A 55,617-nucleotide genomic window follows, 5' to 3' on the forward strand; every position below is an offset into this window, starting at 1 on the left:
CGTTTGACGCATACCATTGTCTTTTCCGAATGATTGCATTGATTGATCATCTAAATACTGCAGAAGTTGATAAAGTAAGAATACTTGATTTTTATATGATTTTTCCAGCTATGATAGCCAATATAAGAATGCCACCCACACAAAGTGGAGCGAAATCTTTGGCCAGAAAATATAAAAATGAGTATAGGGATCCTATTAACTCACTTTCTACCTTTAGAGATATGCATCAAATACAAATGTCAGCTTTGAAATGTCTTGCTGCAACAGGTCTGATAGATTTATCTAAGTTAGAATATGGAGTTATAACAAGAACTACTACAGAGATTCCTAATGATTTATTAATCACCATGCAAAGTTTTCTCAATGATAAGGCTGATATAAGCGATTTTATAATTAATGAACTTTCTCAGTTTGATTTGACAGGTAAAGATGGGTTAAAGGACCGGACTCAATTAATGGAGTATAGATATGACTTTTCTTAGTCCAACATTTTGGGTGAGTGAAATTCGTGTTTTTCAACATGGTCACCAAGCATTTGGTTGTAAGTTTCACAAAGGTGTTAACGTAATAAGAGGTCGCAATAGCTCAGGAAAAACAACAATAATGGATTTATTAGCTTACTCTTTGGGGGCTGAAAATCTCCCTTGGAAGCCTGAAGCTAAAATCTGTACTGAAACCCTCACTGAAGTTTATCTTAATGGCTTGCCTGTATGCTTAAAAAGAGAGTTAAGCCCGCCTGAAATTCAGAAACCTATTAGTTTTTATTCTGGAACTATTGAAGCAGCGCTTAAATCAGCTCCAAATGAATGGATGCGTCATCCTTTTAAGCGCTCGGAGAAAGTTTTAAGTTTTTCGCAAGTTATATTTGATGCGTTAGATATGCCATTAGCACAAGGTGATGGAGCATCAATTTTAACTATGCATCAAATCTTAAGAGTACTTTATGCTGATCAGCCATCATTGCATAGCCCGATTTTTCGTGAGGATAGCTTTGATAAAGCATTGACAAGAAAGACCGTTGGAGATTACTTATGCGGAATTTATGATGATAGTCTATATTCTTCACAGGTTAGGCTTCGACAAGTTGAGATAGACCTTAGCAAAAGTATCAGTGAATTAAAAAGTATTTTTAAAATACTTGGTCGCTCAGGTCAATCTGAAAATATTCACTTTATTAATGAACGTATTGAAGCGCTCAATACAAAAAAAAGTGAATTACTGAAAAGCCTTGACGACATAAGATTAGAACGCACCGAAACTAATACGGATTTACCAGACGATAAGGCGAAGACTAGAGCTATTAGACAGTCTCTGAACAAAGCTAAATCTTTAGAACTGAAAAATCGAGATGAAATAGATAAACTTTCTTTCGTAATAGCTGATATTGAAATGTTTATTACTGAGCTTGAAGCTAGATTACAGAATCTTAATGAGTCAGCTAAAACTAGGGAATATTTTAATGACATACAATTTCAGTTTTGTCCTGGTTGCTTGAGTGAAATTAAATCTGTCGAAAATACAAATTGTTGTAATTTATGTAAAGCCGAATTAATTGAAGGTGAAAATGCACCGCAGTTATTAAGAATGCGTAACGAAATCCAAGTGCAATTAAATGAGTCTAAATATATTTTGGATCATAAAAATGATGAGCTCAAAAAGCACAAAAAAGAATCACCACGATTAAGGAAAGATGTAAAAAGACTCGAAGATGAGTATTCATCTATATCACAAAATTGGCAAACAGCATACGAGATTGAAGTTGAAAAAATATCAAGAGAGTTAGGAGCAGTGGAGGCAGCTATAGATCAGGCTTATGAGCATCAGAAACTAAATACAGTTATTTTAGAATTAGAGAAAAGTAGAAGTGATCTCGAATCTGAAAAAGAAAGGTTAATAAGCTATATTGAATCCTTGGAACTAAAAGAAGATAGTTTAAAATTAGATGTGGCAAAATTAATTGAGTCTAATACTATTAGGCTTCTGAGGTTAGATTTGCCTTTACAGGCTGAGTTTATTGATGCTAAACAAGTTAAGTTTAGTTTTGAAGATAATTCAGTCTCTGTTAATGGTTCTAAAAATTTCTCTGAGAGCTCTGCTGTTATCTTACGTCACGTTTTTCACTTAGCTTTACTTAGTGCATCCATGAATAAAGAGTATATGCGCCTCCCTAGATTTATGATGCTTGATGGAATAGATGATGGTGGTATGGAGAAAGGTCGAAGCCATAATTTGCAAAAAATAATTGTTGAGGAAACAGCAAATTATCAGCATGATTTTCAATTAATCTTTGCAACATCAGAGATAAATCCTGAATATGAAGACACTAATTTAACCGTTGGTCGATATTATAATCCAGAGGCCAGGTCATTAGAGTTAAGTTTAGTTGGCATTGAGCCAAGTTTATTAGATACAGATTCAGCTTAATTATATTTAAATATTTTGGCGCATAAGAATATATGCGCCTTATATATTTTACATATCTAAATAAAATTTATTTTATTTTATTTTATTTTATTTTATTTTATTTTATTTTATTTTATTTTATTTTATTTTATTTTATTTTATTTTATTTTATCTTATAATTAATGTTATATAGGCTATGATATATATTTTTCAGATATCAGTTTGAAAATAAATCTGAAATTTTATTTACTACACTCCCATCATACTCCTTAAGATATCCCCCATAGTGCCTAAACAGCATCTCAGGTCCTTTATGTCCCATTTGTCCTGCTAGCCAAAACAGATTAGCCCCTTGGCTGATATGCCTCGTAGCAAAGGTATGTCTTGTTTGATAAGGATTACGATATCGAATACCCGCTTTTTTCAGCGTTGGCACCCATGCTTTCTTTCTGATTGCATCAGCACCTGCCCAGGCTCTATTTGTTTTTGGGTCTTCAAAAATCACACCATCTTTCAAGAACGTGAATTGTTTCTGCTCATTCAGGGCATTCATAGCTTCATTATTCAATTCAACTTTTCTGGTACCAGCTTTAGTTTTTGTTTTCTTAATAACGCCGACGACGCTGGCGGATTGCACGTGTGCAGTATTTTCTATGAAATCTATATCACTCCATCTCAATGCACATAATTCAGAGCTTCTTAACCCTGTATTAATGGCAAACTGAAATAAGTTTCTCCATTGCTCATATCTTGCCGCAGCGAGTAGGGCAGAGACTTCTTTAGGTGACAATGGGTCAACAATATAACTGCTTTCATTGTTACTGTTATTTGATTGATATCTTGAAGCGGATACAAGGCTTACTGGGTTGATTGATACTATCCCATCGGTAATGGCTTCATCTAGCGAGCTACGCAAAAACGAAAGCTGGTTACGGATGGTTTTTAATACTGTCGTTTGCTTTTGTATCCAGTTTTTTAGGATTGCGGGTGTTAGTGATGAAACATGTAATTGGTGCAAATCAGACAGGGCGCTTTTGCATTTTTTATAACCGCCAATCGTAGAGGGAGATAAATTTCGAGTTTCGCAAATAACTAAATATTCCTCCAAATAATCAATCACTCTTTTTTCGCGATTATTAACGCCAAAAAGTATTAATTTTTTAGAGTTAGGAAAATATTTAGAGTAATTAAAAGTACCTTTTTCAATGTTATTTTGAATTTCAGCGAGTAGCCTTTCAGCGTATTTAATATTTTTATTATCGACGGTTAGTCTAGAGAGGGGCTCTCTACAGAGCGCCCCTCTATAAGTAAACGTGATAACAATAGTTTGGCTGGTTTTGTTGTTACGAACCGTTACCCCTCTTGGTAGTGCGTAGCCTGTTTGTTTTTTCGCGCCCACTTATTCACCTCAGCAATATCAATCCAACGTTCTTTTGAACCTTCAACTTTTAAAACATGTACACCGACTATCCAATATTGCCGTTGTATGCGCTTATTAATGGACTCTGGTGTTTCTCCGTACATATTGCAGTACGCGGAAATAGGCAAACATTCATATAACATAACTTCCTCCTATATCCGCTTGCTTAATGTCGCGGGGAAATAAATCATAGCCTTCTGTGATATTTTGTCTCATCTTGGTCTTGCCTCATCATTAATAAAATAAGTTGGTCAGCAATGTTGCAGGCATGCTTGATATCAGCTTCAGTACATGGTCTGTTTTTTACACTGGCAGCTAGCTTGCCTAACTTAATATCAAACTCGGTTAATAATTGCTCCTCGGGTGCCCAAGGGGCTAATTGTGGTTGTTTCATGGTGGTTATCCATTGGTTTTGAATAAACCACCACAGTAAGAAAAAATGCAGAATAAAACTGATTATGCTTAATCAATTATTGGCTCGAATAATCGCTTCTATAGGATAGCATTCAGATAAAACACCCCGCTGAGTTAGGGCCTCTTTGTCCATTAAACAATTCTGTTCATCGGGATAGGTATAGCCGTTAGATTTATATAAACAATCAGCACCGCTGCAAATTAGCAAGAATAAACCATAAATCATTGTTTACTCCTTTGTAGTTCTGCCTGAGTAGGCAGTATTTCAAGTTTAATATGTGCTGGAAAATCATAAGAAACTTTGCAACGCCTATCCGTTGAAACAAACCCGTGCGAGCCATCGGGTAGGGTTATTTTGACTTCTTGGTCTTTTTGGTGCTCGTGTCTTAGCATTGGTCTTGCCTCGTTAGTGACATGTCACATTAATGGATAACAGCCGGTGCCGTTGGGTAACCCAGTTGAAGTAACAGCGCTTTTTTTACCAGTGATAGCGTTTGTTCTTCTTGGCGAGTGACTTGTTGAGTCGATGCAGTGGTCCACTCAACACTGCATTTATTGTTAGTTTCATCGTGAATAATGATGACTTCTAATTTCATGGCCATAAAAATATCTCCTGATAATGCGCCCATTGCTGGGCGCTATATTGATCAACGAACCATTAATGAACGGTCACCAACTTCTAAGTGAGCACCAGGTATTTCAATACCATTTTCAATTGCTTCTTTAATGCGTTTTTTATCAGGGGCTGTAATGGTCTGAACATCGACCAATTCATCGGGCAAAGCTGCCTCGTTATCGATGATGACGCGCACAACACCGGCACGAGCTGTAAAGGTGTTTTTAGTGGTTTTTAACTTGTCTTTGCCTGATGTTAACAAGCAATCCAATGCATATTTTTTCAAGTTCTTAACTTGGTTTTCGAATGATTTTTTACGATCAGCCAAACGTTTTGATTCTTCATCCAGTGTTTTGGCTTGCCCCTCTAAATTACGGGCATGAAGCATAATTGCATCCAGTTTGTCGCCTAATTCACACTCGATGCCCTCTAAGGTATCGGCGACATCTTCTGCGGTGAATTCACCTGTTTCGACGAGTTGTTGTAATTTGCTGTAGTCAGCAGCCATTGCAATAGCAGTTGTCTTGGTCATTAGATTGCCTCTTCTTTTTGTTTCAGTTGGTCTAAACACTCTTTTTCAATTTCATTTAGCCGGCGCAAACGGCCGTTTAAATATTTTTCATATTCACTGTCGCCACGTTGTTTGGCCAACTTGGCATGCGTTGAAATTTCGCGGGTGAGAGTAGATGTGATTCCGCGTAATTCGTTTAGCGTCACTGCACTGCGCATAGTTTCAGTGTGTCGCGTGAACTTCTCGTCTAACTCTTTGCGAATGCGGGTCGCATCTTCAGCGTTATCGCTGGCGGCTTTGATTTCATACTCAAGCTTATTACTCGCCACATATTCAGGGTTATCATGCATTCCCATAAATACGTCAGAACTAAAGCCCAGCATGGAAAGTGCTTTTTTGATTGAGTCGGTGAGTGATTTTTTTATCACTTCACTGTCCGTCCTTATTCCTTGCTTGGTCTGATAGCGATAAGGTGTGGCACCGTAGCTCTCAAACTCACCACGAGTTTCGCCTTCGATGATGTACCAAAAGCGGATCTTGATTGAGTGATTTTGTTCAAAGAGTAATGTTCCATCCCCATCACGCAGGAACCTCATTGCGACTTGTTTATGGTGGGCATCGAGTACGGGCTCGACAAGCGGCTTCCCATCAATCATTTTTTCTTCAATGATTTCATAACCCCAGCCTTCACCTATGGGGCCAAATATTTCAGTCGCACGCATAAACATGTAGGTGCTGTTGATACTGGTACCAACAAAGCCCATGCCATCAAGTGGTTTGGTAAAGCGTGAATCAGTACGTTGTACTTGCTTCCAAATATTAAGGTGGTTTGTATTACCGCTATTAAGCACCTCATCAAGTACCGCTGCACGTTGTTCAAAGTCATCTTGTTCATTGGTAACAGGCTCAGTAATAACAGGTACTTCAATCACAGCCGGCTCAGGTTCTTTTTCTACTTTAGCCGGTGTGTCTTTTTTCTTACTGGCGCGTTTTGGTTTTTCTGTTTTAGCCGGTTTGGCATCTAAATTATCAACTGCAAAACGACCACTACCGAGTGAAGTTACCTTAGGGCTATTGGTACCAAGTTTTGAATCAATAAACGCTTTACGGGCATTAGCATCATCAAATAGTTCGGGCTTTTTGCGTGCCTCAGCCACTAGTGCAAAGATGTTCTCGCGAGGGATATCTAGAACACTAGGGAAGGTACGTAAATCCATTGATAAACGTTTCCATGCTTTATCTTCAGCGTTGATGAGTTCTTTTGCTTTGCGAATATCTGCACTTTTTGCATCGCTTGGTTTAATATCCAAGAGTGCGAGGGCAATTTCGAGATCAAGTGCGGCATAATCACGTTTAAGGACAGGCTCATCCTCAACGGGAGGAAGTTCAGGTTCCTCGGTTAACCAACTTTCACCAAGCGCCTTAGCTTCTTCGACGGTGACATTATCATCAGCATACTCATAAACTGCCTGCGCAATTTCCATTGTTTCATCGGCATCCATTAATGACACTTTGGTAATTTCAGCAAGGCCAGTGGCGATATTGCGAATTTTAGGGGCAGCTTTACTTTCACTAAGATGGTTCAATGTATAAGTGAATTCTTGATCCGTTATTTGAGTTTTACCAAATAGTAGTAAAGCGGCTACGCGAGGTTTAGTGGCCAGCTTTTTAAATTCTTTATATTTAATGGGTTGCCATTTTTCACCGTCAAATTCATTTTCAACAGCAAATTTCTCATCAAACTTATCGAGTGCAGGGCGAGGGGAACCTACAGCATCTTCACAAATAATCGGCTCATCGATATTAAAGTTATCCATGGAATCAGGGTAAGCTTCCGATAGCTTAATCATTGCTGTTGCTGCCGCAATTTTGGCATTCGCTGCATTGAAAGCGATGGTTAAAGGTACAGCACCATTGGTTCGAGCCTCGGTCGTAGGCTCAAATACACAGATAAAAGTTGTCATTGGTCTTGCCTCTTAATAAGGGATTTGTTCGTCAGTTTTAGAAATGGGTTTGCCTTCTAAACACAGCAACATTTGGATCTGGTCTTCCAGTAAGCTTGATTTCACCTGCGCATCAGCAAGAATTTTGTTCTGCTCTGCTTTAAGCGCGTCTATTTCTGACTGAACAAGTTCTGCATTGGTTGGTTCTGTAAAAGGAATTTCGGTAGTATGTTCAGCAATAACAAAGCCTAAACCAGATTCAATATCATATTTGAATGGATAAGGGCGGTATTTGTATGAACCGTCAAATTGCTTTTGTGCGTGGATATAAAGCGTAACACTTAGGGTTTTAGGTTGTGCTTTCATAGCAGCTCCTTGGTTGGTCTTGTCTCGATAATTAAGGCTATTGTGCTTTTATGCGCAATCTTCTATAATTTGGTCTTGGTCAGCGCCGGTTGGCGTTGGTCTTGCCTCGAACACACACTAGTCACTGTGTTCAAAATCTCAGTAACTTTGGTCGGTTACTGGGGTAAAGGAACCCACTTCGGTGGGTTTTTTTACGCCTTCAATTAGGTGCTCGTCTTTCCGAGCCGTCAGGTCTGGTCTTGCTTCGTAGCTTTGGTCGGTAATTCTGAGTAAAAATATCACCGTAGTGTCTATCTTTACGTTTCTAATTTGTTGCCCGTCTTTCCGGGCTGTCAGGTTTTGCTTCGAGCACACGTCAAAAATTTTCCCTGGTACTGCTAAAAAATTGCCGTTATATCGTGGTAATCATGGTCAGTCGCTATGAGTGTGACGGTTCCCCTACGACATAACAGCAAAACTAAATTTGGTTTGAACACCTGACTAAACACTTGCTGTGTTGTTTGTCTTGAAACCCAATCTACAAGTTTAGATTGAATTAATCAAGTGTTATTTACAAAATAAACTTGTAACTATGAGCGTAAAAAATTACAAGAAGAGTTAACTTCTTGTAATCGATATTGAATTTTTGGCTTTTATTTATGCGTAACGCTTGTAGGTTTTTGTTTGACTAAGAAGGACTTTGCCTGCGATATGAAACTGTTCTTCATCTTCCTTGGCAATATGCCAATCACGGTATTTTGTGTTATCTGATATGACAGTTAATTCATTTTTAATCATTTGTAATCGCTTGATATGCAGTGTCTGGCCAAACACAAATACATAAACGCCATCACCATCAAAATAGTTTATATGGATATCAATGAATACTTGGTCACCAGGGCTGATAGTATCATGCATGCTATCACCAGCAACGGTGATCATTTTTATATTAGAACTAGGTCGATTACCAAATAACTTTAGGGCTTCATCTGTAGAGTATTCGATAGAACGGATGGTTTCAGTAAATTCACCTTTAGTGATAATACCTGGTCCTGCACTTGCCTCAATATCAAGATGTTCAACAAGATAAGAGTCGGCCGAAATCCTAGTAAAAACTGGTTTTTCTGTTGATTCAGCTGCAGCATCATCCATAAAAAACCAATGTTCTGGATAGCCCGTAATTGAAGACAGTGATGCTAAATTATTACCTCGAGGTGCTGTTTTTCCACTTACCCAAAATTGTACAGATTGAGGGCTAACACCAATACGCCGAGCAAGCTCAGATTGTGACCAACCCCGCTCAGTTAAGGCTTGGTTGATTCTAGAGGCTGAAATTTCATTCGGATTCTTTTTCATATAAATCATCTTACAAGAGTTCCTTGTAGTTATCACTTCAAGAAAAACTTGAAATTCACGTATGTTTGATTGTAAGATTAACTTGTAATCATTTAAGGAGACGGAAATGACACCACTTGTAAAAAGTAAAATTAATAACCTAGCTAATCAGTCAGAGATAGCGAGACGATTAGGAACAAAACCACAAACGGTTAATTTATGGTTTAAAAATGGAGTCCCAGCACAAAAGGTTTTGAGTTTATGTGAATGCCTTGGATGGGATATAACTCCCCATGAAGTTGCACCAGATATTTACCCAAACCCTTACGACGGCTTACCCAATGAGCCATCAGTATTACAGCTATCAGATTAAAAAACTGATTATTCATAATCAATTTTGCGACAGGAGACGCAGAGATGAGTTTTGATATCGATATTGTCCGCTCCGAAATTGAGAGCTGGGCTACAGAACACGGTCAAGAGCACGTAGCGATTGAGATAAGCCGTGCGTATTTGCAGATCACGCGAGACAAATCACAGAGCCGCTTACATATGATTGAAGATGAACGAGGGCAAGCGGATTGGAAAGCGATTAATAACAACCGACAGCAGATATTTCGCTGGTTACGAGGTGATTCGAACGCATCAATGAAGAAATTAGCAGAGCTGATGCCAGCGATAGAAATGGCGTTGCCGGCTTCGAGGTTAGCTCGAGTACGTGGCGATACTAAAAACTATTTAGCATCAGTGGCCATACAGCGATTTGCAGAAGCTATGACCGAAATTTTATTAGAGGGGCGTGACATGTCACACCGAATAAATAATGCCGTTAACGCACTCAATGCAATATCACGCCCGACCAGCGTGCACTAATTCAAGAGGCTAGACCAATGCTAAGAACGACGGAATTGATTACCTACTGTAATGGTTTTTTATTGAATGGAAAGCCAGCAGACAGAAAACAAATTGAAGATATTTTCGAGGGAAGAAGGGCAGTAGCACTCAATATTGTCATGCAGTACAAACAACAAAAACAAAAGCTGCTTTTAAAGGAACTGACGCCCGAGCAGTACCAGAACGCTTGCCGTGATATCGCGAAAGCGCTGGGGGTGTGAAATGAGACCATCAGATTTGTTGCTCGATTTTGGGCGGCCAGTGGCTTACTACCCTGGTCTAGTTAAACGCTTTGGTAGCGTCAATGCGGTGATATTTTTCAGCCAGATATTTTATTGGCAGGATAAAACTGATTCCGAATTAGGGGTCTATAAGTCTTCTGAGGATATTACGGCCGAAACGGGGTTAAGCTATCGTGAGCAACTCACGGCAAGAAAACATCTTGTGAAACGTGGGATTTTAATTGAAACGGATAGGCGTCTAGAACACAAAATATATTACCGTATAGATTGCGAGCAACTTGACCAAATTATGACACAACCTATTGATAATCTCCCAAATGCGCAAAGCGCAATCGGGGAAAGTCACTATGGGGATTTGGCGAAACAACAAAATGAACAGCCGCCACAAGACAAATTCGACGGTGGCGGTGAAACAAATCCGCAGTTCGATCCTACAGAGATTACAACAGAGAGTACTACAGAGAATACTAATGGTACGTCAGGTCGTGCTGACGAACCCAATCCATCATCAAAAATAAAATTAGATTATGGCTCTATCCTTGAGGCTTATCACTGCATTCTGCCTGATATGCCATCGGTTAAAGTGATGACTGATGCACGAAAACGGATGCTGAGAAACTTTTGGCTAAAATTTAAATTTAACCAGGAACGTTGGGAAAATTACTTGTCGTACATTTCGAATCATTGTCGCTGGATGACTGAAGATCGTGATAACGGCCGAGGAGGTTTATGGCGACGCAAAAACTTGGATTACCTGATCACTGAACGCTGCTACGTGGCGGTCAAGGAGGAGCGAGCCAATGACAAATAATTATTTTGCTCCTCCCTGTAACCTTGAAGCTGAACAAGCGGTTTTAGGTGGTTTGATGATTAGCACAGACGAAGATAAGCGTCAGCATGTTATTTCGCTAATTAAACCTGAATCATTCTATCAGTGGTCACATAATCGGATTTTTGCAGAGATAGTTCGACTGATTAAAACCAATCAGCCTACTGATGTAATTACCGTAAGCGATGCGCTAACAGCTAATGGCGATTTAGACAATGTTGGTGGATTCGCCTATGTCGCTGAGCTTTGTATGTTACCAACAGCAGCAAACATAGTAAATTATGCACGGATCATTCGTGACAAGGCGATACAGCGTTATGCGATTAACAACCTCAACACCTGCGTTGAAATGTTGATGGCCAATGATGGCCTTGAAGTAAATAATAAACTGGCCAACGTCCAGCAGGTGGTATCAAGTATCATTGAGCATGCTAAAACAGGTAAGAGTAAGGGGCTTAGACCAGCTCGTGATGTAGTAGGCGACTGGGTCGAGGAAGTTGAAAGGCGTTTTGATGATCCGACGAATGCTGCTGGTTTTACTTTAGGTATCGAATCACTTGATGATTTAATGGCTCCTAAGCAAGCGCTAAGAGGATCTCTAATTGTCGTGGGCGCTAGACCTAAAATGGGCAAAACCGCGTTCTACAACCGTGTAGCGACTCATTTTGCTTTAAATCACAGATTACCTACGTTGTTATTCAGCCTTGAAATGACTGACCGAGGGATCATTGAGCGCATGATCGCGCAAGAGGGCGGTGTTTCTTCAGATATTTTCTATACTGGCGCTCATGATGAAATGGAAATGGCGAGAGCATTGGCAAGAGCTGAAGAAATCGCCGAGTCTAACATGTATATCGACAGCTCTCCGGGGGTTGATTTACATCATATCATTGCAGAGTGCCGTAAAATTAAACGCATTAAGGGGCAGGTAGGCTTAATCGCAGTTGATTACTTAACACTCATCAAAGCTGCCCCAGCAGAACGCCGCGATATTGCCTACGGTGACATTACAACAGGTTTAAAAAACTTAGCCAAGGAAATGGATTGTGTGGTCCTGTTACTCACTCAGCTTAACCGAAAACTGGAAGAACGAGCAGATAAACGACCGACACCTGCAGATAGCCGAGATACAGGACAAATTGAGCAAGATTGTGATGTTTGGATCGGCCTATACCGTGATGCGGTTTATAACAACAATGCAGATAAATCGCTGATGGAAATTATTCTTCGTTTAAATCGTGATGGTAATACTGGAACGGCTTATGGGCAGTTGGTGGACTCGTATATCAAAAACATTAGCCAAAATGAGGCTGAAAGATTGTTGTTTAAGGAGCAGGAAAAAGGAAGAGGATATTCAAAGAAAGGGACGCAGGCTTTTTAATTTAATACATTGTGGTTAATTTTATCCACAATGTATTAAATCTACACATTCATTGATATAACTTAAAAAGCATATTCTTCAATGAAATTATTATCAGTTACATATTTTTGAATTTCTGAATATAATTCTGTACAACTTAGTGCACTTATATTCAAACAGAAGCTCTCAACGTCTTCTGAAAAAGAAATTCCCATTCTGGGATTGAATAGTTCTATTCTTTCAATTTTATAAGGAATATTTGAATAATGATTTAATGTTAAGTATATTACTATCTGCCGTATATCAGTTAAGCTAAATTTTCTTTCTCCAGATTTTATTTCAGTCAGTGTATCGTTATGAATTAAATCACCATAAGATGGGTTGATAAAGCCACACCCATCAAAGCATGGATCTATGCATATTGATTTTGTTTCTTTTATGAAATGGTTATACATTAGTTTAAACAATCTATTTACTTGTGTTAATTCATCATTGTTTAACGGTAATAAGAAATCTTTTCCATAGCTGAAATTTGATAAATACTCTAATGAATTTTCCATTATCAATTTAAATTCATTTCCTTTTAGAAATGAAGGGGTTGATAATAAATCGAATTTTGTTTTTTGGTTAATTAACTCTCTTAGCATATAAAATGATAAAGTATTAATTAATGCTATATTTTGCTTTCTTGGTGTTAGAGGAAAAGGACTATACTCTGCTTTTAATAATCCTCCATTGATTAGTCTAACGTAGTTTTTGGCGTTAGGTAAAACTTCATTCCAGAATGAAGTGAATTTTTTAGAGAATGTAACCTCCGAAATCATAATGCATCCCCTAGATTTTTATCTGATTTACGTTTAGCTCCCCAAGACTTATATAGCTTATCTATAAAACTAAATTTTTCTTTATTATGTTCTTGCCAGTGTTTTCCCTCATCGCCAAGTAAATATGAAGAAACAATAAATAATCTTCTTTGCCACGAAGACATGGTTGGAAAATTTCTTCTTAATTCTGATAACCAGTAAAAAATATTCCACTTGGCCATTGCTTGAGTTATTAATAGATTGATTAATATACTATCACTGTTTGATTTGTATAAATCTATTAATATTATTTGATTTTCTACAGTATTTTCTTTTGAAAGTAATTTTATTATAAAGGAGAGATTTAACTCAATCTTTAATATAAATGAATCACTATTTATTAGCTCTATTATTTTTGCATTGATAATATTTTTAGTTTCCAAATCGAAGCGTTGCCAACTAGATATGGCTACTTGAATAATAGTATTAAATATAGGATATAATTCATTTATGCTATTGAACATTACCTTAAATGCATCAGATAAAACTTTATCTGATGTCATACTTAAAGATTTAACAAGCTGCTTTGTAAATGGTTGGTTTATCTTTGATTTTTGAAGTTCGTCACTTAGCATTCCAAGTAAATCAAATTCTTTTAATGATTCTTTAATTTCCTCATACTGCTCATTAGCGTTTTGCGAGTATGGGTCATATCTAATAGGTAAACTCATGAATTTAGCTTTAACTGGAGAACCGATATCGTCAGAACTACCAAGTAGTTTAGATTGAGTTAGAGATATAAATTCATCTTTAGATAAAATGTTTGTTTTATGCTTTTGTAAAGTTAACCCCTCATTTTCCATTAATTTTTTACTAAGTAAAGTTAATATCGAATGAGCATCTTCCTTAGTGTTACAAAATATAATAAAGTCATCAACATATCTTTTGAATTTAATACTGTTAATTAATAGTAAATGATCTAAACTATCTAATGCTAGCTCTGCTAATATTCTTGAGGCTGGACCTCCGACAGGTAATCCATAAGAATTTGTACCAGAGAATATTTGCATCATTTTTTTGATTTTTGAAGATATATTTTTATGTGGGTCTATTCTATCAAGCGCGTTTTCTAGTCTATGGTGATAAATTCTAGTATAGAAATCTGCTATATCACAAGTTACTATATAATTAATATTGTCGTCTGATTTAGCAAGCTCTAAGCTATCTTCTTGAAATTTTCGCCACGTGATTTTTTTACAAAATAAAGAGCCTGAAGTAAAGTCAGGGGCGAATCTATATGAATAAACACAATTTTCGTCGACCCTATTTTCTTCAATCTCAGATGCTATGGATAAAATTATTCCTAAAAAATATGCATTCCAATATGGATCAATCTGAGTTGCCCACCTGTACCCATTGTACCCAACTGTAGAGCATGTGCTTATATTTATAGGTGGGCATTCATTGATATGTTCAGAAAAATTCTTATGTGTTTCCTTTAAGGCTACTAAAATCTGTTCAAACAAATCATCAAACATTCTTGTTTCATATGGATAAGGAAAAATATCAGTATCACCAAAATTAATTATATTTTTAATAGCTAAAGCAAACGCTGATTCTAAATCGTTTTTTTTATATTTAAATGTATTTTGGTCTATTGGTTTTCTAGCCATGATGTTCTCAAGTTTTATATGTTGTTAGTTAGCCTAATATAGTAATTATATCAATATTCTTATACAATAAGAACTGGCTTGAACACCCAATCTTAACTCTTGCTGTGTCTACTGAGAGAAACGTATGGCACAGCATAGCTTTATCAAAATGTCTAACGACACTCTTGTACCGGCTAATCCAGCGGCAAGGGATTTTTTACATTCCAAAATCAAGTGTGGTGATGTGCTTTCGGCTGATTTCAAGAAAGCTCGCAATCCACGATTTCATCGCAAGTACTTCGCATTACTTAACCTCGGATATGAATACTGGGAACCAATTGGCGGTACCATTTCACCTGAAGAAAAAGAGCTGGTTCGCGGTTACGTTAAATTCCTCGCTTACTACACCGATAACGACGATGCTCTCCAATCCGCTGCTGATGTTTATCTCGATGAGATAGCACAGAAACGTGCTCACAATATCTCAGCAACCAAATCCTTTGATGCTTTCCGCTATTGGGTGGTAGAGCAATCTGGCCATTATGAAACCTTTGAAATGCCAGACGGTAGTCTACGCCGTGTAGCCAAATCAATCAGCTTTGCCAAAATGGATGACCTAGCCTTTGGCGAACTCTACAAATCAACCCTCGATGTGCTTTGGAACTTCATTTTATTTCGTAAATTCCCCACTCAAGAAGCTGCTGAAAATGCGGCGGCTCAGTTATTAGATTTTACCTAGAGGCAAGACCAATGACCAAAAAATCAAAGGCTAAAGAAGATAAACAGTGGCTATCGGATGTAGCAGAACTTGGCTGCATTTGCTGCCGTAATATGGGGTATGGAGCAAGCCCCGCGGAAATCCATCATGTAAGAACGGGGCAGGGAATGGCACAGAGAGCTAGTCATAGAGATGTCTTGCCATTATGTCCGCCTCATCACAGACCTGCTTATGATACTGGTTTTCATGCAGCGCCTAAAACATGGCAAAAAATTCACGGTACCGAAACCGAACTACTTGAGCAAACCAAAAGAGAAGTCATGGAGCTGCGCGCATGTCGAGTATAAAAAGTATTTCTGATGGACTTGTGCTCGATGAAGAGCAAGAAGCTTGGTTACAAGGCTGGCTATCCAAATTCGGTGCTTGGGTTTACAGTGGTAGATTAGATAAACGCCAAAGCAGTATCATCGCTGAATTTATGGCAACGGTAGAAAAACGTGATTATCCAGAAAGGGAAATGTGTAATGACGACGATGGAATGTTAATCACCAAGGTGGTCGATAAAATTTATCATATAGACCGAATTGCATTCACGTTATTGTTATTACGTTATGCCTTTGTGAGCTCTGACCGTGCCATTGCTCGTTATTATTATGGCATTGCACAGCCACGCCAGATGGTTCGCAGAAATCGCACGCTTGAATATCGAAAGCCCTCGATGGCCACATGTCGCCGTGAGGTAAAAGAAATCATTCGTTCTGCCGAGTATTTAATTTATCCACATCTCTATAATGCATTTATAATACGCGATAATGAGTGGAAAAAGAAAAGTAATAGTAAGAACGTGTTGACTTCTTTGATCCAATGAGCCACTATTTCAAGGTAAGTTGCCGTTTTAGTAACTGTGACTAACTAACCCAGCCAATGCGCTGGGTTTTTTGTTTTCTAAACCAAGTGAAAATTGCCGTTACCTTTATGGGTTACATGTCATCTACATGACCATTCATAGCAGCTCTAGTTCTAAATGTACGAATAGAAGTTGCTAGTTCGACGGATTCATTCCCTGATAGTACAACCCTACCTGCTGAGGTTGAAAGGTATAGCGTTGAAGAACCATCACTATTTACTGAAAATCCATGGTTACTTAGATATCCAACATACTCTTCTAGAACCACTGTGGCTAGTCTGGACCTACCAGTAGCATTCTTTATTTCATCATAGGTAATGATGAAATTGGCTTCATAGTTTGGTCCAAAGTCGCTTACTAATTGAAATAATGCAATTTTAAAGTTTCGAATGGAGCCATTAATAAAGAAAAGGTCTTGTGGTGACATGCCGCTTTCTCCTTTTAGGATATTTATAAATTCATACATCAACCGTGTATTGACATTGTTAGGTTGCTGGATTGAAAAGTCAATGATTATATTTTATTTTTGAAATTAATATTAGGCACTCCGTAGGGGGTGAAATCATGCGTATGGATAAATATAGCAACGCAGCCTACGGTAGTGCTGGGCTTACAGCATTTTTTGCTAGCTTATCGCTTTATGAGTGGGGCTTTATTATCGGGATGGCGTTTAGCATCCTTTTAGGTCTCGCTACCTTTTTTATGAATCGACGAGAGCAACGAAAGCGAACACGTTTATTTGAAGAACTTGTTAATAAAACCGATCATCTAAACCCCTCAGCTACTGCACGAAAAGCCGCCGAACTTATGGCGAAAGCACCTAAGGATATCTAATGTCACTCAAACAAAAACTAACTGTGCTTGTTAGCGCAGGGGCTTCGGCTATCGCTTTAACAGTGATTGCACATTTTGAAGGTGTTAGATATGAGCCTTATGAAGATGTGGGCGGGGTATTAACCGTTTGCTATGGGCATACAGGAAAAGACATTGTTCCGAATAAAGTTTATTCAAAAGAAGAATGCAACGAGCTGTTAGAACTGGATTTTATGAGAACCAAACTTCAGGTAGATCGCCTAGTTAAAGTTCCTGTTGATGAACATACAAAAGCCGCTCTTTATTCATTTGCTTTTAACGTTGGTACCGGCGCGTTCGCTAAGTCGACAATGCTTAAAAAGCTAAATGCAGGTGATCAATATGGTGCTTGTGAAGAATTTAAAAAATGGGTTTACGCTGGTGGCAAGGTATGGCGTGGACTTGTTAATCGCAGAGAAGCGGAGGCGGCCATATGTCATGGAAACCTGTAGTAGTTGTAATTTGCTTTATGCTACTCGCGATATCAATTATTGCTTTTGGCGCTTACCGTTTGACAGATAACACATGCGACATTGATAAGGTCAGTTTAGAAAAGCGCTGCCAGAAAGCTATCGATCACTACAAAGGCCGGCAAGTTAATTTTTAATCTTCTCTATGGTAACCGCCATGAATAAAGTCAGAGCATTGTTATTTATCGCTGCGTGGGTGGCCATATGGGGAATGTGGAAACAACACGAAAGGATAGGTGAGCTAAACGCAAAAAATGCCGAGTTGCTCGTTGAACTGACAGAGCAAGTCAAAATTAATGAAGATTACCAAGAACGTGTCCAATCTCTTTATGAACTCGATACAAAACATACTCAGGAATTAGCTAATGCAAAAATTCAAATTGATAAGTTGCGTATTGCTGCTGAGCGCAATCCTGAGCGGGTGTACATCAAAGCCAGTTGTAAAAAAGCCGAAGGCACTACCGCCTCCGGCATGGATGATGCAATCACCCCCCGACCTACTGACTCCGCTATCCGAAATTATTGGTTACTCAGAGAGCGAATTGCAGAATTAACACGAATGGTATTAGGGCTGCAAGATTATATTAGAACGGAGTGTTTACAGTGACTTACTCTGAGTTGATTAAAGATGCCTATTTAGAGATAGCCAAGAAAGCAATACGGGAAATTGAACAGCAACGACAGGTGATCAAATAAAAAAAGCCTACACAGCGGTAGGCTAAAAGATGTTGCGTTATACAATTGAATATCTCTTTAAACATAGTCGGTATTTCAAAGTATGCAAAATTATTTCTAAGTATTTTAAATTGATAGTCGATTAAGTGAACAATGAGCCTCCATTTGGGGGCTTTTTAGTAGCCAGATATTGAATAAGTCTCTCATCAGTCTTTAATCTGGTATGACCAGTAGTTAATAATTTGAAATATCTGGATTCATATCTACTCTTTAAGTACTTATAATTAGTGTAATTGGTTATACGAAAGTAGTATGAAAAACAGAAGTCAACAATTACTAAATGATTCAGCACTCTTAGATGTAAGAATTAGATATTTAGTCAAATTTATACGTAGTAGAGCGTTTAATAAGCTACCAGACAGCGAAAAAGGATTATTTGAGTCACAACTTTATTCAATGAAGACACTATCATCAATATTAAAAATGAGAGTAGGTATAGTAAATGATAGAAAATAATAATAAATAATAGCCAGCCTCATACGAGTTTTTTTATAAGGGGAATCTGGAAAATACAAAGTAACAACAAAGAAAAGCCCCTGTTCAGGGGCAAAATAAAATGAAGCAATAGTTTGAACACACTATCAGCATAGATGGTTTAAAAAGTTTTCATATGAATTAAGTGTAAGCAAATACGGAAAAGAAAATACGAATATGAGCCTCGTTAAAAGCTTAAGAAAATACTAGAAGGACAAAATAAACTTATCCTCTAGTATGTTAGTAAGAGAGTAGGATTTTTACTGGGCTGCTCTTTGTATTGCCTCTCCTCCGGCCTCTATGTCTTCACCAACACCTTTAGTGGTGTTGCAGGCAGTTAATGTGAAAGCAACCGCTAATGAGCAGATGAGGAAACTGATTTTTTTCAACATATTTTCTTCCTTTTAGTGTGAAGTTATAAGTTACAAAAGATCACTTTTAATTATAGCAGAACAATTTGATTACCATTTTTATCTGTATAGAGCTGCAATATTAATCCATGATATCTGTATGGGATTGGTATGGTTAGAGATACCTGACAAATGAAAATGAGCTGCTATATTTTAGGTGTTAATACTTTTTTGGTAATTAATCACATTAGTAATAAAGGGTACACTCTATGATATTAAAAGAGCTATTTATCCGTATGCTTTATGTTTTCCAATACTTAGTAGTTGGTTTTCTCTTGTTATTAACATCAATAGCCATACCAAACTGGTTAGGCAAGGCATCAGTCTTTTTTGTAGGGTAGAATTTAGTAAGTGGGTAGTGTTTAGGGAGGCTGCTATGGCAGGTAGTGAAGGGGACGAAATTAAATATTTACCATGGACAGGTGCGGCTTTGAAAGTAGCTTTGATAATGACAGTCGAAGCTATGAAGTTAACGCCTGAAGAGGCAGAAAGGAAAAATATTACTGTTGTAGTTGGTCCGTATGCTCGCCCATATAAGGAAATAATTGCCATAGCTGAAGAATATGGTGAAAAAGAAATTCCTAAATCAATGAGAGATGCTACTCCAGAAACAAAATAAAAAAGAATTCGCAATAACCCGCCTAGAGCGGGTTTTTTATTTGAGGGAAATAGCTAATCAGAAAGTTTATTCCTACAAGTAGACTTTCTAATCGGCTAAGGAGATAAAGACGATGGCTAAACCGGATTGGGGGACGCTACAGCAACTGTTCCTCACCGAACATGCTAAATCAGGAATATCCCCTAAAGAGTGGTGTGAAGACCAGGGACTAAATTACGCAACTGCGCGACGATATATTAAAAGGCCAGCTGCGCAAAAAACTGCGCAAAAGAAATTGCGCACTGCGCACGATAAAGAATGCGCAAAAGAGCCTATATGTAATAGCGCAACACCAACTGCGCAGAGTAGTGAACAAGATAATGCGCACAATGATGAAAGTGCGTTTAACCTGCGCAACTACGGGCTTAACGATATGCAGTTCAGATTCGTCAATGAGTATCTTGTCGATTTAAATAGGACGGCAGCTTATAAGAGAGCCGGTGGAAATGGCGAAGGTAATACTGCTTATGTTGGTGCCAGTCGGATGTACAGAAATGCTAAGGTCAATCGCGCAATTACAGACGCATTAGCGGATAGGGAACGCAGAACTCAAATCACCCAAGATGCCGTATTGAAAATGTGGTGGGATATTGCGACCGCAGACGTTAATGAACTAACTGAATATCGCCGATTGTGTTGTCGTCATTGTTGGGGTTTTGGTTTCAATTATCAGTGGCGTGATGCGGTCGAATATGAAGATGCTGTGAAAAAAGCCACGGTGGCAAATAAACAACCTCCGCAAGATGTGGGAGGCTACGGTTACGATGACACATTAGACCCTAACCCTGATTGCCCTCGATGTAATGGCGCAGGTATTGGCCGTGCACATTTTCATGATACGCGTGATTTAACTGGCGCTGCTCGTCGCTTATTCGCTGGTGTGAAAGAGGGTAAGTTTGGTGTCGAGGTGATCACTCGTAATCAAGATGACGCACTTAAAATGGTTGCACAGCATTTAGGGATGGTTAAGAACAAGACTGAGATAACCGGTGCTGATGGTGGGCCTATTCAGTCGACAGGAATTGACCTAAGCCACCTTAGTTTTGAACAGCTCATGCAATTGAGAAAAAAATCGAAAAATTGACATTATTTAACATAATGACCCTTACATGCCCTGCGACTTTTTAACTCAATTAAAATGTCACCCTAAACCGACAAAAGCCTAAATCTTCTCTTTGAATTTGGACTTTTTATTTGTTGCTAATTTGTTATCAAAAACGCACTTTCTATTTCACTGTCATTTTGAGGTGAAAGGGCTATTTATTCCATTTTAGGTGTGACTATGAACATCGATTTCAACTTATTTGATGAAGAGCTCGAAAGGGAGATAGCGCGCCGTAGCTTGCATGAATTCATTCAGTACATAAACCCTGAATACATCACAAGCCATTTTTCTCAAACGGTGTGTGATGCGCTCGACCAATTCTTGGTTGATATGATGGCAGGTAAGCGTCCTAAGTTAATATTAGGCGCACCGCCTCAGCATGGTAAGTCTGATATTGTTTCGCGTTATCTTCCAGCCTACTTCTTTGGTAAATACCCGAACATGCGAGTTGGGGCGTTGTCGTATTCCTCAGACTTAGCCGGTGATATGAACACCGATGTTCAGCGAATTATGATGTCGGCTGAATATCGTGTGTTATTTCCAAAGAGCTGGTTAGGTAACAAGCCCGAGAATGGCATCGCTGTTAAACGTAACTCTGATGAGTTCGGCATTGCCAATCACAAAGGCAGCTATGTGTGTGCGGGTGTGGGTGGCCCATTAACGGGTAAAAAAGTCGATCTAGGTATTATTGATGACCCGATAAAGAACGCGAAAGAAGCGCTTAGCCCGACGGTTAAAAAATCGATTTGGAACTGGTACGTTTCGACCTTTAAGACCCGCTTATCAAAAAATAGTGGTGAAATCATCATGGCCACGCGGTGGGCGACCGACGATTTATCTGGCCAATTAAAAGAAAAAGCCCCTGAAACCAAGGTGCTCGCATTCCCTGCCATTAATGAGCAAGGGGAAGCGCTGGTACCTGAACTTCACCCTATCGATAAGCTGTTGGAAACCAAAGCAATACTGGGTGATTACTTCTGGTCTGCCATGTATCAACAGTCACCGAAGCCGGGGGATGGTCAAATCTTCCACGAAGAGTTTGTCCGCTATTACTTACCTAAAGACCTACCTGATAAATTCGACAAGGTTATTCATAGTTGGGATATGACCTTTAAAGACAGCGACGGTACCGACTATGTAGTGGGGCAGGTTTGGGGTAAGAAAGATGCCAATGCCTATTTACTCTATCAAATCCGAAAGCGCATGAGCTTTACTCAAACGAAGGATGCCGTGAAGCTACTTGCGGAAAAATTCCCTGAAGGGCGCCGTAAGCTGGTGGAAGACAAAGCCAATGGCCCGGCAGTTATCGACTCCCTAAAATCTACAGTATCAGGCTTAATCCCCGTCGAGCCCGATGGTAGCAAAATCGCACGTGCTCATGCCTGCACCGCGGAATGGGAGGCGGGCAATGTGTGGCTACCACACAAAGACATTGCGCCGTGGATAGTGGAAACCGTGGAGGAAATTACCACGTTCCCATTCGCTGGCCATGACGACACAGTGGATGCGATGACGCAGGCACTGCGTGATTTATACCAGAAGAAAAAAGGCGGTTTCTTTACAACCAAGAGGTAATTCTATGTGGCCGTTTAAAAGGCGAAAAATTGCAGAACAGATTGCACCGCCGAAGCGGTCAGCGTTTACCACAGATTTGTATCCTGCATTAGCAAAAGAGAAGGGATTTAACGGGTTAGTTCTACCGCAGCCGATGATTAACGGTGTGGGGATGGACAGTATTGATACTTCCGTTCCTTCATTCAAAGGCGAACAAGTTTATGGTGTGCCTGAATCGCAAGCGGCTTGGTATGCCTCACAAATGTTTATTGGTAACAACATGTGCGCCATCATTGCGAAACATTGGCTGGTGGATAAGGCCTGTAATATGCCTGCTCGTGATGCTATTCGCCAAGGGTATGATATTGATTGCGATAATGACGATGACAGTGCTATCAGCAAGAAGCTACGCAAGCGCGATAAAAAGTACCGCATACAGCATCATTTGAAAGAACTTATTCACTTTGGGCGAGTGTATGGTGGTCGATTAGCGTTGTTTGTGGTGGAAACCTCAAACCCGAAAGAGTGGTATGAAAATCCGTTTAATCTCGATGGTGTGTCCAAAGGGATGTACAAGGGGATCAAGCAAATTGACCCACAATGGGTAACGCCTGATTTAACCGACTCCAATATTCAAGACCCTGCCAGCATGGATTTTTACGACCCAACGTATTACATCATTGGCGGTCGAAAATACCATAAGTCGCACTTTATTAAATTTGTGCCATTCCCCGTGCCTAATGTACTTAAGCCGCTTTATAACTACTTTGGTGTTTCGGTACCAGAGCGCATCTATGAGCGTGTTTATGCTTCCGAACGTACCGCCAATGAAGCGCCACAACTGGCGATGACCAAACGGTTATTAACAATTGGTATGGCTGATCCTGAAGGAGCGGATAAGAACACCATTCAGGAAAACATGCTTTATTTTATGGAGATGCGCGATAACTATGGCGTGCAGGTGATGGGGAAAGAGGACGTTGCACAGCAGTTCGACACCTCGTTAGCGGATTTAGACGCCACCATTATGACGCAATACCAGCTGGTGGCTGCGGCAGCAAATGTACCCGCCACTAAGTTACTCGGTACCACGCCAAAGGGCTTTAATGCGACGGGTGAGTATGAAGAATCGAACTACCGTGAAGAGCTAGAAAGCGTCCAATCAAACGACTTAGAAGAACTTTTGCAGCGTCATTACGACATGTTGATGCGCAGCGAAGAGCTACCACTGACTGAAATATCGGTCACGTGGGCGCCACTCGATAGCCCAACAGCTGCCGAGAGCGCCGATATTGAGTTGAAATCAGCTCAGACGGATGCAGCTCTAGCGGCGACAGGTGCCATTGATGGGTTAGATATCCGTAAAAAACTGGCGGCTGATAAAGAGTCGAGCTATTACGGCATTGATGTAAACGAGGGCGATTATGTCGAGACGAATACGAGTCCGAACGAAAAAGGCGAAATGGGCAACCTCCCGCCAAGCGGTATTGAAGGGCAAACCCCTGCAGTATTCAGCAGCGCCATCTAGCCGTTATCAACGTGACATGTCACGGTTAATCAGCTCAATGATTAAAGACTATGAAAACGTATTTAGTGAATTGAAGGAGGATTTTGACGGCGCCACGATGGATGCCAGTATCGCGAGTCAAACGCGTATTTGGCTCAACCGGTTAAAACGCAAGTGGGATAAAATCTTTACGACGCAGTCTAGTGCCATGGCAGATAAGTTTGTTTCCCAAGTGGATATTGGCGCACAACGTAATTTAGACGATTCCCTCAAGCAGCTTTCAGGCGGCATCACAATTAAAACACCAGCGATGCCTGAAGCGTTAAAAGACCGAATGATAGCCGCCACGGCTGAAAATGTTTCCCTGATTAAATCCATTCCTAGCCAATTTCACCAGCGTATCGAAAGTGCTGCCCTGCGCTCTATTTCCCAAGGGGGCGAGGGTGCGAAAACCTTATTAGATGAAATCAGGCACACTGGCAGCGTCACAGAAAGCCGAGCGAATTTTATCGCCGTTGACCAAACGCGAAAAATCACGACTGCGGCAAACTGTGAGCGCATGAAATCAGCGGGAATTCGTAAGGCTATTTGGCATCACTCTGGTGGAAGCGCTGAACCTAGAGAATGGCATCTACAGCTGGATGGTGAAGTATTTGATTTAGATAACCCGCCGATTATTGACCCAAAAACAGGTGAGCGTGGATTGCCGGGGCAATTACCTAACTGTAAATGCTTTTGGACGCCCGTTATCGATTTCAGTGGAATAGAAAGCGGTGAGGAGACATGACAAAACGAACCTATGACAACAACGGCTGGCTCGAAGTAAAAGACAACCCCATCTCTAAAGTTGGGGTTTTTGATTATTTAGGGGCGGAAATTGGTGCGCCGGAGCCAGACAAAATCTATCGCGTGTTACGCCCACCGGAGGAACTTGCTAGCGAAGCCACGATTAACTCTTTCAAACTCACCCCGTTCATCATTGAACATGAAATGTTAGGCAAGCATGCGACCCCAGCGGAGAAAAAAGGCATCCAAGGGGTGATTGGTGAGAACGTGTATTTTGACCCGCCGTATCTTAGAGCCAATATCAAAATCTTTTCAGATGTGGCGCTTAGCAATATCGACAGCGGCAAAATCGACCTTTCACCCGGTTATCGCAGTAAATATGAATTCACCTCTGGCATTTATGAAGGCCAACACTATGACGTTATTCAGCGTCACCTACGTGGCAATCACCTCGCATTAGTCGATGAAGGGCGAACCGGCCCTGACGTCGCTGTGCAAGATCACCTCGTTATCACTATCGACACAAAGGAACTTATTCGCATGAACGAAGAAGAAAACAAAGAGAAGCAAACCGCTGATGAAGGTGCGTTTACAGCGGAGCAAGTCACTGCGCTGAAAAGCATTATTGCAGAGGTGATTGCACAAACTCAGTCTTCAGCCGATGAGAATCTGGAAGAAGAAAAGAAATCCACTGATACTAATCCCGAAGAAGAGCAAAAAGCGGAAGAAGCCGTGACAGCTGCCGAAGTTGCAGCGGAAGAAGCCACAAACGGTACACCTGAAGCCGTAGAAGCTGCCGAAGTTGCGATTGAGACTGCCGTTGAAGCTATCGAAGAAGCCAAGGAGCATCTCGACCAAGCGACCACGGATAGCTTAAATCGCCGACTCAAACGCTTAAAAAACGGCATCGGCACAATGGATGAGATTGCATCTTTAAAGCGCAAGATTAAGCGTTTAGAAGCATCAAAACCCACGATGGATACTGGCGTGCTGTTAAAGCAAATCGGCGAACGCGATTCATTAGCCCATAAGTTGACCCCATTCATTGGCGTGTTTGACCATGCAACCATGACCAAGCAGCAAGTGGCGGAGTATGGCGTTGATAAGCTGGGTATCCAGTGTGGTAAGGGCAATGAAGCCATTGCGCTAGATGCGTGGATGCAAGGGCGTGTGCCAGATTCACAGAAAGCCACAGTGACGATGGATTCCGCGGTAAATAACCAATCAATTTTAGACAAGTGGAGTGCGAAATAATGGCAATTCCTAAATCAGTGGCGCATGGCTTAACGTCTGGCGTAGTGGGTGAAATCAGTCATGCAGGGCCTATCCGTGCCGTTGCTGCCATTCTCAGCTCAACGGATGAAAAACAAAATATTTTCGGTCGAGCCTACACCTACAAAGATGATTCGGTGGAGTCTGTGCAAGTAGGCGGTAAAGGGGCGTTCGCGGGGATCATGATTAACCCGAAATCCTATCGTGTTGAAGTACCGTATGCGAAAAACGGCACTCAAGGTGAGTTTTTGTCAATGGGGGAGGTGTATGTCGAGTTAAGTGATGACGAAGGCAAAATCAATGATCCCGTCGTGTTCAGCGAAACGGACGGTTCGTTATCGGCTAAAGGTACGGTAGGTACAGGTGAGCGCGTGATTGGCTTTGTCAGTCGTCATCTGTCATCAACTGACGCACCGCATTTGAGCGTTATTCGCTTAACAGAAATCCCATACCCAGCGGCAGTAAAGGAAGGTGAATAATGCCAGTTAGCAAGCAAAAGTTTTATATGTCTGGCCGCGATATTCGCAAGCATGGCCAACTTAATATCCAACCTAACCAACAGTGGACGTATCAGGAACTTGAGCAAATTGGTTTTGGTGGCTTGGCGTCGATGGACTCCGCGATCACAGGTGCAGCCATGCAGGGTGGGTTAATTCAACGTGAAATGTTGCAACATGTTCTCCCTGGTCTGATTCGTACTGCAACTCGCGTTCGCGTATTGGATGAAATCACTGGTGTATTGAATGCGGGTGAATGGCACGATGAGGAAATCATTCTGAACGTTGCAACACCAACCGGTAAGGCTGAACTTTACGGCGACCATACCAACGTGCCGTTAGCGTCTTACATTCAAGACCAAGAACGCCGCGGTATCGTGCGTTTTGAACAAGGTTTTCAAGTCGGTAAGTTAGAGGAAGCACGCCAATCTGCAGCTGGGTTTGAAGCCGCTGCGGAAAAACGTAATTCAGCGACGGAATCTTTAGAACAAGGGCGTGAGCGGATTGGTTACTATGGGTTTAATAGCCCTGAAACACGTGTATTTGGCTTGATGAATGAACCGAATCTACCGGCTTATGAAACCGCATCGAAAAAATGGAAGGGCGGCACGTTTGCCGATATCACCCAAGATATTACCGATATGTTCTCGCGCATTGAAATGAGTTCAGGCGGGATTATCAAAGACGATATCGCGATCACATTGACGTTGCCGTTGGGCTACCGTTCAACGCTAAATGTCGCTAACCCTGTGGCGCGTGGTGAAACGGTGTATCAATGGGTGAAAGAGAACTATCCAAACCTGCGCTTTGTGTTCTCACCTGAATTTGTCGGGGCGAATGGTGGTGCGGATGTAGCGTATATGTTTGCGGATACCATTGATGATGGCTCAACTGCAACCAGCGCGACCATTCTACAAGTGGTGCCCGTTAAGTACCAATTACTGGGCTCTCAAGCCCAAATTAAAGGGTATTTAGAGGATGCGACCAACGCGACAGCAGGTGTCTTTGTCACACGTCCTTGGGCGATCACCCGTCTAACGGGCATCTAACCTAACCACTTCCTTTTTTACGCCCTCAAATGAGGGCTTTTTTATTGGAGAAAACCATGTCTCTCTACGTCTATTGCACGCTATCGAATGACCAAAACTACTCGGTCACCGATGGCAAAGTGTTTATTGCGGGTCAAGCCAATATCATGACCAAGCATATGTATACCCCGCGTGGGCGTGTCACGGAAATCAGTGACGAACAATACGCCCAGCTTAAAGATAACCACGTTTTTCAGTTACACAAAGAAAACGGGTTTATTAGCGTTGAAAACCGCAAAGAAGACCCTGAAAAAGTGGCCACCAATATGGAAGCCAGCGATAAGTCAGCGCCGGATACCGTGGAATCTTTGGAAGCAGAAAAACAAGCAGTCCCGAAAACCAACAAAAAGGGTAAATAATGATGGAGGCGAGCACATTTCCCCTAACGTCATTTCGTGTGCTCTATCCGTCGTTTAATGGTGTGAGTGATGATGACATTTATATTATTGCTCAATCTGCCCTGAACTATTTTTCGCCTTGTCGCGGCGTTTGCACTAACGAACTGTGGATGTTGGTTGTTGCTCATATGCTATCACTGCGAAAGTGGATTGCAGATGATGAATCCCCAACCGGTGTTGTGACTAGTGTGACTATCGATAAAGTCAGCGTGTCATTCTCTGCGCCCCCTGCGGGTTCTGATTGGTCACACTGGTTCAAAATGACCACCTATGGCCAACAGTTCTTAGCACTCATTAAGCGCTGTAGCGTACCGCAATATATTGGTGGCGCAGGTGAACGTTCAGCCTTTCGCGGTGTGGGTGGCCGGTTCACACGAGGGGGGCGGTTACGTTAATGACAAAATTAGCTCAGTTGAAAAAAGTCTATGATGAGTTAGCCAAGAAACAGTTGAAAGTGGGTTTCTTTGAATACTCGAAGTACCCCGATGGCACGCCCATTGCCTATATTGCTGCCATTCAAGAGTTGGGTTACCCCGCTGGTGGCATTCCTCCCCGTTCGTTTTTTCGCCCGACGATGAGTGACAAAAAAGCAGAGTATGGTCAGTTAATTTTCCGTGTGGCCAAAGCGGCGGCCGCGGGCAATATTTCCGTTACCGATGGGCTAACCCAAGTCGGCGCAAAAGCGGCTGGGGATGTGAAACTGGCCATTAAAGCAGTAACCACACCTGCCTTGGATGATTCAACGGTAAAAGCTAGAGCAAGACGTCACAGCAAAGGGAAATACACCGATAAGCCCTTAGTCGACACAGGGCAGATGTTACAGGCCGTCAGTTTTACCGTGGAGGATAAGTAATGTTCGGAAATTTACACCGTATCGCTTCTCGCTATATTCCTCAGCAAACGACCCAGTGGTTTCGCTTTAAAAACCGTGAGCCCGATGAGCGAGGGCATGACCAAAACCAATATCATGAGCCAGTGGATATTCGGGGGAGTTGGCAAGCCGTCGATACTCAAGATGCTCAATCAATGGGCTTTGATTCAAACCAAGTTTATCGCCGTTTTTATACCTCCCATGATATCAAAGGCATTCAGCGTGGTACTTCACCGGATTATCTTGTTGTTAATGGCAAGAAATACGATGTGATGGGGGATGCGGATTGGTACGAGCAGGACGGCTGGAAATCGGTGATTTGTATCGAGGTAGGTGCCTATGACGGATAATGACGTTGATATTGCGATCCGCAAACAGCTATTACGGCAGCTGACCGAAGTCGGTATTGATATCCCCGTGAAAGCCGGTTTTCAATCCACTAAGCAAGGGCGTGAAGACAATATGGTGATGTTCTTTTCCATCAATGAAAGTGGGCATGGGTGGCAAGGTCGCAATTACAATATCCAAGGTAACAATGCCAATCACCAAGAAAACCAATTATCGGAAAAAACGTACCAAGTTCAGGCATTCATTACCCAATTAGGCCCATATACCGCCAATGATATTACCGCCATTGCTCGAATGGTTGTCAATTCATTGCCTTTTGTGACCACGCTGAGAAAGCAAGGTATTGGTGTACAACGGGCAACATCTGTTCGCCAGCCTTACTTTGTGAACGACTATGGTGACTACGAACAAAACCCCTCGTTTGATTTTAATGTGACGTTTAAACGCTCTCTCTTCCCTGATACAGCGGCCATAAGCGCGCTCTATCCTGATATCCACCGCATATAAGGTTTTATTATGCCAATTAAACAAACTCGATACGTTGATATCGCATCGGCGGTTATTGGCGCGTCTGCTGTTCCGATGCGTAAATTAACCGGTCGCTTATTTTCCACTAACCCCAAAATTCCCGCAGGTAAAGTTTTAGAGTTTGCCAGTGGTCAAATAGATGATTTGCTGGGTGTTGATTCTCCCGAGGCCCACTTTGCACGACAATATTTTAGCTATGTTAGCCCTGCACCGGTGAGTAAGCCGAAGGAATTACAAATTGCGTCTTTTGAGCCCGTCGGGCGAGCGCCTACGCTATTTGGGACAAAAGCCGCCGCATTAGCAGATTTAAAAATCATTGCGGATGGGACGCTATCAGTCACGATTGGTACCGTCACTAAAAGCTACAAAGACATTGATTTGTCCGAAGCGAAGTCCTATGCGGATATTGCGTCCACCATTCAAGCAAAACTCAATGCAGAAAGAGAACCGCAATTTTCCAGTAGCTATTTGACGTTTAATTCACTCGATAGCGCCTTTGAGCTGAGTGGCGGCGTGCAAGAACGCGCATCCATTAGTGTTGAATATTCGGTGCTGGCGAATGCCATGGGGCTGTCTTCCGGTACAGCATCGGAAGGTAACCCCGCACAAACGCCGCTGGAAGCGTTTATGGTAGCAGAGCAGGTTTCCGATTCATTTGGTAGTGCGACATTTTTGGATGAACTGACGTTAGAGCAAGCGGTGCCATTGGCGCAGTATGTTTCCGGTGAGAACGTCAAATACCAATTGCATATTAGCGTGAGCGAAAAGCAGGTTGAAGATTTTAGCGCAGCATTGATGGGAACCGCTTCTGTGGGGTTAAACCTCAAAACGGATACCAACTATTTTATTCAAACCTTACCCATGGCCGTTATGGCGGCGACTGATTATGACCGAACCAACGCCACGACAAACTACATGTTTCGTCAGTTAGGTGTGACGTTCCCTGCGCAAGTGACCACGGATAAAGCCGCTGACCGATTCGATAAGCTTCGCGTGAACTATTACGGTGAAACCGCGATAGCCGGCTCGCAAATCCGTTTCTATCAACGGGGCTTCTTGTGCGGTGGTGCGTCTAATCCACTGGATATGAGCGTGCACGCTAATGAACAATGGCTAAAAGCCTATATTGCTCAGCAATGGTTTAACGTGTTGTTGGCCACACGTGGTGTTCCCGCGAATAAAGACGGTGAAGCGCGTGCGTTGATGGTCATTGCCGGTGCGGTCACCAAAGCGATTAATAACGGCACGATTTTAGCCGGTAAAACGCTGAGTGACGTGCAAAAGCTTGCTATTGCGGATGCGTCTGGCGATGACCTTGCTTGGTATGACGTACAGGATAAAGGCTATTGGTATAACGCGCAGATTGTTGAAAACACGGGTGAAAGCGACTTGCCTGAGTATGTTATGAAATACGTGCTGATTTACGGCAAAGGCGATTGGGTTCGCAAAGTCGAAGGCTCACATAATTTAGTCTAGGAGTAGAACATGCATGATGTATCTGCAACCGGCTTGAGTTTTACCATTCAAGCCAGCAAAACCTTTCCCACTGGGATTTTAATTACCGCCTTTGCTGACGATGCTGATCCACTGGATTTACCGGCTGTCGATATTGCACAAACGGGCATGGATATTAACGGTAACTTGGTGAGTTGGTCTACACCAACACCACAAACCGTCACGATCAACGTATTAGCCGGTAGCGAAGAAGACCAAAATTTGTCTATTTTGCTCGAAGCGAATACCGCGAAAAAAGGGCGTCGACACGCAGGGGATATCATTACCTTTGTCGCCTCTTACGGTGATGGTTCAACGGTCACGGCGCGTAACGGCAAAATTACCAATGGCAGTCGAGGCAATTCTGCCGCCTCGGCAGGGCGTTTGAAATCCAAAGCCTATACCTTTGTGTTTCAAGATTTTGATAGTACACGCGTCCGTTAATTCATTTCTTTTGATGGCGGGGGTTCCCGCCTTTTTTATTGGTGTTTACCATGTTGATTAAACCTAAAGAAGTCGCTATCAAAGACGTTGATGGCGTTGAAAAACTATTCATTATTAGTCGCCTACCCGCCACAGTCGGGCGTGAAATCTTAGCCAAATACCCGTTATCCAACGCGCCCAAAATTGGTGACTATGAGGTTAGCAAAGACGCTATGCTGAAAATGATGGCGTATGTGTGCGTCACTATCGATGGTGAAGAAATCCCCCTTAAAACACAAACCTTGATTGATAACCATGTGCCCGATGGCGAATCATTGATCCGCTTAGAGTTGGAAATGCTGAAATACAACACCAGTTTTTTCGGCAACGACGGGAGCCAAGGTTTCCTCCACTTCCTGCTCAGCAAGGTAAGCGGTTCACTCCCGTCGATTATAAAAACGCTGATGGCTTCTTTGCCGTCATCGTCAGCGAACGCCTCGCCACCTTCACCGAACTCAAAACCTCAATAGATTTAGAAGAGGCAATGGACTTGTGGGAAATTGCCATCACTAACCGTTATAACGAAGCCCTTGCGGCTTCAAAGGATCGCTAATGTCATTAATGGATACCTTTGTGCAGGTCTTTGAGTTTGATACAAGGCAAGCGGATGGGGCATTTAAAAAGGTGCAACGTTCGACCGATGACATTATTGACGGCATAAAACAAACCCAACAAGCGGCTCAGCAAAGTTCACTGGCCATCGGGAATGTCATGACGGAGCTTTGGCAATCGTTGCAGGGGCTGTCGACCGAACATGCCATTTTGTTCACCACCAATGCCAGCGAGGTTAGTGCTGAGACAAGCCACATCGTGGATAGGCTAGATGCGGTGAGCTCATCATTAAGCGCATTGGATGAGCAACGGCAAAATGCAGACGCTGCTTGGGTCTTTGCGGGGGATGCGCTAGGGGATTGGGGGCAATCACTGCAATCTGATATCACCCAATTAAAAAATGACCTCGGCTCGTTATCGGTGGGTGACCAAAAAACCGCATTAGAACAGGTAAAAGGCTCGGTCAGTGAGTATATTAACGAGCTGCAAAAAATCCCGACTACCACTGCCGATGGTGCCGCAGAAATTGAACGTGTGATGGCAGACTTACGCCAATCGATGCAAGGCTTATCGGTTGAACATTCGATTGATTTTGTCACTAACGCAAGTGATGTGACTGCCGAAACGGATGAGATGAGAACGCAGTTAGGGGCTGTCACCGACTCGATTAGTCATCTTGATAAACAACGGCAGTTATCCGAAACGGGGTGGCAATCCACTCAGGGCGTTTTGGGCGAACTCGATGCAAATTACCAGGCACTACAGCAAAATGTTATTCAACTTAATCAAGGTGTCACCGACCTCACGTTAGCCGAACACCAAGGTATCACCGCGAAGCAACTGTCCAACGCCATTATTCAAGCACTGCAAGGTAATTACAGCGAGTTAATTCGTCTTGTGGACACGATGAAAGTGAAGGGAATTGAAGCGGCGACCAGTGAAATTAAAGCACAGCAATCCGTGCAAAAAGCCCTTGAGAATACCGAAATCAAATACCAGCAAGCTGGTAATACGGTCATGTCGTTTGCCAAAAAGGCACTGGGGGCGGTTGGCTTATTGATGGGGGCGACTGCCTTGGTGGGGGAGTCAATTTCACGTTCGGCTGATATTGAAACCCTCGATAAACTGGGTAAAAAAATCAACGTGGCGACTGCCGATGTGGACGCTTTCGCGAGTTCAATGGCTGAACTGGGCGGTACGCGTGATGCGGCGCAAGCGGATTTATCCGCCATGGCTAAATCATTTGGCTTTGCGAAAAATACCATGGAGAAAGTGCTTCAGACCGCAGATAAAGTACAGGGGATGAAGTTCGACAAAGCCAAGGCCACGCTTGCGGGGTTGGGCGTGACAGATGATAAAACCGTCGAACTGATGATGAAAGGGCGCAAAGAACTCGAGCGCATGATGGGCATTCAAAAAGAATACTCAGGCATCAACAAAGAGAGTATTGAACAATCCATCAAATTCAACAAAGCCATGCAAGGCTTTAAGCAATCATCAGGCTTACTGAAAAACAGCTTCTTAGAAATGGTGATCCCGATTTTAACCAAAGGGTTAGAGTGGATTAACCGCTTTGTGAGCTTTTGCAAAGAAAACAAATCGCTCATTGTAGGGTTCTTTATTGCAATAGGTTCGGCTATTGCGGTGTTTTATGTGCCTGCTATGTTATCGGCGGCAGCCGCGACCTTAGCAGCAACATGGCCTATCTTGGCGATCATCGCGGTTATTGCCTTACTGGCTGCGGCGTTTGCCTTAGTTTATGACGATATCATGAACTTTATTGACGGCAATGATTCGATGATAGGGCGTATTTTGGATGAATACCCCGAACTTAAAGCTGTCATTATTGCGTTGTGGGATGCGTTTAAAGCCTTCTTTGATTTTGTCATTGCCTTGTCTCAGGTCGTCGCCGATGTGGCAGTGTCCGCTTTTAACTTTATTGTTGATGGAGGTAAGCAATTTTGGAAATGGCTCAATGAGTTTATTGATGACCTAACGGGGTGGGGCAAACAGTTTGAAGGCGTCTTTGATACCGTTTCTGATGCTGTTGTGGGTATTTTTAAATGGCTTTGGGCGCAAATCAAACAGTATTTAGGTTGGATTAATGACGGCTTAGACGCGATTAAAAATGGCTGGAGCACTGTCAAAGGGTGGTTTGGTTTTGAGGATGCACAAGTGACTCAAACGGTTGAACGCAAAGTCACGACCGACGGCATGATAGAGCACCAAATTCCCGAACAGCCCAAGTTATCTGAAGAAGATACTGCGTTGTTAGTAAAAGGACTGAGCCAACAAATTAACGGCATGTCGAACAATCCAATCAACTCGATGACGAGCCAAGCTATTAGCAATCAATCCAATACTACCAATGAAACTAACTTGTCGATTGGTGAAATCAAAGTGGAAACCCAAGCGACGGATGCGCAAGGCATGGCGAGTGGTACGAAAGATGCGCTGCAATCCCAGCTACAAGATTTAGCCCATCAAACCAGTTCGGGGGTAAGCAAATGATCACCGAGGTGAAAATCTTCAATGTCGATAACTTTTCGACGTTATTTGAAATGGCCAATCCAATTCAAATTAACGTCCGTGACGAACACAAAGCGACACAGTTTACCGTTGAGTCGGGGGAAACACGCAGTGATCATGTGGTGGTTCAGCCCGTTGAAATTGGCATGGATTTAATTTTAGCCGGCGAAATGAAAAGTGCCTTTGAAACCCTACAGCAAGCCTACGATAAACATCAGTTAGTGGGTATCCAAACGCGGGTGAAAACCTACCAACCGATGTTGCTGGTGAATCTCTATCACGATGAAATTCCAGAGATGGCCGATGCGATTAAACTCTCGCTGCGCTTTAGTGAGTGGCGAACGGTTGAGCCAGAATATGGCGACCTGCCGCCCCGTAAGGTGGCAAAAAAAGAGCAATCGAGCACGGTGAATCGTGGAAAAGTGCAAACATCCACGGTGCCAGAGAAAAAGAAAAAATCGGCAGCAACCAAAATTGCTGACGGTGAATTTACGTTAGGGTGGTAATCCATGCAAGAGATCCCTTTAAATGCCGTACCTAATCAACGTTTGCGCGTGAGCCTTGGCGGTGATGAGTGGGAGCTGACGGTTAAAGTGGCGCGAACAACAATGTGTTGTGACGTCAAACGCAATGATGTCACTTTGCTCCAAGGGCTCCGCATAATGCCCAATCAACCGTTGATCCCTTACCGCTATTTATCGGGTAACGGTAATTTTGCCTTTATCACTGAAAATGATGAATATCCGTGGTGGGTGCAATTTGGTCAATCGCAGTATTTGGTGTGGTGGGGTGAAGATGATTGATTTACGCCGCATACGATTAGGGATTGAAGTTAATGGTCGGCTGCAATGGTATGAAGGACTGCGTATTCGTGCCAACGGCACTAAATATGCCAATCCCCTGCAAAATGAATGCACGGTCAATATCGATGGGCTCAATGCGACAACACGCAATATGTTGCTGACCGAAACCAGCCCTTATACCCAAGCGAAGAAACCGCATCGTTTAATTGTCGAAGCCGGTCGTGTTAGCACCGGTATTTTTCGCATTTATGTCGGGGATATTGTTAGCGCAGAAATCGCCTCACCGCCGGATGTAACGCTGACCTTAAAAGCAAAAACCAACAATACAAACGCGCGAGATATTGTTTCTTCATCGGGTAGTGCCATAAGTAAAATGAGCGAGCTGGCTAAGAACATAGCACAGGATTGCGGGGTTAAATTGGACTTTCAAGCCACCGATAAAAATATTGCCAATTGGTATTTTTGTGGGTCGGCACTAAAACAAGTGGAACGGCTGCAAGATGCGGGCAATGTGAAAGCGTTTATTGACGATGACATGCTGTATGTGAAAGACCAGGACAAAGCGTTAAGTGGCCGCTTGCGTATTCTTAACCAAAAATCGGGTATGGTCGGTATTCCTAAAGCCACTGAGAAGGGCGTCGATGTCACTTATTTAATTGATAGTGAGTCGTCATTGGGCGGCATGTTACGCCTTGAAAGTCAGTTTAATCCTGCCTTAAATGGTGATTATATTATTGAGCAACTTAAGTTCGATATTGCCTCTCACGACGATCCTTTCTTTTACCAAGCGACCTGCAAACGAGTGTAAACCATGAACCAACCCAATAATGATATTGCTAGCGAAGGCAGCTTGGCAGGGCAGTTTATGGCTGCGTTTCGTAGCCTATTGATGAATATTGACGACATGCTCCCCGCGACAGTAGTGAGCTATGACGACCAAACTAACCGCGCGGTTATTAAGCCACTCGTCATGATGGTGTCGACACTAGGGCAAAAAGTAGGACGAGCAGCGGTTCCGAATATCCCCGTTTTTCGTTTTGGTGGCGGTGGCTTTTTTATCCGTATGCCGATCAAGGCGGGTGATTTCGGTTGGTTAAAAGCCAATGACCGCGACATCAGTTTAATCTTTCAACGGGGTGGTTTGGAGGATGAACCCAATACAGCACGTTTGCATACCTTTAGCGATGCCATGTTCTTTCCCGATACGCTTAAAGGTTGGTTAATTGATGGCAAAAATGCGGACGCGCTAGTCATTCAGTCAATGGATGGCTCCGTGTGTCTGTCACTGCATGAGGGTAAAGCGGTTTTAGATTCGCCCGTTCTTGAAGTCAATGTGCCCGAAACCACCTTTAACGGCAATGTCACGGTGAATGGTAATCAGGCTGTAAACGGTAACAGCGACTCAAACGGCGGTACGATGAAACACAACGGTAAAGATATCGGCTCAACACATAAACACAGTGGCATTCAAAGTGGTAATAGCAATTCAGGAGTCCCCGTATGAAAACATTTAATGTCAACAGCAATAACGACATCCATCTTGGCAATAACGGAAACTTGTCGATTGTGAGTGGTGAACGGGCATCTAAAAACCGTTGTGAGCATTACGTCAAAGCACTCCGTGGTGAAATGCTGCATAAGCTCGATATGGGGATTCCTTACTGGAAAACCACCTTTGGGCGACAGGCGGACATTCCGTTATTTGAAGCGGCGTTTCGTGACCGGCTGCGTGAGCTGGATGATGTGATATCAGTGGTGTCATTTTCGGCATTTATCGCGGATAACTCGCTGAACTATACCGCGGTGATCCAAACCATTTATGGGGAGATAACGCTTAATGGCTGATTATCAATATATTACGTCACAGGGTGTAATTGTGCCGGATACCAGTACCTTACGTGATGACGTTGAAAACGAATTTAAAAGTGTCTTTGGCCAGCAACTGGATGTTAACCCCGAAACCCCACAAGGCGCATTGATCACCATGGAGATCGAAAATCGGGACGCCGTTGTGCGCAATAATGCAGAGTTGGCCAATCAAATTAACCCCGATTTAGCCGGTGGCATTTTCCTTGATGCAATATGGGCCTTAATGGGCGGGCAGCGTTTTGATGCGACTCACTCCTTTTTATCACAGGTGAAATTCACGGGTATTGCCGAGACTATCATCCCTAAGGGGTCACAAGCGGCCACGCTGAATGGTGACTTATTCGAAACCACCAAAACCTTAATTATCGGTAAAGGTGGCTCAGTAACAGGGGATATGCGTGCCATTGAAACGGGAGCGATTGAGTGCGGTGTGGGTCAACTCAATAAAGTGGCCAGTTCGGTATTAGGTTGGGAAACCGTTCATAACCCCAGCAATGCGGTGTTGGGGCGAGATGCTGAATCAGACTTACAATCAAGGCGACGACGTAAGCAGACGTTAGCCAAAAACACCGTCAGTGTGGGGGAGGCGATTACCTCTGCATTGTATGAATTGGAAGGGGTACGTTCGTTGTCGTATCGAGAAAATTACACAGACCAACCGATGATGTTTGATGGGATCACGTTAGTTCCCCATAGCATTTATGTGTGTGTTGAAGGGGGCGATAAAGAGGCTATAGCACGTTCGTTACTACGTACTAAAACCCTTGGCGCCGACTTTAACGGTAGTGAAGAGGTTGAGGTATTGGAAACTATCAGCGGCCAAATTTATCCCGTTAAATTCGATAGGGCGAAAGAAATTGTGTTGTTCTGCCGAGTAGCGGTGAAAAAAGCCACCGTCGATGCACAAACCATTATTCCCGCCGCGGTTGAGTCATGGGCTAATGGGGATATCGATGGTGAGGGCGGTTTAGTGGTGGGGCGTGATGTATCACCTTTCGAAATATCAGCCGGTATCAATGCTGTTGAGCCTCGTTTATTTATTACACGTGTCGAGCTTTCAACCGATGGCAAAGCCTGGTCATCAAATAACTATGAAATCAAAATGAATGAGGTGGCAAGGCTCAAACGCAGTGCGGTACAGGTGGTGCTGGTATGAGCAAAATTCAATCATTTGATTTTCACTCTGATTTATTAAAGGCGATCCTTTGGCAATATGAAGATGCGACAAACCTTAAGGCATTAGCCAAATACAAAGCGGAGTATTTTGAGCAATCCACAGTCCAGTTTTGGCGTGATTGGTACCGTGATGTGTTTAATATCGATACGGCAAATGAGTTTGGGCTGAATATTTGGGCGCGCATACTCGATGTGCCGTTGGGGATTGATGTACCCCCGAGCGATAAAACAAAAATCGGCTTTGGTTTTGGTAAAAAGAATGCCAATTTCAAAGGTAACTTTCGGCGCAATGCCGATTACACCTTATCGCTGACTGTCGACCAAAAGCGCCTCATCGTGCGTATGCGTTATTTTAACCTCACGCAAAGCCCAACGGTCACCAATATTAACGAATTTCTTAAACGCTTCTTTTGGCAAGCCGACAGCAAAGTATTCGTGCTTGATCCGCTCGATATGACCTATCTGTATTACGTGTTTAATTTCAACCCGGACGAACGTTTACGGGTTCTTCTTGAAAACTTTGATCTTATGCCTCGCCCATCGGGTGTGGGTGTCAAATACCGTATCGTGACAAAGAAAGCCTTCGGTCACGGTCAACATCGTAAAAACTTCCTTAGCAGTAATTTCGGAGCCTAAAACTCATGACAAAAATCTTTAAAATCCCCTTTGCAACACAAGGGGACAGGACTTCTATTCCCGATGATGTGCAAGCCGATGGCGCAGTTTCTTACACGCAAGGCTATAGTTACGATTATGAGCGTGACCAACAAACTGATCCGGCCGCGAAAGATATTGAACGTGAAAAGATGAACGGGATATTTCACGATATCACGCAAGCCATTGGCGAGTTGCAGAGCTTTGGTTTTCCTAAGTGGGCAGCAGAAGGCAAGCCATATCCTATTCGCGCCATTGTTTATCATAAAAACAAAACGTGGCAGTCGAAGATTGAAAATAACAATGTTGAACCTGTCGCAGGCACAGCATGGCAGGAACTGAAAGCCGATTTAAGTGCAGGTGATATCAATGTTTATAACAAAACAGAATCCGACAAACGCTTTCAGCCATTAGGCAACTATCAGCCTGCTGGTTACAGCTATTCTAAAGCTGAATCTGATACCAATTATCAACCCAAAGGCAACTATGCCCCAGCAGGTAATTACGCGTTCAAAGGTGAAAGCTACACGAAAGCCGAAGGGGATACACGGTACCAAGCTAAGGGAAGTTATCAGCCATCAGGGGACTATGCCTTAAAAGGGGATAGTTATACCAAGGCTGAAACCGATGGTAAGTATCAACCTAAAGGCAGCTATCAAGCGGCAGGCTATAGCTATTCGAAAGCGGAGTCTGATACCAATTACCAACCCAAAGGTAATTATGCTCCGACGGGTAATTATGCACTTAAAGGTGAAAGTTACACCAAGGCCGAAGGGGATACACGATATCAGCCAAAAGGCAGTTATCAGCCGTCGGGGGATTATGCAACAAACACAGCGCTTAATAACGGGCTTAATACTAAGCTCAATACGAACAGTGTCACCCAATCAACGGGCGGATCAACAACGAGCGTGATGAGCCAAAAAGCCGTCACCGATGCATTACAAAATGCGGTCAATCTTAATACCATTTACCCTATTGGTATTGTTGTGTGGTTCGCGCAAAACAAGAACCCCAATACCTTATTTCCTGGTACTAAATGGCAATACATCGGTGAAAATAAAACCATTCGATTAGCTGCAGCGAGTGGTGCGAATGTGTTAACAACTGGCGGTTCGGATTCGGTGACCATTGGTAAAGGACACCTTCCTGCGGTTTCATTAAAGTTTTCAGGTTCGACAGCGTCAAGTGGAGGGCATACACATGCTCGTGGCACGATGAATATTACAGGCGAGCATGGTTATATGCGCCGTGATTCTGCTCAATATGCTTATGCATCAGGGGCCTTCTCACTAGGCGATGGTGCGTCCAATGGTGGGTATACAGGTTCAACTAACGTGAGTTCTCGTAAGTATGTATTTAATGCGGCTAGTTCATGGACGGGAGAAACTTCAAATAATGGGGCGCATACTCACTCATATTCAGGGAATACAGAAAACTTAGGTTCAGGAGCCGCTTTAGCAGTAACAAATGCTTATATCATGTTGATGGGCTGGTATCGAATTAGTTAAAACTAATAAGTAATGGCGAATACATTCGCCATTACCACTCAATATTAGTCAATATCGTATATGGTTACTTTAGATTTTTTAAATAAACTAAATGAGTTTATTATGTCATCTCTAATTAATTTTGTTTGTAGCAAAGTTATTTTTACATTAGGTATATCCATTACGTTAAGTTGGCATGTACTACCAAACCCAATAATATTTAACATGTTATTTTCGTTTGCTAATTTATAAATGTAATCTTCTGAAATGGTATCAATACAGCGTTCTTCCATGTGAAAAGCGTTTCTTGACAACTCTCTAGGATGCCTTAGGTAAATAATATTATCATATTTACTATTTATATTATTTATTTTCGTTAATAAAGATTCTAAATTTTCAGCATTTTTAGTGCGCAGGATATCTTTAAATCTTGAGCCTACAAAAATATTGACTATTTTATTGTTTTTGGTTTTTTTTGTAGTCTCAATATGTTCACTTTCTTTACGAAATAGTTCAAGCTTGACTACATTTGATTTTACATTATATTTCTTATTTTCATTTAAAATAGTGTAATGTAATATTGTGCTATCAACAATTTTTTGCGTATTATAGATTTTTTTGAAGAAAAGTCGTGACAGTTTATATCTTAGCTTGCTCCTCTCCTTCATACGATTATCAATTTCTTGTATGCTTTCCAATGAGTTGAGATTCAAAATCCCATCATCAAACGTTTCTATTGAGATGTTAGCCCCTAAGAGACTCACTATATAATGAAGAGGCAATTCACCTGCATTGGCTAGGTACACCGTAACAGGGTCACTAACTGATTTTTTCATATAGTTATTAATTACTATCAAATTCACTATATCGTAGTCCATTCTAGCGATTAAGTGAGAATCAAAATTATGTTCTAATTCTTTTTTAACTCCCCTCATAATATTTTTATTTGTTTTTAGGTAAATTGCGTGACAAGTACCATCTGTCAATTGTTTTTTTATTGTTGTCGCAATTCTAAGCTGAAGTGGAGAGCAGATTAAAAATATATGTGATGACATTACTATTTTCCATACTTTTATTTATAGCTTAATTATTTCTTAAGTATAGCTCTTAACTAAGTAAATAGCACTAATTTATACGTGGTTTTTCTGCTGATCTTATCCGTATAGCATATCGAATTTTAACTATTTCACTTGGTTACTATTTTTGCTCAAGTGTGATTTAATGTGAGAGACTAGTTATGATATAGTTGGTTATACTTAATCAAATAAGAAGTAATTACACAATGGAAAACATGGACACTTCAATAGAGTATGTTTTTAGATGGAAAAAAGCACATGAAGACTATCTGATAGAAAATAAAATTTTTTTGAAACAAGGTGGTCAATCTAAAAAAGTGGATGGTGTTTATTCCAGACGAAATTTTTTTCTTTTCAACCGTGGGTAAAAGATTAGGATTATTGGTGATATTTTTGTTGAAGAATATTCAATGATGCCATTTCGTAGCTTTTGTTCTGTTGGTGCCTTTTCTGAACCAACCTGCCGCTTTCCAAATGGTACTGTCATAGGTCGCTATTGTAGCATAGCGAGTCGAGTGAAAGTGATGGGAGGTCATCACCCATACCATCGTTTTACGATAAGCACCTTAACATATAAAAAAGATTATGAAGTTATAGCGGGTAAGATGGGTGGAGAGTGGAAAGCTAATCCTTATGATACGAATCTTGGTTCCCCAGTAATTGGAAATGATGTTTGGATCGCGGACGATGTGGTGATAAAAGGCAATATTAAAATTGGTGATGGTGCGGTTATAGCGGCAAACTCAGTAGTAACTAAGGATGTTCCTCCGTATGCTATCGTTGCTGGAATCCCTGCAAAGGTAATCAAATATCGATTTACAGATGATGTTATCGCTGAGTTATTGAAGATTAAATGGTGGGATTATAAATTTACGGATCTACCTGACAATCAATACTGTGATGATATCGGTTATTTTGTTGATAATCTCTCGCTAAGTATTAAGCGAGGGGACATCGAGCCAACTATTTATAAAAAATTCAACATAGGGAAAGAGTTGAGTAATCTTTGAAATATTGGGTGTACATAAGTTGTGGTGTGAGTGCTTAAGATTGGTGAATGTGCTCAGTAGGCAAATAAAAAAGCCCACCGAAGTGGGCTTTTAGTAACTTTCAAATGCGCGTGCATTTCACGTGCACTTTCTAGTCTTAATGTTGCCAGTGTCTAGTCCAACTGATTTTGCTAACTTCCTGTTTTTAAACCTGTTGTCCTATCACTGACCCACCAAATTTGGTGGAGCTGGCGGGAGTTGAACCCGCGTCCGAAATTTCTACATCCTCGGTACTACATGCTTAGTCTAGTCTTTAATTTCATTTGCCAACTGCGGATAGACACGCCATCAACAAACTATCCTGATTAAATTTAACGCTGCAACCCCAGGCAAGGCATTCACGCGATCTCTTTTGGGTTTGACCTCTCTTGATCCCCGTCCTAAGAGCGGAGGCTAGGGAGAGAGGGCTCTAAGCAGGTTATTAAGCTGCTAAAGCGTAGTTTTCGTCGTTTGCGACTATTTTTTTGCGGCTTTTTACGAGGCCAACCGCCCCTCGGCATGCACCTTGGGTTTCGCAAATCCCGTCGAATCCAGAATCAGCCCCAAGTTGTTGAGTGCAGTATAACAGAAAATTATCCTATAAAGCTAGGACTTAGCGATTAGAATGTTTCATTATACGTGCTTTATCAAGTTGCCATTCGCGTTCTTTGATATCAGAACGCTTGTCATGGGCTTTTTTACCCTTAGCAACACCGATTTTTACTTTGCACCATGCATTTTTCCAATAAAGGGAAAGTGCGATGACAGTGTAACCTTCACGGTTAACTTTACCATAAAGGGTATCTAATTCACGTTGGTTTAACAATAACTTACGACTACGTGTTGGATCACAGACTACATGGGTAGAAGCGACATTAAGTGGTGTAAAGTTAGCACCAAATAAATAAGCTTCGCCGTCTCTGAGTAATACGTAGCTGTCACCGATATTGGCTTTACCTGCACGCAGTGATTTAACTTCCCAACCTTGTAGGGACAAACCCGCCTCGAACTCCTCTTCGATAGAATATTCGTGGCGAGCACGCTTGTTCATAGCAATAGTTGCTGAACCGGGTTTATATGGTTTTTTCTTTGTCATAGTGCAATCATTATACTGTAAGCTGAGTTGAATGAAATCTTTCTGCGTTGATATTTTTCTGATTGTGCATTTATTGCCCTATATGGGTTTTGTTTTTTGTTTAACCAATCAATGGTGCTATTATATGCCCAGTTTTTAGGGATAGGAATTGATATGCCACAGATTAGTCGCTCTGCGTTAGTCCCTTTTAGCGCGGAACAAATGTATAAACTCGTTAATGATGTGATTTCATACCCAAGTTTTTTGCCTGGGTGTGTGGGAAGTCGAATTATCAGCCATAGTGCTGACGAAATGACGGCTTCTGTTGAGGTATCAAAAGCGGGAATTAGCAAGACGTTCATTACAAAAAATGTGCTTGAAGACAATAAGTGTATTCATATGCAATTAGTGGAAGGGCCGTTTAGTAAGCTTTCAGGCGGGTGGAAATTTATTCCATTGAGTACAGACGCCTGTAAAATTGAGTTTCACCTCGATTTTGAATTTACTAATAAACTGATTGAGCTGGCATTTGGTAAAATTTTTAAAGAGCTAGCCAATAATATGGTGCAAGCTTTTACGTTGAGAGCTAAGGATATCTACAGTGTCTGATATCAACATCGAAGTGGTGTATGCGCTACCAGAAAAGCAATTTTTGTTATCTGTAAAAGTTTCTGAAGGTACAACAATAGAAGATGCCATACGGGCATCTGGTATTTTGTCACTGCGAGATGATATTGATTTAAAGAAAAATAAAGTAGGAATTTATAGTCGTCCTGCGAAACTTTCTGACATCGTGCAAGATGGTGAACGAATAGAAATTTATCGACCTTTACTTGCTGACCCTAAAGAGTTGCGCCGTAAGCGTGCTGAAAAATCGAAAGAAGCAAAAAGTCATTAAGGCTTTTTTGAATTGTTAAAACGATCAATTGAGAGTACTTCAAGTCACTCAGTTTTTGTTGTTACCCAGTAAATTAACTGAAAGTATCATCACCTATTAACAAAAACACGAATAGCTACCTGTGAATAATTGGTTACAGGTAGCTATATTTTCAGTTCTTATATTAATGCATATGCATTATTATTCAGCTGTTTTAGTCTCAGCCGCTTCCATCGATTCTTGAGCCGCAAGGTTTTTCTCATTTTTGATGTCAGTCAGAATACCGTTGCGATCAAAAATGAGTGTTAGTGTTTCTTGCTTAACGGGATCATGCCCCAGCTCTTGGCGGAATACGTAATACCAGGTCTGAGTACCAAACGGGTCGGATAACATTGGTGTGCCCAAAGTATAAGCGACCTGTTGCTGAGTCATTCCTTTTTGGATCTTAGCAACATCTTTCGCTGTGAGGTAATTACCTTGGTTAATGTCCGGGTGATAGACAAGACGTTCCATCATTGAACAGCCCGTAGACATTAATGCGAGTGATAGTGCAGCAGCAGTTAACAATTTATAACGCATGGATATCTCATTCCTTTTGGAGTCAGAACATCAATGATAATCGACATTGATACATTTTAAAACCTTCCTTATCGACTCTAAGACCACATGTGTGCAAAAAAGTTGTCAAAAATTATGCTGCAAGCAATTCTTTTGCATTTGCCAACGTGTTCTTTGTAACTTCAGAACCCGCTAAAAGCCTTGCAAGCTCTTGTAAACGTGATTTTTTATCTAGTAATTGCATATGCGTTTCGGTTTCAACACCATTTGTTTCTTTGCTAACGTAAAAATGATGGTGACCACAACCCGCGACTTGGGGAAGGTGAGTGACGCACATCACTTGGGTTGATTCACCAAGCTCCCGTAATAATTTGCCTACAATGGCAGCGGTAGGGCCACTAATACCAACATCAACTTCATCAAAAATTAACGCAGGTGTATCCATTTTTTTCGCGGTGATAACTTGGATAGCGAGGGCGATACGAGAAAGCTCACCACCCGAAGCCACTTTTGCAAGTGATTGATGTGGCTGTCCTGGGTTAGTTGTGACATTAAATTCAATTTTACAAGCACCATCAATTTGAAGTTGTTCAGGTACAAATTTGACATCAATTGTGAATAAGCCGTGTGGCATAGATAGTTGATGCATGCTGTTGGTAATCAGAGAGCTGAGTTCTTGAGCATAATGTAAACGGACATGGTGTAAGCGTTCAGCGCAAGCCAAAGCTTTTTGGTGGTCAGCGAGAACTTGTGCGTTTAATGCCTCACAGTCTTCATTTTGATTAGCAATTTGCTCTTGCTCAGATAAAAGTTGTTGAAATAATTCAGGCAAAGCTTCAGGAGAAATATGATGTTTGCGTGCTAGACTAATTTGTTTGGAAATACGCTGTTCAAGTTCAAACAAGCGATTAGGGTCGAGTTCATATTGGTCACAATAATGCTTGATTTCATCACTCACTTCGCTCACTTGGATTGATGCTTCTTCGAGCATATCAAGTAGGCCTGAAAATTTAGGGTTTAGTGCAACTAAGTCAGTTAGTTCATTTTTTGCCATGTTCAGCAGACTGATAACATTGGCCTCATCATTTTCGGACAAAATTTGCGCTGCATTTTGCCCAATAGTTAAAAATTGACCATGGTTTGCTAGTTGTTTGTATTCTTGATCAATTTCCTCGAACTCACCTTGTATAGGAAGAAATTCATTAAGCTCTTTCAAGTGATATTCTAACAATTGCTGACGTGATTCACGCTCTTGCATTTGCTTTTGAAATACAGCAAGTTGCTGGCATGAATTATGCCATGCTTGCCATGTTTGTTTCATTTGAGCAAGGAGTTCTTGCTGGTTTGCATAGGCATCAAGCAGTGATTTTTGATGAGTTGCATCAAGTAATAATTGATGTGCATGTTGACCATGAATTTGAATTAATAAGGTACCTAACTCTCGAAGTTGGGAGAGGGGAACTGAAACGCCATTAATAAAGCCCCTTGAACGCCCATCAGAGGCAATAGTACGGCGTAATAAACATTCGTTTTGGTTATCAAGTTGGTGCTCTACTAACCAGTTTGCGGCCATTTGCGCATCAGATAACGAGAATCGGGCACAGAGATCAGCGCGCTGAGCACCGGGACGGACCATATTGGCTTCGCCACGGTTACCCAAACACAGGCCGAGCGCATCAATTGCAATCGATTTGCCTGCACCTGTTTCACCAGTGATGGTTGTCATGCCGCTACGAAAATCAATTTCTAACTCACGGACGATAGCAAAATTATTGATGGTTAATTGGGTAAGCATCTGCGCTCTCCTGTAAAAATACACACCTGTGTTTTCATACAGTTTAGCCTGTTTTTTTATACAGTAAAGAGCCTAGAGCAAAAAATTAGAAAGTTTTTTTAGCCCACCCTAATTTTGAACTTAATGTATTGAAATAATTATAATCTTGAGGATGAACTAAATTCAGGTTTTTACTACTACGCTTGACGATAACCTCTTCACCATCTTGAATCGGTAACATAATTTGGCTATCACAGCTTACTTCATACTCAATATTAGTGCGCAAAAATTTCAAGCGAATACTACTATCACTGCTAATGACTAAAGGTCGCGAAGACAGCGTATGAGGGAACATTGGCACTAAGACAATAGCGTCTAAATTAGGGGTTAAAATGGGGCCGCCTGCCGATAAGGAATAGGCTGTTGAGCCTGTTGGAGTGGCGATAATTAGCCCATCAGACCGCTGTGAAAATGCAAATTTTTCATCGATATAGACCTCAAACTCAATCATATGAGCAACTTTTCCTGGGTGCAGAACGATTTCATTAATTGCGCTGCTTTTTCGTGCTTTTTGATTGGGTTTGATAACTTGGGCTTCAAGTAGAAAACGTTTTTCTTCCCGATATTCACCTTCAAGTACGCGGGAAAGTTGTTGTAAAGCATTATCGGGGTCTAGATCAGTTAAAAAGCCTAAATTTCCACGGTTTACACCAATAACTTTATTGTTATAACGGGATAATATACGCGCTGCACCGAGCATGTTGCCATCACCACCTACCACAACGACTAAATCGGCCTGTTGACCAATTTCGGTCAATGTTCCGGTTGTCGCATTGATTAGCTTCAAGTCTTTAGCAACTTGCTTGTCAATAATGGCATGGTAGTTTTTTGAGATCAGCCAATGATAAATAAGTTCATGAGTCGCTAATGCTTCAGGATGCCTTGGATGCCCGACAATGCCTATCGTTTTAAAGTGAGAATGTGGTGTATTATTGTCCTTTCGCATACTTTTTTGGCCTCTCATTGTATGACTTCCCTTGAATCCCTGTATTAGATCCCCATAATACTCTCATATATGGGATTAATGCTAAATACGCGGAGATATTCATGAGTAGTAAAGACCAAAACATGCATGATGAGCAAGCTTCTGAGCAAAATGAGCCACAAAAAGTTCAAACAGAGCAAGAAGTAGACGTTCAACAAGCTGATGAAATGCAAGCAAATGAACAAGCATTGGCAGCGCGTATTGCTGAGCTTGAGGAGCAATTAGCCGCTTCACAAAAAACCGAACGTGAAGCAATGCTACGTGCTCATGCTGAAATCGAAAATATTCGTCGTCGTACAGAGCAAGATATTGAGAAGGCACATAAATTTGCTCTCGAAAAATTCTCTAACGAGCTCTTGCCTGTGATTGATAATTTGGAACGTGCTATTGATGCCGCTGATCGCGATAATGAGCAATCAAAAGCGATGTTAGAAGGGTTAGAACTGACGCTGAAAACATTCTTAGATGCAGTCGCTAAGTTTGGTATCGAACCTGTGGGCGATGTGAATGTACCGTTTAACCCGGAAATTCACCAAGCGATGACAATGGTTGAATCCCCAGATCACCAAGCTAACCATGTGATTAACGTGATGCAAAAAGGGTACACGTTAAACAATCGTTTACTCAGACCTGCAATGGTGATTGTGTCTAAATAATCGCTGAAATGGGATACATGAGTATCCCATTTTTTGTCGTCAATTTGCCATCACTGGTTGATGACGGGCTGCCAATCAATGGGTGCTTTGCCTTGTTGAGTTAAGATTCTATTTGTTTGAGAAAAATGTCCGCAGCCTAAAAAGCCGCGATGAGCCGAGAGTGGTGAAGGGTGTGGTGCTTTTAAAACATGATGGCGTTTAGTATCGATAATCCTTCCCTTTTTCTGGGCATGAGAACCCCAAAGTAAAAAGACTACGCCCTCGGTATTTTCATTAATTGCTTCAATCACTTTATCTGTGAATGTTTCCCACCCTAAATGCGCATGAGAATGGGCATTGCCTTGTTCAACAGTGAGTACGGTATTTAATAGCAATACACCTTGTTGTGCCCAACTTAATAAATAACCATGTGATGGGCGTGTAAATCCTGCGATATCTTTTTCGAGTTCTTTATACATATTCACAAGGGATGGTGGTGGCTTAATACCCGGCAACACTGAAAAGGAAAGACCGTGTGCTTGCCCTGGACCATGATACGGATCCTGACCTAAAATAACCACTTTAATATCAGCAAGTTCGGTATAGCGGAAGGCATTAAACACATCATCTTGTGGAGGGTAGATGATTTTCCCTGCTTGGCGTTGTTGCGCGACATAGGCGAGTGTTTCTTTAAAATACGGTTTTATTTTTTCAGGGCCAATGACGTCGTGCCATGTAATGGTTTTTGACATGAGATTATCCATAACAATAAAGGTTAGGGCGCAATTTATAACTGAACCAAAGTTGATATTAAGCTTACTGGTTCGCTGGTCAGAGATAAAGCCCTGATGTTGATAATTTCTTTAAAATTAATTTGAAAAAATATAAAAATTATTAAAATTTTCTCAGAGTGAATATTGATTTAAATCATAAAGTTGAGTGGGTTTGATTAATTGCTATACGGAATAATTGATAAATATCAAAGAAAGTGACCATTTGAGCTGGTATAAAATACCTATAGACATTGGTTAGACCAAATATCCAATTGCAAATATTTAAGATATTAATGGTTAATTACGCTTTGATAGATAAAACAAATCGAGCGCAATCTAGTTCGAACGTGGAGGTCGACATGATTACAGGTATTCAAATTACTAAAACTGATAATGCAGCATTATTGAACTCTTTCTGGTTACTGGATAACGAGAAAAATGAAGCGCGCTGTGTTTGTGCTAAAGCAGATTACAATGAAGGTCAAATAGTTGCTAAAGACGAATTAGGCGCTTTTGAGTACCGCGAAGTTCCTCTGGAAATGCAACCAACTGTCCGTGTAGAAGGTGGTCAGCACTTAAACGTTAATGTATTAAGTCGTGAAACGCTAGAAGATGCAGTGAAAAATCCAGAGAAATATCCGCAGTTAACGATCCGTGTTTCAGGTTATGCCGTACGTTTTAACTCATTAACGCCTGAGCAACAACGTGATGTCATTACCCGTACTTTCACTGAAAGTCTGTAATAAAGATTAAATATACTGACATCTAATACAGCATAACAAATTCTAAAGCCATTGATATCAATGGCTTTTTGTTTGCCTCTAATAAAGTTGATTATTTCTCTTCAACGCTATTTCGCTTTCAATATTCTTCCAACATACGCATTTGTTAGGGAGAATTTATGCCTTTTTCAATACAACCCGCACTTAATTCAGTGGATGAGCTTTCTTTAGCAAGAGAAGGTTTAAGCATTTATTTACAAAATCATCGGTTAGATATTTCATTATGTGGGGGAGAACGCTGGTCAAAACAGACGTCAAAAGACGATTTTTGGGGTTTTAATGCACAAAAAAAAGACTATATTTTGGCTTTATTATCACAAGGTGCTTACCATAAAGGTTGGCAACAAATATTAGGAGTGGAAAAGTTAAATAGAGCGCAGCTTAATGCGTTAGGGATTGATGCAGATTTATTAAGTGATGGATCTTCAGGGTTTCAAGCCAATATATGTCGCTACGAAAATTTATATATACTTTGTTTTGCAGGGACAAATGATATTGTCGATTTTTACGCGAATATTCGCCAAGGTCTTGGCCAATATGAACCTCAATATTTTCAAGCCGTTGGCTTAGCCAATATTTTATTTAATTCAGTAAATGGAAAGATGATTTGTACAGGGCATTCATTAGGTGGTGGTCTTGCATCAATTGCCGCATTGGCGAGTCAAAGCCCAGGTATCGCCTTTAGTCCCGCAGGGCTTGCAAAAAATACTGTAAACAGAATTGGGCTTAATTATGATGTTGCGGAACAACTTGCAGGTGAGGGGCTGATTCGGTTTTATACCGTACAATATGATTGGCTTGACTCATTACAAAACACTTTACCTATCCCTTCAGCGCTGGGAACGCGTATTAAAATGGCTTATAGCGAACAGAGTTCTTGGAAAAATTGGTTACCGCACCGATTATTAACAAGAAGTTTTATTGCACACACGATGGTGAAAATTATTAAGGTGATGTGTAAACAGAAACCATGGAATAATTGGAATGCGATCACAGGAGAATATGATAAAGCGGTAGAGATTCCTTTAAAATTATTTCCAACAGTAGATGAACAACAAAAAACAAATTGGCAAGAATGCTGCGAGAGTGCAATTAAGAAAGGCAATATAGTGGAGTTTTCTAATCTTTTAGAACTGGATAATAAATCAGGTGATCTTGATTTTTTAGCACAGCAGTCTGCTAGGGCAACAAATGGGCAATTTATGCAGGTTTTACTTGAATCATCTTATGGGCAGGCGATTAAAAATACACAGTTAAAACAGCAAAAAGGTATTTTACATTTGGCGGCACAAAGTGGGCGAGTGATGCAGTCTCAAATATTGATAGAGAATGGTTTTATGGTCAATATTACAGATGGTTTAGGTAATACGCCGCTACATGATGCATTAAATAGCCATGCATTAGATGTTGCTGAGTTATTATTGGCAAATGGTGCTGATTGGCGAGTAAAAAACAAACAAGGATTAGACTGCAAAGACATTATTAATCACCATATAATCAAACGTGATTTATTAACACCAGAAGGAAAGAAAATGCGAGATAAGGTCATGGGTATGATGAGTTAAAATAAAAAACGGGCCGAAACCCGTTTGACTGATTAGTGTGATTTACCGCTAGTCGCTGATGCGGCTGGATTAGCTGGAGTACGGCGTTTCCCAATATTTTTCTTATCGCGATGACGTACTTTTTCTTTTTTCTTAGCCTGTTCCTCTTTCTTTTTCTCTTTGCGTTTCGCAAGCACTTTCTTCGATGGTTTTGGCTTATTTAACATCGCTTCAGATGGCGCTTTCGTGGTCGGGCGCAACGCATCAATAACACGCATTTTGATAGGATCTTCAATATAGCGTGTAATTTTTCCAAGTAATGGAAAGTCATGGGCTTCAACTAATGAAATAGCGGTGCCTTTGCGACCCGCACGACCAGTACGACCAATGCGATGCAGGTAAACGTCAGCGGTTCTTGGTAAATCATAGTTAAAAACATGGCTAACATTGTCAATATCTAAACCGCGAGAAGCGACATCAGTTGCGACAAGGACTTTGACTTGCCCATCAACTAAGCGGCGCACCGCTTCGTTGCGTTTTGCTTGAGGCATTTCACCTTCAAGATAACAAGGTTCAATACCCGCTTCACGTAGCCATTGTACAAGCTCACGTAAGCGCTCACGTTTGCGCACAAACACGATCGCTTTGGTGACTTCTTCTTGCTTCAGTAAATGACAAAGTAGTGCTGTTTTGTGCTCGACATTATCTGCGCGGTAATGAAATTGTTGGATTTTTTTCCGTTCACGACGAGATGGATCTGCATCGATTTCAATCGGATCTTCTAACAGGCGCTCCGCAAAGTCTCGAATGGCTTCCCCTTCGAGTGTGGCAGAAAATAACATGGTTTGTTTGCGCCAACGCGTTTCGCCTGCGATAGTTTCAATGTCGTTTGCAAACCCCATATCTAGCATACGGTCAGCTTCATCGAGGATCAAAATTTCAACCGCACGGCAGTCAAAATTTTCTTCTTTAATATATTGTAATAAGCGGCCTGTTGTGGCGACAACGATATCTTGGTTTTCGCTGAAAATTTCAGCATGGTTCATATAAGCAACACCGCCAGTAATTGTCGCAATGTCTAGGTGATTATGTGCACATAATTCTTTGGCTTGTTCAGCAACCTGCATGGCTAATTCACGGGTAGGCGTGACAATCAGAACTCGGGGAGGGCCTGATTTTTTTCTTGGGAAATCAAGTAAATGTTGAATGGCTGGCAGTAAGAATGCCGCAGTTTTCCCAGTTCCTGTGGGGGCTGAACCTAGAACATCCCTACCATCCATTGCTGCAGGAATAGCCGCAGCTTGAATAGCAGTAGGGCGTTGATAACCTTTGTCTGACAGCGCGTCAATTAGGCTTTCATCGAGATCAAGTTCAGAAAAAGTGGATGCAGTCATGATATACCTCTATTTGGGGCGCTGATTATAAACAGGTTAGCAAAATTGTTCACCTGAAAAAATCTGCTTTTCATAAGTGTAACTGTTTTCAAGACAGACAGGGAGCGATAACTCGAGGAAAAGTAGAGAAATGACAAAAGAATCAAGGAGAGCGAACACTCTCCTTGGGGAAGTTGTCCAAGTGGGGTAAAAGCGTGGTTTTTCCCACTTTGTGTTATTTATTAGCTAAGCATATTAATCAACCAAGTATGATATGGAATTCCGACCAGATCGATGAGGACTGCACCGCTTAATGGTACAATCATAAATGCTTTCATAGAGACTTGTTTGTAGCGCTCGCAAACTGAGGACATATTTGCCATCGCATTTGGCGTTGCCCCGAGTCCATGTCCCATCAAGCCTGCACACATCACGGCAGCATCATAGTTTGTCCCTAATAATCTAAAGATAACAAATATGACTAGTAGAATTAAAATGATAACTTGAGCCAATAAAATGGTGAAGAGTGGTAAGGCAACGGCTTTCAACTCCCAAATCTTCAGTGACATCATCGCCATTGTTAAGAAGAGGCCAAGGGACACCTCCGAAATAAGGTCGATAGATTTTTGGTTGATGCGGAATAATTCTATCTGATCGTTAATATTACGGATGATAATAGCAATGATCATCGCGCCAACATAACTGGGTAATGAAAACCCCGTAGCTTTGGTGAATTGTGCAGAGGCAAATTGACCAATGACCATGATCCCTAAGATCAAGGCAAGCATTTTCAAGAAAGCATGTGCGTCGATAGACTCAATTTTACTTGCAATAGTCTCGGGAACTTGAATTTTTTCGACTTTATCATCTGCTTGAATGCGGACATTGAATTTTTTAATCAAATATGTGGCAATTGGACCACCTAATAAGCTCCCGGTAATTAACCCAAAGGTTGCTGCTGCAATCGCTGCAACGGTGGCAGATTGTACGCCCAGCTCTTCAGCCATACCGCCAAAAGCCGCTGCCCCACCATGACCGCCAGTGAGAGACACTCCCCCTGCCATAATGCCAATAACAGGCTCTATACCTAATAAATGGGCTAATCCAGCCCCAAAGGTATCTTGGAAAATCACAACAAACCAACAAATAAACAGGTACATAAATAATAAGCGCCCACCGGTTTTGAGAACACGGAAGCTGCCATCAATACCAATGGTGGTGAAGAATGCGACCATCAAGAAGGTTTGTAAGCTGGTATCGAAGTTTATTTCGGCAAGGCTAAACGATTTTAGTCCCCAAATGATTAAGCTGACTAAAAAGCCACCAATGACGGGAGAGGGAATGCAAAACCGTTGTAACCACTCAATACGTTTTTTTAAGTGGATCCCCATAAGGAGGCAGATGACAGTGAGAAATAAGGTGGATAGTGCATCTAGGTGTAGGATCATAAGTTTCCCTTTTTGTAACTGTTATCTTTCAAGCTACAGCGTTTTTGGCCGCACTTAGCTACTGCAGTCACATACTTTTGTATGCTCCTGCAGTTATCTTCGTTAGCCGCCTAGCTGTAACTCGAAATCTAATAGTTAAAATATTTATGATGAAAACAATATAATTTAGAGAGTTACAGCTAATTTGATATTTCTTTTCGAACCTATTTTTATTGTGGTGTTCGAATAGACGCTATCTCAAAAGATTGAAGCGAACAGTTTATTTATCAGTCGAATAGTTGTGTTGTGTTATTAGAATAAATATTGGTAAATCAAATAAGCCGCTAGTTTGGCGGTATGGTTGTCAATATCAAATTCAGGGTTGCACTCCGCGATATCAAAGAGTGCGATTTTGTCGCTGCGTTTAATGACGGTAAAAAGTTCATCAAAAACGTCGGTAGAGATGCCTTTAGGCGCTGGGGCACTGACACCAGGGGCAATAGCGGCTGAGAATACATCTAAGTCCACGGTGACATAAATATAATCCACGCTATCAATAAATGTTTGGAGCTGTTTAATCGCATGCGGAAGTTGTGAAACGCTCAGTTGTTTATCTCTTAGGTACTGGCAGCCTAATCTATCCGCTGTGTCAAAT

Annotated in this window: 64 protein-coding genes, 1 other RNA gene and 2 pseudogenes (2 of these 67 running past the window's edge); 45 read left to right on the forward strand and 22 right to left on the reverse strand. The window is 41.5% G+C overall.

The window, feature by feature from the left end:
- Positions 1–482, forward strand: partial view of an ABC-three component system middle component 5 gene (locus AB6N04_RS03595; RefSeq protein ID WP_369310559.1) — the 3' portion only. 19 nt of this gene lie to the left of the window's left edge; 482 of the gene's 501 nt are visible here — the last part of the coding sequence; its start codon lies off the left edge, out of view; it ends in the stop codon at positions 480–482.
- Entirely contained in the window at positions 469–2,424 is a 1,956-nt protein-coding gene (locus tag AB6N04_RS03600) for an AAA family ATPase (RefSeq protein WP_369310560.1), read from the forward strand. The genes AB6N04_RS03595 and AB6N04_RS03600 overlap by 14 nt, the downstream gene beginning before the upstream one ends.
- 196 nt (positions 2,425–2,620) lie before the next feature.
- Here AB6N04_RS03600 and AB6N04_RS03605 read toward each other — a convergent pair whose 3' ends face one another.
- The 8 genes from AB6N04_RS03605 to AB6N04_RS03640 form a co-directional block, all read right to left on the reverse strand.
- Positions 2,621–3,802, reverse strand: coding sequence for a DUF3596 domain-containing protein (locus AB6N04_RS03605; RefSeq protein ID WP_369310561.1), 1,182 nt, complete (start codon positions 3,800–3,802; stop codon positions 2,621–2,623).
- Complete coding sequence (locus tag AB6N04_RS03610; RefSeq protein ID WP_068445436.1) at positions 3,757–3,966, reverse strand: excisionase; 210 nt, start codon at positions 3,964–3,966, stop codon at positions 3,757–3,759. The genes AB6N04_RS03605 and AB6N04_RS03610 overlap by 46 nt, the downstream gene beginning before the upstream one ends.
- 44 nt (positions 3,967–4,010) lie before the next feature.
- Complete coding sequence (locus tag AB6N04_RS03615; protein WP_369310562.1) at positions 4,011–4,217, reverse strand: hypothetical protein; 207 nt, start codon at positions 4,215–4,217, stop codon at positions 4,011–4,013.
- A 442-nt stretch (positions 4,218–4,659) separates the two neighbouring features.
- Entirely contained in the window at positions 4,660–4,839 is a 180-nt protein-coding gene (locus AB6N04_RS03620; RefSeq protein WP_369310563.1) for a hypothetical protein, read from the reverse strand.
- Positions 4,840–4,884: 45 nt separating this feature from the next.
- Positions 4,885–5,385: a siphovirus Gp157 family protein gene (locus AB6N04_RS03625; RefSeq protein ID WP_042844832.1), complete on the reverse strand. Its 501-nt coding sequence runs from the start codon at positions 5,383–5,385 to the stop codon at positions 4,885–4,887.
- Positions 5,385–7,328, reverse strand: a complete 1,944-nt coding sequence (locus tag AB6N04_RS03630; protein WP_369310564.1) for a hypothetical protein — start codon at positions 7,326–7,328, stop codon at positions 5,385–5,387. The genes AB6N04_RS03625 and AB6N04_RS03630 overlap by 1 nt, the downstream gene beginning before the upstream one ends.
- 12 nt (positions 7,329–7,340) lie before the next feature.
- Complete coding sequence (locus tag AB6N04_RS03635) at positions 7,341–7,673, reverse strand: hypothetical protein (RefSeq protein WP_369310565.1); 333 nt, start codon at positions 7,671–7,673, stop codon at positions 7,341–7,343.
- A gap of 636 nt (positions 7,674–8,309) precedes the next feature.
- Positions 8,310–9,008 (reverse strand): S24 family peptidase, encoded by a 699-nt coding sequence (locus tag AB6N04_RS03640; RefSeq protein WP_096863465.1) that lies wholly within the window; start codon positions 9,006–9,008, stop codon positions 8,310–8,312.
- Positions 9,009–9,114: 106 nt separating this feature from the next.
- Here AB6N04_RS03640 and AB6N04_RS03645 point away from each other — a divergent pair, with 106 nt between their 5' ends.
- From AB6N04_RS03645 to AB6N04_RS03665, 5 genes are read left to right on the forward strand one after another with little or no spacing between them, the layout of a single operon-like run.
- A complete protein-coding gene (locus tag AB6N04_RS03645; RefSeq protein WP_140178354.1) occupies positions 9,115–9,360 on the forward strand; it encodes a YdaS family helix-turn-helix protein in 246 nt (81 codons plus the stop codon).
- A gap of 44 nt (positions 9,361–9,404) precedes the next feature.
- Positions 9,405–9,860, forward strand: coding sequence for a toxin YdaT family protein (locus tag AB6N04_RS03650; RefSeq protein ID WP_369310566.1), 456 nt, complete (start codon positions 9,405–9,407; stop codon positions 9,858–9,860).
- A gap of 17 nt (positions 9,861–9,877) precedes the next feature.
- Positions 9,878–10,102 (forward strand): hypothetical protein, encoded by a 225-nt coding sequence (locus AB6N04_RS03655; protein WP_369310568.1) that lies wholly within the window; start codon positions 9,878–9,880, stop codon positions 10,100–10,102.
- A 1-nt stretch (position 10,103) separates the two neighbouring features.
- Positions 10,104–10,934, forward strand: a complete 831-nt coding sequence (locus AB6N04_RS03660; RefSeq protein WP_369310569.1) for a replication protein — start codon at positions 10,104–10,106, stop codon at positions 10,932–10,934.
- Positions 10,924–12,333 carry a replicative DNA helicase gene (locus AB6N04_RS03665; RefSeq protein WP_369310570.1) on the forward strand — a complete coding sequence of 470 codons (1,410 nt, stop codon included), beginning with the start codon at positions 10,924–10,926 and terminating at the stop codon, positions 12,331–12,333. The genes AB6N04_RS03660 and AB6N04_RS03665 overlap by 11 nt, the downstream gene beginning before the upstream one ends.
- Before the next feature lie 62 nt (positions 12,334–12,395).
- On the opposite strand, the gene AB6N04_RS03670 is transcribed toward AB6N04_RS03665, so the two are convergent.
- Together AB6N04_RS03670 and AB6N04_RS03675 are read right to left on the reverse strand one after the other, a co-directional pair.
- Complete coding sequence (locus AB6N04_RS03670) at positions 12,396–13,136, reverse strand: hypothetical protein (protein WP_369310571.1); 741 nt, start codon at positions 13,134–13,136, stop codon at positions 12,396–12,398.
- Positions 13,133–14,788, reverse strand: a complete 1,656-nt coding sequence (locus AB6N04_RS03675) for an RNA-directed DNA polymerase (RefSeq protein ID WP_369310573.1) — start codon at positions 14,786–14,788, stop codon at positions 13,133–13,135. Before AB6N04_RS03675 ends, AB6N04_RS03670 begins: the two co-directional genes overlap by 4 nt.
- A gap of 124 nt (positions 14,789–14,912) precedes the next feature.
- Between AB6N04_RS03675 and AB6N04_RS03680 the strand changes: the two genes are divergently transcribed.
- From AB6N04_RS03680 to AB6N04_RS03690, 3 genes are read left to right on the forward strand one after another with little or no spacing between them, the layout of a single operon-like run.
- Positions 14,913–15,506 (forward strand): DUF1367 family protein, encoded by a 594-nt coding sequence (locus tag AB6N04_RS03680; RefSeq protein ID WP_369310574.1) that lies wholly within the window; start codon positions 14,913–14,915, stop codon positions 15,504–15,506.
- An 11-nt stretch (positions 15,507–15,517) separates the two neighbouring features.
- The gene (locus AB6N04_RS03685) at positions 15,518–15,832 is read left to right on the forward strand and encodes a Ref family recombination enhancement nuclease (RefSeq protein ID WP_369310575.1); all 315 of its coding nucleotides are present in this window, start codon (positions 15,518–15,520) and stop codon (positions 15,830–15,832) included.
- On the forward strand, positions 15,820–16,353 hold the full coding sequence (locus AB6N04_RS03690; protein ID WP_369310576.1) for an antiterminator Q family protein: 534 nt from the start codon (positions 15,820–15,822) through the stop codon (positions 16,351–16,353). Before AB6N04_RS03685 ends, AB6N04_RS03690 begins: the two co-directional genes overlap by 13 nt.
- Before the next feature lie 112 nt (positions 16,354–16,465).
- On the opposite strand, the gene AB6N04_RS03695 is transcribed toward AB6N04_RS03690, so the two are convergent.
- The gene (locus tag AB6N04_RS03695; protein WP_272579231.1) at positions 16,466–16,819 is read right to left on the reverse strand and encodes a hypothetical protein; all 354 of its coding nucleotides are present in this window, start codon (positions 16,817–16,819) and stop codon (positions 16,466–16,468) included.
- Positions 16,820–16,956: 137 nt separating this feature from the next.
- Here AB6N04_RS03695 and AB6N04_RS03700 point away from each other — a divergent pair, with 137 nt between their 5' ends.
- Genes AB6N04_RS03700 through AB6N04_RS03715 form a run of 4 tightly spaced genes read left to right on the forward strand, consistent with a single transcriptional unit; the run spans position 16,957 to position 18,321 of the window.
- Positions 16,957–17,226 carry an HP1 family phage holin gene (locus AB6N04_RS03700; RefSeq protein ID WP_369310578.1) on the forward strand — a complete coding sequence of 90 codons (270 nt, stop codon included), beginning with the start codon at positions 16,957–16,959 and terminating at the stop codon, positions 17,224–17,226.
- Positions 17,226–17,696, forward strand: a complete 471-nt coding sequence (locus AB6N04_RS03705; protein ID WP_369310579.1) for a lysozyme — start codon at positions 17,226–17,228, stop codon at positions 17,694–17,696. The genes AB6N04_RS03700 and AB6N04_RS03705 overlap by 1 nt, the downstream gene beginning before the upstream one ends.
- Positions 17,678–17,851, forward strand: a complete 174-nt coding sequence (locus AB6N04_RS03710; protein WP_369310580.1) for a hypothetical protein — start codon at positions 17,678–17,680, stop codon at positions 17,849–17,851. The genes AB6N04_RS03705 and AB6N04_RS03710 overlap by 19 nt, the downstream gene beginning before the upstream one ends.
- Before the next feature lie 20 nt (positions 17,852–17,871).
- Positions 17,872–18,321 carry a lysis protein gene (locus tag AB6N04_RS03715; RefSeq protein WP_369310581.1) on the forward strand — a complete coding sequence of 150 codons (450 nt, stop codon included), beginning with the start codon at positions 17,872–17,874 and terminating at the stop codon, positions 18,319–18,321.
- An 862-nt stretch (positions 18,322–19,183) separates the two neighbouring features.
- On the opposite strand, the gene AB6N04_RS03720 is transcribed toward AB6N04_RS03715, so the two are convergent.
- Positions 19,184–19,315 (reverse strand): entericidin A/B family lipoprotein, encoded by a 132-nt coding sequence (locus AB6N04_RS03720; protein WP_048607741.1) that lies wholly within the window; start codon positions 19,313–19,315, stop codon positions 19,184–19,186.
- Between the two features lie 394 nt (positions 19,316–19,709).
- Between AB6N04_RS03720 and AB6N04_RS03725 the strand changes: the two genes are divergently transcribed.
- From AB6N04_RS03725 to AB6N04_RS03845, 25 genes and pseudogenes are all read left to right on the forward strand, one after another.
- The gene (locus AB6N04_RS03725; protein WP_369310582.1) at positions 19,710–19,952 is read left to right on the forward strand and encodes a hypothetical protein; all 243 of its coding nucleotides are present in this window, start codon (positions 19,710–19,712) and stop codon (positions 19,950–19,952) included.
- 112 nt (positions 19,953–20,064) lie between these two features.
- A complete protein-coding gene (locus AB6N04_RS03730; protein ID WP_369310584.1) occupies positions 20,065–21,075 on the forward strand; it encodes a terminase small subunit in 1,011 nt (336 codons plus the stop codon).
- A gap of 198 nt (positions 21,076–21,273) precedes the next feature.
- Positions 21,274–22,671 carry a phage terminase large subunit gene (gene terL, locus AB6N04_RS03735; RefSeq protein WP_369310585.1) on the forward strand — a complete coding sequence of 466 codons (1,398 nt, stop codon included), beginning with the start codon at positions 21,274–21,276 and terminating at the stop codon, positions 22,669–22,671.
- Between the two features lie 4 nt (positions 22,672–22,675).
- On the forward strand, positions 22,676–24,178 hold the full coding sequence (locus tag AB6N04_RS03740; RefSeq protein WP_369310587.1) for a DUF1073 domain-containing protein: 1,503 nt from the start codon (positions 22,676–22,678) through the stop codon (positions 24,176–24,178).
- Between the two features lie 37 nt (positions 24,179–24,215).
- On the forward strand, positions 24,216–24,944 hold the full coding sequence (locus tag AB6N04_RS03745; protein WP_369311954.1) for a phage minor head protein: 729 nt from the start codon (positions 24,216–24,218) through the stop codon (positions 24,942–24,944).
- A complete protein-coding gene (locus AB6N04_RS03750) occupies positions 24,941–26,197 on the forward strand; it encodes a DUF2213 domain-containing protein (protein WP_369310588.1) in 1,257 nt (418 codons plus the stop codon). Before AB6N04_RS03745 ends, AB6N04_RS03750 begins: the two co-directional genes overlap by 4 nt.
- Complete coding sequence (locus AB6N04_RS03755; protein WP_369310590.1) at positions 26,197–26,694, forward strand: hypothetical protein; 498 nt, start codon at positions 26,197–26,199, stop codon at positions 26,692–26,694. The genes AB6N04_RS03750 and AB6N04_RS03755 overlap by 1 nt, the downstream gene beginning before the upstream one ends.
- Positions 26,694–27,761 carry a major capsid family protein gene (locus tag AB6N04_RS03760; protein WP_272578624.1) on the forward strand — a complete coding sequence of 356 codons (1,068 nt, stop codon included), beginning with the start codon at positions 26,694–26,696 and terminating at the stop codon, positions 27,759–27,761. The genes AB6N04_RS03755 and AB6N04_RS03760 overlap by 1 nt, the downstream gene beginning before the upstream one ends.
- 56 nt (positions 27,762–27,817) lie before the next feature.
- Positions 27,818–28,159, forward strand: a complete 342-nt coding sequence (locus tag AB6N04_RS03765; RefSeq protein WP_105881054.1) for a hypothetical protein — start codon at positions 27,818–27,820, stop codon at positions 28,157–28,159.
- 2 nt (positions 28,160–28,161) lie between these two features.
- The gene (locus tag AB6N04_RS03770) at positions 28,162–28,593 is read left to right on the forward strand and encodes a DUF4054 domain-containing protein (protein WP_080972721.1); all 432 of its coding nucleotides are present in this window, start codon (positions 28,162–28,164) and stop codon (positions 28,591–28,593) included.
- On the forward strand, positions 28,593–29,051 hold the full coding sequence (locus tag AB6N04_RS03775) for a hypothetical protein (protein ID WP_369310592.1): 459 nt from the start codon (positions 28,593–28,595) through the stop codon (positions 29,049–29,051). Before AB6N04_RS03770 ends, AB6N04_RS03775 begins: the two co-directional genes overlap by 1 nt.
- Positions 29,051–29,419: a hypothetical protein gene (locus AB6N04_RS03780; RefSeq protein ID WP_369310593.1), complete on the forward strand. Its 369-nt coding sequence runs from the start codon at positions 29,051–29,053 to the stop codon at positions 29,417–29,419. The genes AB6N04_RS03775 and AB6N04_RS03780 overlap by 1 nt, the downstream gene beginning before the upstream one ends.
- The gene (locus tag AB6N04_RS03785; RefSeq protein WP_369310595.1) at positions 29,409–29,924 is read left to right on the forward strand and encodes a hypothetical protein; all 516 of its coding nucleotides are present in this window, start codon (positions 29,409–29,411) and stop codon (positions 29,922–29,924) included. Before AB6N04_RS03780 ends, AB6N04_RS03785 begins: the two co-directional genes overlap by 11 nt.
- A 9-nt stretch (positions 29,925–29,933) precedes the next feature.
- The gene (locus AB6N04_RS03790; protein WP_369310596.1) at positions 29,934–31,421 is read left to right on the forward strand and encodes a DUF3383 domain-containing protein; all 1,488 of its coding nucleotides are present in this window, start codon (positions 29,934–29,936) and stop codon (positions 31,419–31,421) included.
- Between the two features lie 9 nt (positions 31,422–31,430).
- A complete protein-coding gene (locus tag AB6N04_RS03795; RefSeq protein WP_096863412.1) occupies positions 31,431–31,883 on the forward strand; it encodes a hypothetical protein in 453 nt (150 codons plus the stop codon).
- A gap of 50 nt (positions 31,884–31,933) precedes the next feature.
- The gene (locus tag AB6N04_RS03800) at positions 31,934–32,392 is read left to right on the forward strand and encodes a hypothetical protein (protein WP_369310598.1); all 459 of its coding nucleotides are present in this window, start codon (positions 31,934–31,936) and stop codon (positions 32,390–32,392) included.
- An 82-nt stretch (positions 32,393–32,474) separates the two neighbouring features.
- The gene (locus tag AB6N04_RS03805; protein WP_369310600.1) at positions 32,475–34,985 is read left to right on the forward strand and encodes a hypothetical protein; all 2,511 of its coding nucleotides are present in this window, start codon (positions 32,475–32,477) and stop codon (positions 34,983–34,985) included.
- A complete protein-coding gene (locus AB6N04_RS03810) occupies positions 34,982–35,509 on the forward strand; it encodes a phage baseplate protein (RefSeq protein ID WP_369310602.1) in 528 nt (175 codons plus the stop codon). Before AB6N04_RS03805 ends, AB6N04_RS03810 begins: the two co-directional genes overlap by 4 nt.
- Positions 35,510–35,512: 3 nt before the next feature.
- A complete protein-coding gene (locus tag AB6N04_RS03815; protein ID WP_369310604.1) occupies positions 35,513–35,806 on the forward strand; it encodes a hypothetical protein in 294 nt (97 codons plus the stop codon).
- On the forward strand, positions 35,799–36,614 hold the full coding sequence (locus AB6N04_RS03820; RefSeq protein WP_369310606.1) for a hypothetical protein: 816 nt from the start codon (positions 35,799–35,801) through the stop codon (positions 36,612–36,614). Before AB6N04_RS03815 ends, AB6N04_RS03820 begins: the two co-directional genes overlap by 8 nt.
- Before the next feature lie 3 nt (positions 36,615–36,617).
- Positions 36,618–37,310 carry a Gp138 family membrane-puncturing spike protein gene (locus AB6N04_RS03825; protein WP_166685310.1) on the forward strand — a complete coding sequence of 231 codons (693 nt, stop codon included), beginning with the start codon at positions 36,618–36,620 and terminating at the stop codon, positions 37,308–37,310.
- Positions 37,307–37,651 (forward strand): hypothetical protein, encoded by a 345-nt coding sequence (locus AB6N04_RS03830; RefSeq protein ID WP_228367568.1) that lies wholly within the window; start codon positions 37,307–37,309, stop codon positions 37,649–37,651. The genes AB6N04_RS03825 and AB6N04_RS03830 overlap by 4 nt, the downstream gene beginning before the upstream one ends.
- Complete coding sequence (locus AB6N04_RS03835; RefSeq protein WP_369310607.1) at positions 37,644–38,831, forward strand: baseplate J/gp47 family protein; 1,188 nt, start codon at positions 37,644–37,646, stop codon at positions 38,829–38,831. The genes AB6N04_RS03830 and AB6N04_RS03835 overlap by 8 nt, the downstream gene beginning before the upstream one ends.
- Complete coding sequence (locus AB6N04_RS03840) at positions 38,828–39,487, forward strand: DUF2612 domain-containing protein (RefSeq protein WP_369310608.1); 660 nt, start codon at positions 38,828–38,830, stop codon at positions 39,485–39,487. Before AB6N04_RS03835 ends, AB6N04_RS03840 begins: the two co-directional genes overlap by 4 nt.
- 5 nt (positions 39,488–39,492) lie before the next feature.
- Positions 39,493–40,305: pseudogene (locus AB6N04_RS03845) on the forward strand (hypothetical protein); the annotation flags it as partial.
- Between the two features lie 755 nt (positions 40,306–41,060).
- On the opposite strand, the gene AB6N04_RS03850 reads toward AB6N04_RS03845, so the two are convergent.
- On the reverse strand, positions 41,061–42,050 hold the full coding sequence (locus AB6N04_RS03850; RefSeq protein WP_369310610.1) for a glycosyltransferase family 52: 990 nt from the start codon (positions 42,048–42,050) through the stop codon (positions 41,061–41,063).
- Positions 42,051–42,277: 227 nt separating this feature from the next.
- On the opposite strand from AB6N04_RS03850, the pseudogene AB6N04_RS03855 reads away from it, so the two are divergent.
- Positions 42,278–43,081, forward strand: a pseudogene (locus tag AB6N04_RS03855) (CatB-related O-acetyltransferase).
- A 219-nt stretch (positions 43,082–43,300) separates the two neighbouring features.
- On the opposite strand, the gene ssrA reads toward AB6N04_RS03855, so the two are convergent.
- Positions 43,301–43,664, reverse strand: a transfer-messenger RNA (tmRNA) gene (gene ssrA, locus AB6N04_RS03860).
- A 48-nt stretch (positions 43,665–43,712) separates the two neighbouring features.
- Complete coding sequence (smpB, locus tag AB6N04_RS03865; RefSeq protein ID WP_206082532.1) at positions 43,713–44,195, reverse strand: SsrA-binding protein SmpB; 483 nt, start codon at positions 44,193–44,195, stop codon at positions 43,713–43,715.
- A 153-nt stretch (positions 44,196–44,348) separates the two neighbouring features.
- Here smpB and AB6N04_RS03870 point away from each other — a divergent pair, with 153 nt between their 5' ends.
- A complete protein-coding gene (locus AB6N04_RS03870; RefSeq protein WP_369310612.1) occupies positions 44,349–44,783 on the forward strand; it encodes a type II toxin-antitoxin system RatA family toxin in 435 nt (144 codons plus the stop codon).
- Entirely contained in the window at positions 44,776–45,072 is a 297-nt protein-coding gene (locus tag AB6N04_RS03875; protein ID WP_369310614.1) for an RnfH family protein, read from the forward strand. The genes AB6N04_RS03870 and AB6N04_RS03875 overlap by 8 nt, the downstream gene beginning before the upstream one ends.
- A 180-nt stretch (positions 45,073–45,252) precedes the next feature.
- Here the strand turns inward: AB6N04_RS03875 and bamE are convergent, their stop codons facing one another.
- The 3 genes from bamE to nadK all read right to left on the reverse strand — a co-directional run bounded on the left by bamE (position 45,253) and on the right by nadK (position 48,389).
- Complete coding sequence (gene bamE / locus AB6N04_RS03880; RefSeq protein ID WP_369310616.1) at positions 45,253–45,630, reverse strand: outer membrane protein assembly factor BamE; 378 nt, start codon at positions 45,628–45,630, stop codon at positions 45,253–45,255.
- A gap of 112 nt (positions 45,631–45,742) precedes the next feature.
- Entirely contained in the window at positions 45,743–47,404 is a 1,662-nt protein-coding gene (gene recN, locus AB6N04_RS03885; protein WP_369310617.1) for a DNA repair protein RecN, read from the reverse strand.
- A gap of 85 nt (positions 47,405–47,489) precedes the next feature.
- Entirely contained in the window at positions 47,490–48,389 is a 900-nt protein-coding gene (gene nadK, locus AB6N04_RS03890) for an NAD(+) kinase (RefSeq protein ID WP_369311956.1), read from the reverse strand.
- Between the two features lie 101 nt (positions 48,390–48,490).
- Between nadK and grpE the strand changes: the two genes are divergently transcribed.
- On the forward strand, positions 48,491–49,084 hold the full coding sequence (gene grpE / locus AB6N04_RS03895) for a nucleotide exchange factor GrpE (RefSeq protein WP_369310618.1): 594 nt from the start codon (positions 48,491–48,493) through the stop codon (positions 49,082–49,084).
- Positions 49,085–49,134: 50 nt separating this feature from the next.
- Here grpE and ung read toward each other — a convergent pair whose 3' ends face one another.
- Positions 49,135–49,815 carry a uracil-DNA glycosylase gene (gene ung / locus AB6N04_RS03900; protein WP_369310619.1) on the reverse strand — a complete coding sequence of 227 codons (681 nt, stop codon included), beginning with the start codon at positions 49,813–49,815 and terminating at the stop codon, positions 49,135–49,137.
- 380 nt (positions 49,816–50,195) lie between these two features.
- Here ung and grcA point away from each other — a divergent pair, with 380 nt between their 5' ends.
- Positions 50,196–50,579, forward strand: coding sequence for an autonomous glycyl radical cofactor GrcA (gene grcA / locus AB6N04_RS03905; protein ID WP_369310620.1), 384 nt, complete (start codon positions 50,196–50,198; stop codon positions 50,577–50,579).
- Between the two features lie 158 nt (positions 50,580–50,737).
- The gene (locus tag AB6N04_RS03910) at positions 50,738–52,183 is read left to right on the forward strand and encodes an ankyrin repeat domain-containing protein (protein WP_369310621.1); all 1,446 of its coding nucleotides are present in this window, start codon (positions 50,738–50,740) and stop codon (positions 52,181–52,183) included.
- Between the two features lie 32 nt (positions 52,184–52,215).
- Here the strand turns inward: AB6N04_RS03910 and srmB are convergent, their stop codons facing one another.
- From srmB to hutG, 3 genes are all read right to left on the reverse strand, one after another.
- Positions 52,216–53,556 carry an ATP-dependent RNA helicase SrmB gene (srmB, locus tag AB6N04_RS03915; protein ID WP_369310622.1) on the reverse strand — a complete coding sequence of 447 codons (1,341 nt, stop codon included), beginning with the start codon at positions 53,554–53,556 and terminating at the stop codon, positions 52,216–52,218.
- 221 nt (positions 53,557–53,777) lie between these two features.
- Entirely contained in the window at positions 53,778–54,983 is a 1,206-nt protein-coding gene (gene gltS, locus AB6N04_RS03920; RefSeq protein ID WP_369310623.1) for a sodium/glutamate symporter, read from the reverse strand.
- Between the two features lie 291 nt (positions 54,984–55,274).
- Positions 55,275–55,617: the final stretch of a formimidoylglutamase gene (gene hutG, locus AB6N04_RS03925; RefSeq protein ID WP_369310624.1), read on the reverse strand. Its footprint extends 575 nt past the window's final position; 343 of the gene's 918 nt are visible here — the last part of the coding sequence; the start codon falls outside the window, past its right edge; the stop codon is at positions 55,275–55,277.

It is taken from the genome of Providencia rettgeri, from assembly GCF_041075285.1.
GTDB lineage: Bacteria > Pseudomonadota > Gammaproteobacteria > Enterobacterales > Enterobacteriaceae > Providencia > Providencia rettgeri_G.

What these genes read in the sequence shown, in the direction of transcription:
- AB6N04_RS03835 (WP_369310607.1), top strand. Translation starts at nt 37,644, where the DNA reads ATGGCTGATTATCAATATATTACGTCACAGGGTGTAATTGTGCCGGAT.
- terL (WP_369310585.1), top strand. Translation starts at nt 21,274, where the DNA reads ATGAACATCGATTTCAACTTATTTGATGAAGAGCTCGAAAGGGAGATA.
- AB6N04_RS03685 (WP_369310575.1), top strand. Translation starts at nt 15,518, where the DNA reads ATGACCAAAAAATCAAAGGCTAAAGAAGATAAACAGTGGCTATCGGAT.
- AB6N04_RS03850 (WP_369310610.1), bottom strand. Translation starts at nt 42,050, where the DNA reads ATGTCATCACATATATTTTTAATCTGCTCTCCACTTCAGCTTAGAATT.
- AB6N04_RS03825 (WP_166685310.1), top strand. Translation starts at nt 36,618, where the DNA reads ATGAACCAACCCAATAATGATATTGCTAGCGAAGGCAGCTTGGCAGGG.
- AB6N04_RS03820 (WP_369310606.1), top strand. Translation starts at nt 35,799, where the DNA reads ATGATTGATTTACGCCGCATACGATTAGGGATTGAAGTTAATGGTCGG.
- ung (WP_369310619.1), bottom strand. Translation starts at nt 49,815, where the DNA reads ATGTCAAAAACCATTACATGGCACGACGTCATTGGCCCTGAAAAAATA.
- AB6N04_RS03720 (WP_048607741.1), bottom strand. Translation starts at nt 19,315, where the DNA reads ATGTTGAAAAAAATCAGTTTCCTCATCTGCTCATTAGCGGTTGCTTTC.
- AB6N04_RS03620 (WP_369310563.1), bottom strand. Translation starts at nt 4,839, where the DNA reads ATGGCCATGAAATTAGAAGTCATCATTATTCACGATGAAACTAACAAT.
- AB6N04_RS03645 (WP_140178354.1), top strand. Translation starts at nt 9,115, where the DNA reads ATGACACCACTTGTAAAAAGTAAAATTAATAACCTAGCTAATCAGTCA.
- AB6N04_RS03730 (WP_369310584.1), top strand. Translation starts at nt 20,065, where the DNA reads ATGGCTAAACCGGATTGGGGGACGCTACAGCAACTGTTCCTCACCGAA.
- AB6N04_RS03910 (WP_369310621.1), top strand. Translation starts at nt 50,738, where the DNA reads ATGCCTTTTTCAATACAACCCGCACTTAATTCAGTGGATGAGCTTTCT.
- AB6N04_RS03840 (WP_369310608.1), top strand. Translation starts at nt 38,828, where the DNA reads ATGAGCAAAATTCAATCATTTGATTTTCACTCTGATTTATTAAAGGCG.
- AB6N04_RS03780 (WP_369310593.1), top strand. Translation starts at nt 29,051, where the DNA reads ATGTTCGGAAATTTACACCGTATCGCTTCTCGCTATATTCCTCAGCAA.
- AB6N04_RS03670 (WP_369310571.1), bottom strand. Translation starts at nt 13,136, where the DNA reads ATGATTTCGGAGGTTACATTCTCTAAAAAATTCACTTCATTCTGGAAT.
- AB6N04_RS03655 (WP_369310568.1), top strand. Translation starts at nt 9,878, where the DNA reads ATGCTAAGAACGACGGAATTGATTACCTACTGTAATGGTTTTTTATTG.
- AB6N04_RS03725 (WP_369310582.1), top strand. Translation starts at nt 19,710, where the DNA reads ATGGCAGGTAGTGAAGGGGACGAAATTAAATATTTACCATGGACAGGT.
- gltS (WP_369310623.1), bottom strand. Translation starts at nt 54,983, where the DNA reads ATGATCCTACACCTAGATGCACTATCCACCTTATTTCTCACTGTCATC.
- AB6N04_RS03650 (WP_369310566.1), top strand. Translation starts at nt 9,405, where the DNA reads ATGAGTTTTGATATCGATATTGTCCGCTCCGAAATTGAGAGCTGGGCT.
- AB6N04_RS03830 (WP_228367568.1), top strand. Translation starts at nt 37,307, where the DNA reads ATGAAAACATTTAATGTCAACAGCAATAACGACATCCATCTTGGCAAT.
- AB6N04_RS03705 (WP_369310579.1), top strand. Translation starts at nt 17,226, where the DNA reads ATGTCACTCAAACAAAAACTAACTGTGCTTGTTAGCGCAGGGGCTTCG.
- AB6N04_RS03755 (WP_369310590.1), top strand. Translation starts at nt 26,197, where the DNA reads ATGGCAATTCCTAAATCAGTGGCGCATGGCTTAACGTCTGGCGTAGTG.
- AB6N04_RS03760 (WP_272578624.1), top strand. Translation starts at nt 26,694, where the DNA reads ATGCCAGTTAGCAAGCAAAAGTTTTATATGTCTGGCCGCGATATTCGC.
- AB6N04_RS03680 (WP_369310574.1), top strand. Translation starts at nt 14,913, where the DNA reads ATGGCACAGCATAGCTTTATCAAAATGTCTAACGACACTCTTGTACCG.
- AB6N04_RS03810 (WP_369310602.1), top strand. Translation starts at nt 34,982, where the DNA reads ATGATCACCGAGGTGAAAATCTTCAATGTCGATAACTTTTCGACGTTA.
- AB6N04_RS03615 (WP_369310562.1), bottom strand. Translation starts at nt 4,217, where the DNA reads ATGAAACAACCACAATTAGCCCCTTGGGCACCCGAGGAGCAATTATTA.
- AB6N04_RS03790 (WP_369310596.1), top strand. Translation starts at nt 29,934, where the DNA reads ATGCCAATTAAACAAACTCGATACGTTGATATCGCATCGGCGGTTATT.
- AB6N04_RS03750 (WP_369310588.1), top strand. Translation starts at nt 24,941, where the DNA reads ATGACAAAACGAACCTATGACAACAACGGCTGGCTCGAAGTAAAAGAC.
- AB6N04_RS03695 (WP_272579231.1), bottom strand. Translation starts at nt 16,819, where the DNA reads ATGTCACCACAAGACCTTTTCTTTATTAATGGCTCCATTCGAAACTTT.
- AB6N04_RS03710 (WP_369310580.1), top strand. Translation starts at nt 17,678, where the DNA reads ATGTCATGGAAACCTGTAGTAGTTGTAATTTGCTTTATGCTACTCGCG.
- bamE (WP_369310616.1), bottom strand. Translation starts at nt 45,630, where the DNA reads ATGCGTTATAAATTGTTAACTGCTGCTGCACTATCACTCGCATTAATG.
- AB6N04_RS03715 (WP_369310581.1), top strand. Translation starts at nt 17,872, where the DNA reads ATGAATAAAGTCAGAGCATTGTTATTTATCGCTGCGTGGGTGGCCATA.
- AB6N04_RS03635 (WP_369310565.1), bottom strand. Translation starts at nt 7,673, where the DNA reads ATGAAAGCACAACCTAAAACCCTAAGTGTTACGCTTTATATCCACGCA.
- AB6N04_RS03600 (WP_369310560.1), top strand. Translation starts at nt 469, where the DNA reads ATGACTTTTCTTAGTCCAACATTTTGGGTGAGTGAAATTCGTGTTTTT.
- smpB (WP_206082532.1), bottom strand. Translation starts at nt 44,195, where the DNA reads ATGACAAAGAAAAAACCATATAAACCCGGTTCAGCAACTATTGCTATG.
- AB6N04_RS03660 (WP_369310569.1), top strand. Translation starts at nt 10,104, where the DNA reads ATGAGACCATCAGATTTGTTGCTCGATTTTGGGCGGCCAGTGGCTTAC.
- AB6N04_RS03625 (WP_042844832.1), bottom strand. Translation starts at nt 5,385, where the DNA reads ATGACCAAGACAACTGCTATTGCAATGGCTGCTGACTACAGCAAATTA.
- AB6N04_RS03765 (WP_105881054.1), top strand. Translation starts at nt 27,818, where the DNA reads ATGTCTCTCTACGTCTATTGCACGCTATCGAATGACCAAAACTACTCG.
- recN (WP_369310617.1), bottom strand. Translation starts at nt 47,404, where the DNA reads ATGCTTACCCAATTAACCATCAATAATTTTGCTATCGTCCGTGAGTTA.
- AB6N04_RS03800 (WP_369310598.1), top strand. Translation starts at nt 31,934, where the DNA reads ATGTTGATTAAACCTAAAGAAGTCGCTATCAAAGACGTTGATGGCGTT.
- AB6N04_RS03675 (WP_369310573.1), bottom strand. Translation starts at nt 14,788, where the DNA reads ATGGCTAGAAAACCAATAGACCAAAATACATTTAAATATAAAAAAAAC.
- AB6N04_RS03630 (WP_369310564.1), bottom strand. Translation starts at nt 7,328, where the DNA reads ATGACAACTTTTATCTGTGTATTTGAGCCTACGACCGAGGCTCGAACC.
- nadK (WP_369311956.1), bottom strand. Translation starts at nt 48,389, where the DNA reads ATGCGAAAGGACAATAATACACCACATTCTCACTTTAAAACGATAGGC.
- AB6N04_RS03640 (WP_096863465.1), bottom strand. Translation starts at nt 9,008, where the DNA reads ATGAAAAAGAATCCGAATGAAATTTCAGCCTCTAGAATCAACCAAGCC.
- AB6N04_RS03745 (WP_369311954.1), top strand. Translation starts at nt 24,216, where the DNA reads ATGATTAAAGACTATGAAAACGTATTTAGTGAATTGAAGGAGGATTTT.
- AB6N04_RS03610 (WP_068445436.1), bottom strand. Translation starts at nt 3,966, where the DNA reads ATGTTATATGAATGTTTGCCTATTTCCGCGTACTGCAATATGTACGGA.
- AB6N04_RS03815 (WP_369310604.1), top strand. Translation starts at nt 35,513, where the DNA reads ATGCAAGAGATCCCTTTAAATGCCGTACCTAATCAACGTTTGCGCGTG.
- AB6N04_RS03665 (WP_369310570.1), top strand. Translation starts at nt 10,924, where the DNA reads ATGACAAATAATTATTTTGCTCCTCCCTGTAACCTTGAAGCTGAACAA.
- AB6N04_RS03795 (WP_096863412.1), top strand. Translation starts at nt 31,431, where the DNA reads ATGCATGATGTATCTGCAACCGGCTTGAGTTTTACCATTCAAGCCAGC.
- AB6N04_RS03700 (WP_369310578.1), top strand. Translation starts at nt 16,957, where the DNA reads ATGCGTATGGATAAATATAGCAACGCAGCCTACGGTAGTGCTGGGCTT.
- AB6N04_RS03775 (WP_369310592.1), top strand. Translation starts at nt 28,593, where the DNA reads ATGACAAAATTAGCTCAGTTGAAAAAAGTCTATGATGAGTTAGCCAAG.
- grcA (WP_369310620.1), top strand. Translation starts at nt 50,196, where the DNA reads ATGATTACAGGTATTCAAATTACTAAAACTGATAATGCAGCATTATTG.
- AB6N04_RS03770 (WP_080972721.1), top strand. Translation starts at nt 28,162, where the DNA reads ATGGAGGCGAGCACATTTCCCCTAACGTCATTTCGTGTGCTCTATCCG.
- srmB (WP_369310622.1), bottom strand. Translation starts at nt 53,556, where the DNA reads ATGACTGCATCCACTTTTTCTGAACTTGATCTCGATGAAAGCCTAATT.
- AB6N04_RS03805 (WP_369310600.1), top strand. Translation starts at nt 32,475, where the DNA reads ATGTCATTAATGGATACCTTTGTGCAGGTCTTTGAGTTTGATACAAGG.
- grpE (WP_369310618.1), top strand. Translation starts at nt 48,491, where the DNA reads ATGAGTAGTAAAGACCAAAACATGCATGATGAGCAAGCTTCTGAGCAA.
- AB6N04_RS03870 (WP_369310612.1), top strand. Translation starts at nt 44,349, where the DNA reads ATGCCACAGATTAGTCGCTCTGCGTTAGTCCCTTTTAGCGCGGAACAA.
- AB6N04_RS03690 (WP_369310576.1), top strand. Translation starts at nt 15,820, where the DNA reads ATGTCGAGTATAAAAAGTATTTCTGATGGACTTGTGCTCGATGAAGAG.
- AB6N04_RS03785 (WP_369310595.1), top strand. Translation starts at nt 29,409, where the DNA reads ATGACGGATAATGACGTTGATATTGCGATCCGCAAACAGCTATTACGG.
- AB6N04_RS03740 (WP_369310587.1), top strand. Translation starts at nt 22,676, where the DNA reads ATGTGGCCGTTTAAAAGGCGAAAAATTGCAGAACAGATTGCACCGCCG.